At 36.0% G+C, this 57,671-nt stretch carries 43 protein-coding genes (2 of these 43 cut by a window edge); 40 read left to right on the plus strand and 3 right to left on the minus strand.

Translation table 11 applies throughout. The features are described 5' to 3' along the window. The 21 genes from BZG01_RS10755 to BZG01_RS10855 form a co-directional block, all read left to right on the plus strand. On the plus strand, positions 1-267 hold the 3' end of the coding sequence (locus BZG01_RS10755) for a glycoside hydrolase family 88 protein (protein ID WP_101309843.1). It extends 954 nt beyond the left edge of the window; 267 of the gene's 1,221 nt are visible here — the last part of the coding sequence; its start codon lies off the left edge, out of view; its stop codon occupies positions 265-267. 118 nt (positions 268-385) lie between these two features. After that, positions 386-1,867 carry a glycosyl hydrolase family 28 protein gene (locus tag BZG01_RS10760; RefSeq protein WP_218973084.1) on the plus strand — a complete coding sequence of 494 codons (1,482 nt, stop codon included), beginning with the start codon at positions 386-388 and terminating at the stop codon, positions 1,865-1,867. Positions 1,868-1,974: 107 nt separating this feature from the next. Continuing rightward, positions 1,975-3,678 carry a glycoside hydrolase family 43 protein gene (locus BZG01_RS10765; RefSeq protein ID WP_101309844.1) on the plus strand — a complete coding sequence of 568 codons (1,704 nt, stop codon included), beginning with the start codon at positions 1,975-1,977 and terminating at the stop codon, positions 3,676-3,678. Positions 3,679-3,759: 81 nt separating this feature from the next. Continuing rightward, positions 3,760-4,737 (plus strand): family 43 glycosylhydrolase, encoded by a 978-nt coding sequence (locus BZG01_RS10770; RefSeq protein WP_101309845.1) that lies wholly within the window; start codon positions 3,760-3,762, stop codon positions 4,735-4,737. 13 nt (positions 4,738-4,750) lie between these two features. Further along, positions 4,751-6,148 (plus strand): glycosyl hydrolase family 28 protein, encoded by a 1,398-nt coding sequence (locus BZG01_RS10775; RefSeq protein WP_101309846.1) that lies wholly within the window; start codon positions 4,751-4,753, stop codon positions 6,146-6,148. A gap of 175 nt (positions 6,149-6,323) precedes the next feature. Next, positions 6,324-7,955, plus strand: coding sequence for a hypothetical protein (locus tag BZG01_RS10780; protein WP_218973085.1), 1,632 nt, complete (start codon positions 6,324-6,326; stop codon positions 7,953-7,955). A gap of 25 nt (positions 7,956-7,980) precedes the next feature. Then, positions 7,981-10,269 carry a heparinase II/III domain-containing protein gene (locus BZG01_RS10785; RefSeq protein WP_101309847.1) on the plus strand — a complete coding sequence of 763 codons (2,289 nt, stop codon included), beginning with the start codon at positions 7,981-7,983 and terminating at the stop codon, positions 10,267-10,269. A 2-nt stretch (positions 10,270-10,271) separates the two neighbouring features. Further along, positions 10,272-12,230: a glycoside hydrolase family 97 protein gene (locus BZG01_RS10790; RefSeq protein WP_101309848.1), complete on the plus strand. Its 1,959-nt coding sequence runs from the start codon at positions 10,272-10,274 to the stop codon at positions 12,228-12,230. Between the two features lie 88 nt (positions 12,231-12,318). Beyond that, complete coding sequence (locus tag BZG01_RS10795; protein ID WP_101309849.1) at positions 12,319-13,254, plus strand: ROK family protein; 936 nt, start codon at positions 12,319-12,321, stop codon at positions 13,252-13,254. 100 nt (positions 13,255-13,354) lie between these two features. Then, positions 13,355-14,539 (plus strand): MFS transporter, encoded by a 1,185-nt coding sequence (locus BZG01_RS10800; RefSeq protein ID WP_245870337.1) that lies wholly within the window; start codon positions 13,355-13,357, stop codon positions 14,537-14,539. Between the two features lie 438 nt (positions 14,540-14,977). Then, complete coding sequence (locus BZG01_RS10805) at positions 14,978-18,178, plus strand: SusC/RagA family TonB-linked outer membrane protein (RefSeq protein ID WP_245870339.1); 3,201 nt, start codon at positions 14,978-14,980, stop codon at positions 18,176-18,178. Between the two features lie 21 nt (positions 18,179-18,199). Beyond that, on the plus strand, positions 18,200-19,834 hold the full coding sequence (locus tag BZG01_RS10810) for a RagB/SusD family nutrient uptake outer membrane protein (RefSeq protein WP_101309850.1): 1,635 nt from the start codon (positions 18,200-18,202) through the stop codon (positions 19,832-19,834). A gap of 19 nt (positions 19,835-19,853) precedes the next feature. Continuing rightward, positions 19,854-21,839: a hypothetical protein gene (locus tag BZG01_RS10815; RefSeq protein ID WP_143470883.1), complete on the plus strand. Its 1,986-nt coding sequence runs from the start codon at positions 19,854-19,856 to the stop codon at positions 21,837-21,839. Positions 21,840-21,912: 73 nt separating this feature from the next. Next, entirely contained in the window at positions 21,913-23,595 is a 1,683-nt protein-coding gene (locus BZG01_RS10820; protein WP_101309852.1) for a cellulase family glycosylhydrolase, read from the plus strand. An 81-nt stretch (positions 23,596-23,676) separates the two neighbouring features. Next, complete coding sequence (locus BZG01_RS10825) at positions 23,677-26,532, plus strand: TIM-barrel domain-containing protein (protein ID WP_180327286.1); 2,856 nt, start codon at positions 23,677-23,679, stop codon at positions 26,530-26,532. Between the two features lie 66 nt (positions 26,533-26,598). After that, complete coding sequence (locus BZG01_RS10830; RefSeq protein ID WP_180327287.1) at positions 26,599-29,016, plus strand: glycosyl hydrolase family 95 catalytic domain-containing protein; 2,418 nt, start codon at positions 26,599-26,601, stop codon at positions 29,014-29,016. Between the two features lie 28 nt (positions 29,017-29,044). Continuing rightward, a complete protein-coding gene (locus BZG01_RS10835) occupies positions 29,045-31,222 on the plus strand; it encodes a beta-glucosidase (protein ID WP_180327288.1) in 2,178 nt (725 codons plus the stop codon). Positions 31,223-31,288: 66 nt separating this feature from the next. Further along, on the plus strand, positions 31,289-35,386 hold the full coding sequence (locus BZG01_RS10840; protein WP_101309855.1) for a two-component regulator propeller domain-containing protein: 4,098 nt from the start codon (positions 31,289-31,291) through the stop codon (positions 35,384-35,386). A gap of 107 nt (positions 35,387-35,493) precedes the next feature. After that, positions 35,494-36,891 carry a sialate O-acetylesterase gene (locus tag BZG01_RS10845; protein ID WP_218973086.1) on the plus strand — a complete coding sequence of 466 codons (1,398 nt, stop codon included), beginning with the start codon at positions 35,494-35,496 and terminating at the stop codon, positions 36,889-36,891. 20 nt (positions 36,892-36,911) lie between these two features. After that, positions 36,912-37,997 carry an SGNH/GDSL hydrolase family protein gene (locus BZG01_RS10850; RefSeq protein ID WP_101309856.1) on the plus strand — a complete coding sequence of 362 codons (1,086 nt, stop codon included), beginning with the start codon at positions 36,912-36,914 and terminating at the stop codon, positions 37,995-37,997. Positions 37,998-38,219: 222 nt separating this feature from the next. Further along, positions 38,220-40,298: a beta-galactosidase gene (locus tag BZG01_RS10855; RefSeq protein ID WP_101309857.1), complete on the plus strand. Its 2,079-nt coding sequence runs from the start codon at positions 38,220-38,222 to the stop codon at positions 40,296-40,298. Positions 40,299-40,367: 69 nt separating this feature from the next. Here BZG01_RS10855 and BZG01_RS22110 read toward each other — a convergent pair whose 3' ends face one another. From BZG01_RS22110 to BZG01_RS10870, 3 genes are read right to left on the minus strand one after another with little or no spacing between them, the layout of a single operon-like run. Continuing rightward, positions 40,368-40,790, minus strand: a complete 423-nt coding sequence (locus BZG01_RS22110; RefSeq protein WP_101309858.1) for a transposase — start codon at positions 40,788-40,790, stop codon at positions 40,368-40,370. Next, positions 40,756-41,373, minus strand: a complete 618-nt coding sequence (locus tag BZG01_RS10865) for an IS630 family transposase (RefSeq protein ID WP_101309859.1) — start codon at positions 41,371-41,373, stop codon at positions 40,756-40,758. The genes BZG01_RS22110 and BZG01_RS10865 overlap by 35 nt, the downstream gene beginning before the upstream one ends. Continuing rightward, positions 41,336-41,860 (minus strand): helix-turn-helix domain-containing protein, encoded by a 525-nt coding sequence (locus BZG01_RS10870; RefSeq protein ID WP_101309860.1) that lies wholly within the window; start codon positions 41,858-41,860, stop codon positions 41,336-41,338. The genes BZG01_RS10865 and BZG01_RS10870 overlap by 38 nt, the downstream gene beginning before the upstream one ends. Positions 41,861-42,428: 568 nt before the next feature. Between BZG01_RS10870 and BZG01_RS10875 the strand changes: the two genes are divergently transcribed. The 19 genes from BZG01_RS10875 to BZG01_RS10965 all read left to right on the plus strand — a co-directional run. Continuing rightward, the gene (locus BZG01_RS10875; protein ID WP_101309861.1) at positions 42,429-44,360 is read left to right on the plus strand and encodes an O-antigen ligase family protein; all 1,932 of its coding nucleotides are present in this window, start codon (positions 42,429-42,431) and stop codon (positions 44,358-44,360) included. A gap of 2 nt (positions 44,361-44,362) precedes the next feature. Beyond that, positions 44,363-45,475 (plus strand): signal peptidase I, encoded by a 1,113-nt coding sequence (gene lepB / locus BZG01_RS10880; RefSeq protein WP_101309862.1) that lies wholly within the window; start codon positions 44,363-44,365, stop codon positions 45,473-45,475. A gap of 64 nt (positions 45,476-45,539) precedes the next feature. Continuing rightward, a complete protein-coding gene (locus BZG01_RS10885) occupies positions 45,540-45,962 on the plus strand; it encodes a DUF1573 domain-containing protein (protein ID WP_101309863.1) in 423 nt (140 codons plus the stop codon). Between the two features lie 216 nt (positions 45,963-46,178). Further along, entirely contained in the window at positions 46,179-46,433 is a 255-nt protein-coding gene (locus tag BZG01_RS10890) for a hypothetical protein (RefSeq protein ID WP_101309864.1), read from the plus strand. Between the two features lie 68 nt (positions 46,434-46,501). Next, entirely contained in the window at positions 46,502-47,623 is a 1,122-nt protein-coding gene (locus BZG01_RS10895; protein WP_101309865.1) for a 6-bladed beta-propeller, read from the plus strand. An 86-nt stretch (positions 47,624-47,709) separates the two neighbouring features. Beyond that, positions 47,710-48,303 (plus strand): hypothetical protein, encoded by a 594-nt coding sequence (locus tag BZG01_RS10900; protein ID WP_143470884.1) that lies wholly within the window; start codon positions 47,710-47,712, stop codon positions 48,301-48,303. A 108-nt stretch (positions 48,304-48,411) separates the two neighbouring features. Next, entirely contained in the window at positions 48,412-48,894 is a 483-nt protein-coding gene (locus tag BZG01_RS10905) for a hypothetical protein (RefSeq protein WP_101309867.1), read from the plus strand. Positions 48,895-49,170: 276 nt separating this feature from the next. Further along, positions 49,171-50,301 carry a 6-bladed beta-propeller gene (locus BZG01_RS10910; RefSeq protein ID WP_101309868.1) on the plus strand — a complete coding sequence of 377 codons (1,131 nt, stop codon included), beginning with the start codon at positions 49,171-49,173 and terminating at the stop codon, positions 50,299-50,301. A gap of 7 nt (positions 50,302-50,308) precedes the next feature. Continuing rightward, entirely contained in the window at positions 50,309-50,920 is a 612-nt protein-coding gene (locus BZG01_RS10915; protein ID WP_101309869.1) for a hypothetical protein, read from the plus strand. A 77-nt stretch (positions 50,921-50,997) separates the two neighbouring features. Further along, a complete protein-coding gene (locus BZG01_RS10920; protein ID WP_180327289.1) occupies positions 50,998-51,288 on the plus strand; it encodes a hypothetical protein in 291 nt (96 codons plus the stop codon). Positions 51,289-51,340: 52 nt separating this feature from the next. Continuing rightward, positions 51,341-52,399, plus strand: coding sequence for an efflux RND transporter periplasmic adaptor subunit (locus BZG01_RS10925; protein ID WP_101309871.1), 1,059 nt, complete (start codon positions 51,341-51,343; stop codon positions 52,397-52,399). A gap of 255 nt (positions 52,400-52,654) precedes the next feature. Beyond that, positions 52,655-52,876: a hypothetical protein gene (locus BZG01_RS10930; RefSeq protein WP_101309872.1), complete on the plus strand. Its 222-nt coding sequence runs from the start codon at positions 52,655-52,657 to the stop codon at positions 52,874-52,876. Between the two features lie 222 nt (positions 52,877-53,098). Further along, a complete protein-coding gene (locus tag BZG01_RS10935) occupies positions 53,099-54,073 on the plus strand; it encodes a hypothetical protein (RefSeq protein ID WP_101309873.1) in 975 nt (324 codons plus the stop codon). 22 nt (positions 54,074-54,095) lie between these two features. Next, positions 54,096-54,629 (plus strand): hypothetical protein, encoded by a 534-nt coding sequence (locus BZG01_RS10940; protein ID WP_101309874.1) that lies wholly within the window; start codon positions 54,096-54,098, stop codon positions 54,627-54,629. Positions 54,630-54,724: 95 nt separating this feature from the next. Next, positions 54,725-55,087 (plus strand): efflux RND transporter periplasmic adaptor subunit, encoded by a 363-nt coding sequence (locus BZG01_RS10945; protein WP_101309875.1) that lies wholly within the window; start codon positions 54,725-54,727, stop codon positions 55,085-55,087. Positions 55,088-55,212: 125 nt separating this feature from the next. Beyond that, positions 55,213-55,545 carry a hypothetical protein gene (locus tag BZG01_RS10950; protein ID WP_101309876.1) on the plus strand — a complete coding sequence of 111 codons (333 nt, stop codon included), beginning with the start codon at positions 55,213-55,215 and terminating at the stop codon, positions 55,543-55,545. Further along, the gene (locus BZG01_RS10955) at positions 55,542-56,588 is read left to right on the plus strand and encodes a BF3164 family lipoprotein (RefSeq protein WP_101309877.1); all 1,047 of its coding nucleotides are present in this window, start codon (positions 55,542-55,544) and stop codon (positions 56,586-56,588) included. Before BZG01_RS10950 ends, BZG01_RS10955 begins: the two co-directional genes overlap by 4 nt. Further along, positions 56,585-57,190 (plus strand): hypothetical protein, encoded by a 606-nt coding sequence (locus BZG01_RS10960; protein WP_101309878.1) that lies wholly within the window; start codon positions 56,585-56,587, stop codon positions 57,188-57,190. The genes BZG01_RS10955 and BZG01_RS10960 overlap by 4 nt, the downstream gene beginning before the upstream one ends. Positions 57,191-57,297: 107 nt before the next feature. Continuing rightward, positions 57,298-57,671, plus strand: the 5' end (the start) of a protein-coding gene (locus BZG01_RS10965; RefSeq protein WP_180327290.1) for an efflux RND transporter permease subunit. Its footprint extends 2,659 nt past the window's final position; the window shows 374 of its 3,033 coding nt (coding positions 1-374); its start codon is at positions 57,298-57,300; its stop codon lies off the right edge, out of view.

The raw sequence follows: 57,671 nt of genomic DNA on the forward strand, positions 1-57,671 counted from the left end.
GCCTCTGCAATGTTGGAACTTTCGACTTTTATGAAAAACGAAGAATTAAAAACTAAATACAAGGATGTTGCTGTTTCCTTGCTAACCAGATTATCATCAGATGATTATTCGAGTAAGGATAAAAATAAAGCAATGCTGATGCATTCTACAGGACATTATCCAAATGGAAGTGAAATTGATGCTTCGATTATTTATGCTGATTACTATTACATGGAGGCTTTAGTGCGGTTGAAGAAAATGAACGCTAAATTGTTATCAGATAAGTAGGGTTGAAGAGTTAGAAACAGATAAAATGAAACGAGCAATGATAAAAATGTTTCTAACACACGAGGATGACTATTAGAGCGAGTTCCATACAACAACTGAAAAACAAAATTATAATCACATGAAAAAATATTTGGAGAACTGCAGCATAAATTTAAAATCAGGCTATTTCTTTATGAGGATATTGATACTGACCTTATTTATGGTGAGTACAATCTCTATTAAACCGGCGTATTCAATTGATAGCTTACTAGTTTATCCTGCTCCTGAAGGCGCAATTCTGAATAATAATTTTACCGTTAGTGTGAGAATTCCCGGTAAGGAATGGCAGGAGATTTCTTCGTATTTGGTTAAAGTGGATGAAGTAAAAGAAGCCAATCATCATGTCGAAAATGCTTCGATGAGTTATTTCGACTTTTCAGGAGAAGTTGAAGTTGCTGTAACATTTAATAAAGGAACTATTCATTCAGGTCGGGTGCGTCCGCTGTCATACGGTATTGAATCACAGATAACAGGGAATACTTTACTATTTAAATTGAATAGTCCCCAAAATCTTTCGGTTGAAGTGAATGGTGACATTTTTCACAACCTCCATCTGTTTGCCAACCCAATTGATGAATTCATTCCTAATAAAGAAGATTCTAACCTGATTTATTTTGGTCCAGGTATTCATAGAATTAAAGGAGGTAAACTAAAAGTAGCATCTGGCAAAACAGTATACTTGGCGGGGGGAGCCATCCTGATGGGGCAGGTTCTTATCGAGGGGGTTCATGATGTGAAGTTACTCGGGCGCGGAATAATCGACCACTCTGTTAAAATGGGCGTTCGGATTGCCAATTCTCAAAATGTTGAGGTCGAAGGTATTTTTTGTACCCAGTGTGCCACAGGAGGATCTGATTCTGTAGTTATCCGTAATGTAAAAAGTATAAGTTACTATGGTTGGGGAGATGGAATGAATGTTTTTGCCAGTAATAATGTTTTATTCGATGGTGTTTTTTGCCGAAACTCGGATGATTGCACAACGATTTACGGAACCCGCCTTGGTTTTATTGGAGGGTGCAAAAACATTACCATGCAAAATTCAACACTCTGGGCAGACGTTGCCCATCCCATCCAAATTGGAACCCATGGAAACACGCTAAATCCAGATGTACTGGAAGATTTGAATTACATTAATATCGACATTCTCGACCATAAAGAAACCCAAATTGATTATCAGGGTTGTATGAGTCTGAATGCCGGGGATAGCAACATGATTAGGAATGTGCGGTTTGAGAATATTCGGGTTGAAGATTTTCGACAAGGACAATTGGTTAATCTGCGGGTTTTCTTTAATAGTAAATATTGTACTTCTCCCGGACGGGGCATTGAGAACATTCTTTTTAAAAACATTACTTATAACGGGAATAATTCTGAAATTTCTATTATTTCAGGTTATGATGAAACCCGAAAAGTTAAAAACATTGTTTTTGAGAACCTATTAATCAATGGTAGATTGATTACTGATGATATGCCGGGAAAACCCAAATGGTTCAAAACAGGTGATATGGCAAGGATTTATATTGGGGAACATGTCGAGGGAGTTGTGTTTAAGGCCAAATAAGAATATAATCAAGATAAACTTGGAATGTATACACTCCTCTGCCAGTCGGGTAAATGTGCCTAATGTTGGGCTTGTTTATAATTTAAAAACTATAAAATAGATTCAGCATGAAGATTTTTTTCACAGATCACAGATTCGGTTTAATATTAATTAGTTTATTGATAATTGCATCCCTTTTGGGATGCAATTATAATGAAAAACCATCATCAAAAAATGAGTATACAAATACATCCAATTATGTCTCAAAAGTATGGAAATCAGATAATGAAGATGGCACCTACACCAATCCAATACTGAATGCAGATTATTCCGACCCGGATGTGATTCGCGTTGGAGACGATTATTTCATGACCGCTTCCAGTTTTAATTGTAGTCCTGGCTTACCTATTCTTCATTCAAAAGACTTAGTGAATTGGAAAATTGTAAACTACGCCTTGCCTCATCTCAATTATAAAGAGTGTTTTGATGTACCTCAGCATGGGAAAGGAGTATGGGCGCCCTCCATTAAATTTCATAACGGAGCCTATTATATTTACTGGGGCGATCCCGATTGGGGAATTTATATGGTAAAAACCAACAATCCTTTTGGCAAGTGGAGCAATCCTGTTTTGGTAAAAGAAGCAAAAGGTGTCATCGATCCAAGTCCGTTTTGGGATGAAGATGGTAATGTGTATCTGGTAACTGCATGGGCAGCAAGCCGGGCCAATATAAACAGTGTGCTTACCATCTGGGAAATGAATGCAGAGGGCACAAAAATTATTTCTGAAGGAAAGCATGTTTTCGATGGACACGAAAATCATCATACTGCAGAGGGGCCTAAGTTGTACAAAAAAGATGATTACTATTACATTTTTGCACCAGCAGGCGGAGTGTCAACCGGCTGGCAACTGGTGTTGAGATCGAAAGATATTTACGGACCATATAAAGAGAAAGTCGTGTTAGCGCAAGGGAAAACGGATATCAACGGGCCACACCAGGGAGCTTGGGTAGAAACGCAGACGGGAGAATCGTGGTTTGTACATTTTCAGGAAAAAGGCGCGTATGGACGAATTCTTCATCTTCAACCCGTTAATTGGGTTGAAGGTTGGCCGGTTATGGGAATTGACAACGATGGAGATGGTTGTGGCGAACCGGTATTAACCTATAAAAAACCTAATGTCGGGAAGAACTATCCAATCAACACCCCGGCAGAAAGTGATGAGTTTAACGATGGTAAACTTGGTTTGCAATGGCAATGGACAGCCAACCACTCCATTAAATGGATGGTGCATCTGCCGGGGCAGGATTATTTGCGCTTATTGGCATATCCAAAACCTGAAGCGACAACTCCATTATGGATGGTTCCTAACCTTTTGATGCAGAAATTTCCGGCACCTGAATTTACCGCTACCACAAAACTAAAGCTAACTTTGGAATGGGAGGTGTGGCAAAGTAAAATGGCCGGATTGACTGTTATGGGCAACGATTATGCTTATTTAGTTCTGGCAAAAGATGAGGAAGGTTATAAAGTTGAACTATACAACGGTAGCATGATCGATAAATACACAGCCAAAGAAAGTTTGGAAGCTGCTGCAAGTATATCATCCAATGAAGTTTTTTTTAGGGTAGATGTCGCTGCTCCGGGCTTATGTTCCTTCAGTTACAGCGAAGACGGAACTAATTTTAAAAAGATAGGTATGCCACATCAGGCACAACCGGAGTTGTGGATTGGTGCTAAAGTGGGCATTTTTGCCACCATGGAACCTGGTATACGAGCCGGTGGATATGCCGACTTCGATTGGTTTAGGATAGATGAATTACAGAAGAAATAGTAATCTGAATAATATAGAGAATACGAAGAGCTGCTAATTCTGGATGAAAACTGATCAACTGTAAATTTAAAACGATAAAATATGAATGATAGAAAAACCAAAAATTGTTTGTTGCTAATTTTGATTATTGCAGGCATATCGGCTTGCAGTCGTCAAGAAGCAAAAATAATTTCCAATCCTATTGTTGATGGTTATTTTGCTGATCCTTCCATCGTTTTTTATGAAGGTAAGTACTTCATTTATGCAACTATAGATCCCTGGGGAGGCGAAGAATTGGCGGTTTTCGAAACGGTAGATTTTCTGCAATTTGAGCAAAAGCACATTAATTGGCCAACAAAACAAGCGTGTACAAGCCCTACTTCCGGGAATGATATGGTTTGGGCACCTTCTGTAGTACAAGGAACGGATGGGAAGTTTTATATGTATGTTTCAGTTGGCAACGAGATTTGGGCAGGGAGCGCTGAGCATCCGCTTGGCCCTTGGAAGAATGCGAAGGAAGATGGCACTCCACTCATACCGGGTAATATGATTCCCGGGTACCACATGATTGATGCAGAGTGTTTTATCGATGACGATAATCAGGCATACCAGTATTGGGGATCAGGCTTAAACTGGGTGAATGGCAAATGTTTTATGGTTCCTTTAGCAGCTAATATGGTTGATTTTCAGAAAGAGCCAACGGATGTGACACCTCCTAATTATTTTGAAGGACCGGTTATGATGAAAAAGAACGGAACTTATTACCTGATGTATTCTAATGGAAAAGCAATTGATCATACCTATAATGTTCGATACGCCACAGCAAAAAGTCCTTGGGGCCCATTTGAAGAAGGTTCCAATAGTCCCATCCTTAAAACTTCTGCCGACAGCACAACTTACGGCCCCGGTCATCACTGTCTGTTTTCTCGCGATGGACAGGATTATATGCTCTATCATCGAATTTTTCCGCAGAAAGAAGACTATGTTTTGAGACAACTTTGCCTCGATAGTTTAAATTTTGACTCTCAAGAAAATATCAAAAACGTTAAGCCTCAGGGGGTAGAACCTTTTATTCATTAAAAAAGAGAAAAAAATGAAATATATTATTTGGACTTTATTAGTAGGGATTACTTCAGTTATACAAGCACAAGAACTTATTACATACGAAGTACCCCAAAAGCTGTTTTATTCGGCACATAATGATGATTTTACAGTTAAAGTTCGCATTCCCGGAGGCGAATGGAAAGATCTTTATGAGTATAAAGTTGGGGTGGATATGGACACCCAAAGCACTGCATCGATGGTTTCATTCGATTTTACCGGAACGGTTGAAGTGCAGGTTCGAAAGAATAATGGATTGGTGAACGCAGTGCAAATCCGTCCGTTGTCATATGGAATTACTCCAAAAGTACAGGAGCGAATCATTACTTTTACGCTCGATCAGCCACGCAAAATATCGCTTGAGGTTAATGGCGACAAGCTACAAAACCTGCATATTTTTGCCAATTCAATCCTGAAAGACAAACCTGATCCAGATGATCCGAATGTGATGTATTTTGGTCCAGGTATTCATCAACCCAAAGACCTGCCTGGCGATGTATTTCGCATCCCTTCAGGAAAAACAGTATTTATTGATGGAGGTGCTGTTATAAAAGCCAAGTTGTTGGTTGATACCGCGCATGATGTAAAAATAGTTGGGCATGGCATTGTTTTTCAACCGGAAAGGGGAGTTGAAGTTCGTCATTCACAAAATGTGACCATTGACGGCCCCATATTCATTAATCCCAAACATTACACAATATATGGAGGCCAAACAACTGGTTTGACTGTGCGAAATATTAAATCGTTTAGCAACCAGGGCTGGAGCGATGGCATTGACCTCATGTCGTGCTCTGATGTGCTAATTGACGATGTGTTTATGCGAAATTCCGACGATTGTATCGCTATTTACGGGCATCGATGGCAGTTTTATGGTAATGCTCAAAATTATCAAGTTAAAAATTCAACACTTTGGGCCGACATTGCACATCCGATAAATATCGGAGGGCATGGAAATGCAGAAGCTGGCGGTGATACCATTGAAAATATAACTTTTACCAATATCGATATTTTAGAACACGATGAAGATGATCGAAACTATCAGGGGTGTTTGTCTATAGCCTGTGCTGATAATAATCTGGTAAGAAATGTGAGCTACAAAAACATCCGTGTTGAAGATTTTCAGGAAGGACAGCTATTTCATTTCAGAGTTGTGTTTAATCCAAAATACAGCTCAGCTTCTGGCCGGGGAATTGAAAATATTACGTTGGAAAATATTGAATACAATGGAAATGGTGCAAACCCATCCACCATTCATGGATATAATAAGGACCGATTAGTGAAAGATATTCAGTTTAAAAACTTAAAAATTAACAGTAAGTTGATTGAGAATGCATCTGAAGGTAGCGTTAAGATTGGTGAATATACGGATGGTATAAAGTTTAAAAAGTGATATAACATGAGTTCGATTATTTAGGTGTGTTTTACTATTTAATGCACCAAATCCCCTAAGACTTTTACCCGGAATTTTAGGAAGACTTTGTTCTTCTTTAGGGATTGGGGGTATTTATTTGATATATCATCAGGAATCGATAAAATCGAATTAAATTTATAAAGAATTGATAATTATGATGGAATGCAATAAAGTGAAAATTACTGTTTTGATATGGATCTGTTTAACTTTTGCACCATTTGTCAATGCTGCCGTTTACCAATGGTCGGTACCGATAACAAGCATAGTTTCTTCTGAAACTAACGAACATCCTACTGCCTTTTTGTGGATACCTGAGCAATGCACGCAAGTTAAAGCTTTGATTTTTGGCCAGCATAACATGTGTGAGGAGACCATTTTTGAACACCCCGCTTTTAGAAAAAAAATGTTGGAATTAGGCTTCGCTATTGTTTGGGTTTCACCTGGCATTGACCAGCAATGGGATGTAAGGAACGGCTGTCAACAGGTATTTGACACAATAGTTAAAGCACTGGCAGAAACAAGTGGGTATCAGGAGCTGGAATATGTCCCTGTTGTTCCGCTGGGTCATTCGGCAATGGCAACTTTCCCATGGAACTTCGCAGCGTGGAATCCCGACAGGACTTTAGCCGTTATTTCCTATCATGGAGATGCACCCCGGACTAACTTGACAGGTTACGGCAGGGAAAATCTTGAATGGGGCAGGAATCGTAATATCGACGGTATTCCAGGGTTAATGGTTGAAGGTGAATACGAATGGTGGGAGTCCAGGGTAAACCCAGCGTTAGCTTTTCGGATGATGTATCCCGAAAGTTGTGTTTCCTTTCTATGCGATGCAGGGCATGGGCATTTCGATGTGTCCGACGAAGTTGTAGATTATCTCTCTCTTTTCCTGAAAAAGGCTGCATTCTACCGTTTGCCAGATAATCAGCCGGGTGATAAACCAGTACTTTTGAGAAACCTAAACCCACATGATGGCTGGCTTGCAGAAAGATGGCATCCCAATCAGAAAAAGCGGGCAAATACTGCACCTCTTTTTCAATATATAGGCGATGTGCATGATGCGTTTTGGTATTTCGATAAGGAAATAGCTGAAGCTACTGAACAATATTATGCCCGGACACGGGGCAAAAAAGAACAATACATTTGTTACATGCAAAATGGTAGTTTATTGTCTTTTAACGAAAAATCGCATGCGCGGATTGCAGGAAAATTTGAACCCGAAAAAGATGGCGTTACATTTCATTTTACAGCAGTATTTACGGATACCATACGAAGTAGAAGAATAGATGACCATGCTAATGGGAACCCGTTGATATCAAGAATTTGTGGGCCCGTAAAAAAAATCAACGACACTACTTTCAGGTTGGATTTTTATCGCATGGGCTTCAACAATTCAAAGCGAACAGGTGATATATGGTTTATTGCCAGCCATCCTGGCGATGAAAAATATAAAAGTACTGTTCAGCAGTTCAATATGCGTATCTCTATTGCCAATAAAGAAGGAAAGCAACAAACTATTGAATTTCCGACAATAGAAAATCAACAAACCAACGTTCAGTCAATTAAGTTGGGTGCAACGGCATCATCAGGGATGCCTGTCTATTATTACGTAAAAGAAGGTCCCGCTGAAGTAAAAGCTGGAAAATTGGTATTCTCCCAAATTCCACCTCGCAGCAAATTTCCAATAAAGGTAACAGTGGTGGCCTGGCAGTACGGGCGTATAATTGAGCCCAAAATTCAATCAGGAGAACCAGTCGAACAAAGTTTCCTAATCACAAAAAACTAAGTTCTAAATTCAAAAGATATTGATCATGAGAAAGATTTTTCTATTTACACTTATTTGTTTTCTTACTCATTCGCTGTTTGCACAGAAACACAGTTACTTGTTGCATACCGATGCCAATGTTGCCCGGTTGAAAAAGCAAATGGAAACCAGTATAGAGGTGAAAGAAGCCTGGGAAAAACAATTGCAAAAGGCCGAAGATTTGCTGAAACGCGATAGGAACGGTGCACCTGATTTACAGGAACTGGGCTTGGCGTATCGCATGACCGGCGACAGTCGTTTTGCTGACCGGATTAAACAAACCTTGATACAAGTATGTGGTAAGGAAACATGGGAAGGTAGAGATTTACTACAACGAACTCCTCCATGGAAAGGTGGTTTGGGGACAGCACATACAACCTTTTATGTGGCTATCGGATTTGATTGTGTTTATGAATCTTTAAGTACTGAAGAACGTCGTCGGATTGCTGAAGGAATAGTCCATCTGGGGATTAAACCTGCAATGGATGATTGGTTGAATGCCGATTCCAGCATTCACACTTTTGACACTATGGGGCACAACTGGTGGAGTGCTTGCGTAGATATGGCAGGCTTTGCTGCCTTGGCTGTAAGAGACGAAGTTCCTGAGGCCAGGCAGTGGATTAAAGAAATTTCAACATATTCTGTTGAGTGGTTTAATTATGCCGGAAGTGTATTGCAAAATAAACCCAAATCATTCGATCGCAATGGTGGATTTTACGAAAGTATTAATTACGCCAACTTTGGTTTTTCGCAATACCTGCTTTTTCGTCTGGCACACCAAAATGTGTTTCCTAATATAGATTTACCCGAGATTTTTCAAATGGAGTCCATGGCCGATTTTTTTATTCAAACAACCTATTATTCAGAAGACGGACCGACAGCCGTTAATTTTGGCGATGGCGGTGCTCATCGGAATGGTAATGCGTGTGTGCTTTTACTTTGGAACTTAGGTATTCACAAAGACCGCTATGCCTGGTACCTTAAACAAACGAATCACGGCGATGATAAAGAGGGATTAACAGTTGGTACCGCAAATGGTCTTATTCTTAATCCTGATCTTCCTGAGCTCAAAGAAGCCTATAGCCCTGAATTACCCACGATGCAACTATTCCCGGATATGGGGTGGGCGATGTTACGAGATTCGTGGAAAGAGAATGCTTCGTTTTTAGCTGTTAAATCGGGATTTACATGGAATCATACACATGCTGATGCCGGATCCTATATTCTCTTTCACAAGGGGAAAAACCTGATCATCGATTCAGGGCATTCAGGTTATAGTTCACCGCTTTACACGCAATACGATTGTCAGAGTGCTGCTCATAATGTTGTTTTATTTAATGGAAAGGGTCAACGAACAAAAGATGCGCATTTTGGAGTAGTCAATTCCGGAAGCCTTCATAACTTAATAGGAACAGACGATTTTAAATATCTTTTGGCCAATGCAACCGGGCCTTATTCTCATCTTCTTTCCAGAAACTACCGGAGCTTTATCTGGATAGGTGATGTGATCTTGGTATTCGATGATTTATTGGCTGACGAACCGGGACAGTTTGAATGGTTATTGCATTACGAAGGGGAGTCAAAACGCCGGGGACTTGATTTGTCGATAAAAGATGGAGATGCAGAGGTGCTTGTTCGCCCATTGTTTCCGGAGACATTTCCAGATGGAGGATTGCCACACGATTTCCCGGAGAAATTGCGTTTAGACGAAAAGTTGGGATATAAAGACCGCAACACTCGCCAGGCATACTGGTCAATTAGTCATTTTGAGCAAACAAGCCGTACCAAATTTCTTTCTGCCATAATCCTGAAAGATGAAGAAAAAAAAGCTGATTTACCGTTAATCGAGCGATTTCAGGGAAACAATTTTTTAGGTGTCCGCATCACTCAAAAAGGAGAAACAACAGAGGTTTATTTCAACCTGTTAGCTGATGGACGTTTAAAACACCGCAATAGTATTATTAACATGCACGGCTGGGAAACTGATGCCTACCTTACTGCAATTACTTTTAATGAAGGTGCTGATAAATCAAAGGTGGAAAATGTGAAAAAATTGTTTTTGAGTCACGGAAGCTACGTGAGAAGAAACGGACAGGTATTAATGCATGCATTGTCGAAATATACAGCATTGGTCGAGAATTTAAACGGACAGGCCGAAGTAAGTTTTCAAGGGCAGCCAATAACCAGTTTTAGCCTATATTCTCCAATAAAAAAGTCATCAATATTAGTCAATAATAAAACTTATCATGGTGATTATAATGTGCAAACAAAACGAATTAAAACAATTATTAAATAGCTATGAAAAAATATAATATCGCCATCATTATAGTCCTATTGATATTCAGCAGTAAAACAAATGCCCAAAAAATTATTGAATCCACCAAGCAGGTTTTAAAATCGCCAAACGAAAAGTTTGTATTTGAGTTTTTCCAGAAAAGTGATCGTAATGGAAAAAAACAAATGTACTATCAGCTTTCTTTTGAAGGTAAGCCTGTTGTTTTGGAATCAGAATTAGGAGTGTTAATAGAAAACAACTTGTTTGAATCGGCTTTAGCGATAGAAAACGATCCCAGTGATTTGTGGTGCGAGAATCTGGATTTTAAAGGTGTTGATCGAAATACTGTTGATGAAACCTGGAAGCCGGTTTATGGCGAACGGAGTATTGTCAAAAACCACTATAACGAAATAGTGATTCATTTCAATAAATTTGGAACAGAAGGTGATTTGGAAGAAGGATATGCCGGAACGTTTTACGATAAACGCCGAAGTTATAATATGGATCTTTTGGTGCGGGCATATAATGAAGGAGTTGCCTTTTCCTATCATTTCCCGGAAACATCAAACGGGCTTTTTATACATATCGAAGGGGAACAAACAAGCTACACCTTGCCCAAAGGCACTATGGCCTATTATGAAGGTTGGGCTCAGGGGCCTTATAGTTATTTGCCTCTAAAAGATTGGCCGGGAGAGTGTGAACGTCCTTTGACTTTAAACCTAAAGAGCGGATTACATGTGGCCTTACTTGAAGCACAAATGGTTGACTACAGCAGGGGAAAGTTCATTTTGGATGATGAAAAAGCAAATACCATTAAGCTTTCGATGTATAGTAAGGTTGATGCTGCCAGACCCTATTCAACTCCATGGAGAGTGATCATGGTTGCAGATACACCCGGAGGATTATTGGAGAATAACGACATTGTCTTAAACCTGAATAAGCCCAATCAAATTCAAAATACCTCGTGGATAAAACCAGGAAAGGTTGTCCGTTCGAATCTGACAACTCAGGAGGCGAAAGAATGTATTGATTTTGCAGCTGAGCATAACCTGCAGTATGTACATCTCGATGCCGGCTGGTATGGGTCAGAAGTGGATGTAACTTCGGACGCAACAACGGTTGATAAAAACAGGGATTTAGACATTCAAAAGCTGGTAAATTATGGAGCATATAAAGGCGTTGGCATTATTTACTACGTAAATCAACGTGCTTTGACTAACCGATTGGATGAAGTGTTTGAACAATGCAGGAAATGGGGTGTAAAAGGTGTTAAGTTTGGTTTTGTTCACATCGGTTCAAACCGTTGGACAAGCTGGTTGCATGAGGCGGTAAAAAAAGCTGCCGAGTATCAATTGATGATCGATATTCATGATGAATACCGTCCAACCGGATTTAGTCGTACTTACCCAAATTTAATGACCCAGGAAGGTATACGAGGAAACGAGGAAATGCCGGACGCAACGCATAATACAACCTTGCCATTTACACGATTTTTGGCCGGGGCTGGAGATTACACCATTTGCTATTATGATAACCGCATTAAAACGACTCACGCTCATCAGCTAGCCCTTTCGGTTGTTTTTTATAGCCCTCTCCAGTTTATGTACTGGTACGATAAGCCATCGGCTTATCAAGGAGAAAAAGAGATTGCCTTTTTTGATGCAGTAAAAACAGTTTGGGACGATACTAAAGTAGTAAACGGGGAAATTGGTAAATATATTACGGTGGCCAGAAAATCAGGTGACGAGTGGTTTGCAGGGGCAATTACGAATAAGGAAGCACGCGAAGTGGAGATTCCTCTTTCTTTTTTAGAGCGTGGAAAGAAGTATAAGGCCAGTATTTATACCGATGATGACAAAATAAAATCCCGTACTAAGGTGAAAACGTCTGAAAGCGAAGTAGATGCCTCAAAAATATTGAAATTTAAATTAAAAGAGAGTGGTGGTGTCGCAATTCATTTTGTGATGGTGAAAAATAAATAATGTCATAAAATAAGTAAAAAACAACGAGTTGTGAGTTACACGGATTAGCTCATACAATCAATTCTATATTCACTCAATCAAAATAAAAATGAAACAATACGCGATAGGTGCCGATATAGGTGGAAGCCATATTAGTTGTGCATTGGTTGATATGTTCGAAGGACATATTGTAGCCGATAGTCAAACCGAGATGAAAATTGATAACAAAGCTTCTGCTAATGAGATATTAAACGGTTGGAAGGATGCCATAGCATCAACGATTGAGAAAGCAGGCCGTGAAAATGTTGCAGGTGCTGGTTTTGCTATGCCTGGCCCATTTGCTTACGATAAAGGGATTGCTTTATTTGATGAATCAGTGGCTAAATTCGAAAAGCTCTGTAAGGTTAATGTGGCTAATGAGCTTGCCGGGCGTTTACGAACAAACGGTTCAATGCCATTTCGTTTTATGAACGATGCTTCTGCCTTTGCAGTAGGGGAAGCATGGCTGGGCGAGGCTAAAGAGGTAGGTAAAAGTGTCTCCATTACTTTGGGTACTGGTTTTGGTTCTGCTTTCGTAAATAATGGAGTACCGGTAGTTGAAGGGGAAGGAGTTCCTAAGATGGGATGCGTTTGGCATCTTCCGTTTAAAAATGGAATTGGTGATGATTATTTTTCAACCCGATGGTGCATTGCGCGCTGGAAGGATCTGTCAGGTGAAAAGGTAAATGGTGTAAAAACCATTGCTGATGCGGTATCAGCAAATCCCAAAGCCAAAAGTTTGTTGGAAGAGTATGGCTCAAATATGGGTGAATTCCTGGGGCCTTGGTTAAAGAGTTTTGGAGCCGAAATGTTGGTGATAGGAGGAAATGTGAGCGGAGCTTATAACTTGTTTGGTACCGCCTTTGAAGCTGAATTGAAAAAACAAGGTGCAGATGTTCAAATTGCCATCTCACGATTAAAAGAAGATGCTGCCATTATCGGCAGTGCCCGTATGTTGGATGATGCTTACTTTAAGCAGATAGAGAAGGTGTTACCCTTAATGTAAGCTATTTTGGGTATTGTGTGAAGAGCTTGAATCAATAGAAACTTGTCAACCTCTTCTGTATGCTGTTTCTGGATTTTAATAAAAATATTTTGTAAAGACAATGACAAATAAAAAAATAAACATCTCGCAAATTATGCCGGTTTTGTTTGGCTTTTTTGTAATGGGATTTTGCGATGTGGTTGGTATCACGTCAGCTCATGTAAAAGAAGATCTTTTGGGTGGATACGATCCGGCATTTAGAGATACACTTTCGAATCTTATTCCTGTAGCACTTTTCTCAATGTTTTTGCTTTTTTCTATTCCGACAGGGATGTTGATGAATAAAATTGGCCGAAAAAAAACAGTGATATTGAGTAATGCAATTACTATTGTGGCCATGTTTATTCCACTAATAGAGTATTCTTTTGTAATGTCTCTTATTGCTTTTGCCCTATTGGGTATTGCTAATACCATCTTACAGGTATCTCTAAACCCGTTAATTGCAAATGTAGTAAAAGGCGACAGACTGACCAGCAGTTTAACTGCCGGACAGTTTGTAAAAGCAATTTCATCATTTAGTGCCCCTTTTATTGCTGCATTTGCAGCTTCTCAGCTTGACAACTGGCAGTATATCTTTCCTATTTATGCGCTAATTACCTTGTTATCTACTGTTTGGTTGATATTTACGCCAATAAAGGAGGATCCAATAGAAGAAAAGGCCAATTCGTTTGGCAGTGTAATGGCTCTTTTGAAAGATAAAACCATTCTGTTGTTATTCTTGGGAATATTGTTTGTTGTTGGAGTTGATGTGGGGGTGAATACTGCTTCATCTAAAATATTAATGGAACGTTGTGGTCTAAGTTCAATTGAAGCTGGCTACGGACCAAGTGTTTATTTTGCATTACGTACTTTGGGAGCCTTCTTAGGTGCAATAAGTTTAGCTAAATTCTCTTCTTCTAAATTCTTTAAAATAAATATTGTGGTTGCGGTAGCTGCACTGGTGATATTAATTTTTATGCAAAACCAGTATGCTGTTTTTGTTATTTTTGGTGTTATTGGTTTTACTATTGCCAATATTTTCCCTATTATCTTTGGAATGGCTATTCAGGCCCGTCCTGATAAAAGCAATGAAATCTCTGGTTTGATGATTACCGGAGTTTTCGGTGGGGCTGTTCTTCCTTTTCTGATGGGAATCCTATCTGATGTGGTGGGATCCCAGACAGGTTCTGTAATCGTTATTCTAAGCGGGGCACTATACCTTACATTTGCGGCTTTTGCTTTAAGTACTAAAAAACACGAAGATTGAGTTGTTCTAAAATTGATTGGCAGAAAAACAGCTAATTTAAGTACAGAACAATTAATTTATTAGAAATTTCACAATCTGAAATTGGTTGTAATTCCAGGAGGTGTGTCTTGGATTAATGTGATTTTAAAAACCGCATGAAACATTCGTTTTATGCGGTTTTTATGTTTTAGGAATCAGTAGTGAACTAATATTGCAGAGGTAACCGAAAAGGATATGTCCTTGAATTGAGATGACTTTGTGTTATCTTTATGAATATGAGTGTTTTAAAATTGATGTTTATTGCTCTTAATTAACATCTGTGACACTGATTTGTATCATAAATGACACATGAGTTATCATTTCAACCTTTATCATTAACAAATTTTAACAGGTTGAAGTAGGACCCGTAATATATTTGCAACATGTTTAATAACCGAGTTTTATTTAAATCAGATTTCTATGATGATTAAAAAAGCGAAATTAAAAATTCCGGTGCAATCGTTATCAAGGCAGTTGCTAATTTTTACTGGAATTGCGCTGATGTTGCTTTCAGCAACTGTGGCATATGGGCAGACAGAGCGAACCATAACGGGTGTTGTTGTATCTGCGACAGACAATACGCCAATACCGGGTACGAATGTAGTTATAAAAGGAACTACAATTGGTGGAATTACCGATATTGATGGAAACTACTCTATTCAGGTTAACGAAAACGATGTCGTTGTTTTTTCTTTTATTGGATTTAGATCTCAGGAAGTTCTTATCTCCAATCAGCAGGTAATAAATATTATATTGGCTGAAGATGTATCCAGCCTTGATGAAGTTATTGTTGTAGGTTATGGTGTTCAGCAGAAAAAACTAGTGACTGGTGCTACTTCTCAGATGAAAGGAGACGCAATTCAAAAGCAAAATGCGACTAACCCTTTACAAGCCATGCAAGGTCAAACGGCCGGTGTTAATATTGCATCTACTTCAGGGCAACCAGGATCAGACATGAGAGTAAGCATTCGTGGTATTGGTACGGTTGGAGATTCTCAACCACTCTATATTATTGATGGAGTTCAAGGAGATATCACAACGGTAAATGCTTCGGATATTGAAAGTCTGGATGTATTAAAAGATGCTGCTTCTGCTGCTATTTATGGTTCTCAGGCTGCTAATGGTGTTGTTTTGGTTACTACAAAACAGGGGAAAGCCGGAAAAGCACAAATTTCCTTTGATGCTTATTATGGTGTGCAAAATGTAGCAAGAACCACTGATATGCTTAACAGAGATCAATACATTACAATGATGCAGGAGCAAGCATTAAACTCAGGGTCAGCTTTGTATGGCGCAAGTGTTTTTGATGGTGCTGCCGATACTGATTGGGTAGATCAAATGTTTACAGACAATGCTGTTACTGAGAATTATTCACTTGGAATTACCGGAGGAACAGATGCTTCTGTTTATGCTCTTTCCTTATCTTATATCAATCAGGAAGGTATTGTAGGTGGAGCAGATGTATCAAACTATGAACGATATGGTTTTCGTGTTAATACAGAGCATAAACTGTATGAAAATATTTTAAAGGTTGGCCAGCATATGAATTTCAATTATATTAAGAATAATGGAGTTGCTGTTGGGAATCAATATAGTAACAGCTTAAGAGGTGCATTTGGTACGTCTCCTTTATCACCAGTATATAGTGATAACAATATTTACGGCAGTCCTTACAATGACACCTCTAATTCTCCTTGGAATACCGGTGATGGTAATCCTTACGGATTATTAATGACAAACAATAAAAATGCAAGCGATCAGCAAAAAATGCTTGCTGATATTTATGCGGAGTTAGAGCCTGTTGAAAATTTAAAAATCAAATCATTGTTTGGGTTTAACTATTATGCTTCAGAATATCGAAGTTATTCACCATTGTATCAGTTCTCTATTTATTCATACAACAATGATCACACTACAGTGAATCAAAACATGAGTAAAGGACATACCATGACTTGGACGAATACAGCAAGTTATAGTTTTGATCTTAACGAAGTACATAAGTTTGATGTATTGGCTGGTATGGAAGTTATTCGTTTTCAGGGAACTAAATTGGAAGGTTCAAATTGGGATCTGCTCTCACAGTTCGACAATTTCGGAGGTGCTTATCTTGATAACACAAGTGGACAAGCAGAGCTGGATAAAGATCCGGAAACTGGTGAAGTAAAAGGAGTTATTGAGAAACGCACAGTTGGAGGTGGACCAGAGGTGAAATCACGTCGTCTGTCCTATTTCGGTCGTTTGGGATACAACTACAAAGAAAAATACATGCTGAATGCGACTTTGCGTGCAGATGCTTCATCGAAATTTACCAAAGGGAATCGCTGGGGATATTTCCCATCTGTTTCGGCCGGTTGGGTTGCAACAAATGAACCATTTTTAGAATCGGTTAGTACCTGGATGGATTTCCTTAAAGTGCGAGCAAGTTGGGGACAGGTAGGTAACCAGTCTATTGATGATTTTCAGTATGCAGCACCTGTTAATACATCAACCAATTTTTCAGGGACTGATCCAGCTGCTAATTATGTGTTTGGTACAGCACTGGTAAATACACCTGGAGCATATCCAAGCAGATTATCCAACCCAAATGTAAAGTGGGAGACCTCGGAACAAACCAATATTGGTTTTGATGCTTATTTTATGAATAGTCGATTGGGAGTTAATGCAGATTTTTATGTGAAAAAAACCAAAGACTGGCTGGTAACAGCACCAATTTTAGCAACTGCAGGTACATCTGCTCCCGTTATTAATGGAGGTAATGTAAAAAATACAGGAATTGAATTGGCCTTGACATGGTCCGATAACATTGGAGATTTGAATTATCATATTGGTGTTAACGGTGCTTATAATAAAAACGAGGTAGGGCAAATCCCTACTGATGATGGAATTATTCATGGTTATACAAATCAGTTGTACGATAATTCACCGGAGTTTTACAGAGCTGAAAATGGACATGCCATCGGATATTTCTGGGGTTATGCAACAGCTGGAATATTCCAAAATGAGGCAGATATACAAGCTTGGCGAAATGCGGGAAATGGAATTTTGCAGGACGATGTAAAACCAGGTGATGTGAAATATGTAGATCAGGATAAAAATGGAATCGTAAATTCTGACGATAAAGTGGATTTGGGTAGTGGTATTCCTGATTTGACTTATGGTTTTAATCTTAGTTTGGACTACAAAGGATTTGATTTGGCAATTTCTGCTAATGGTGTTGTGGGTAATGAAATTGTACAGTCGTACCGAAACCAGGGGAATAAAAAAGCTAATTACACAACAGCGGTATTGCAGCGATGGACTGGTGAAGGAACATCCAATAACATGCCACGTGTTACAGAGACCAATGTAAACTGGCAATTCTCAGATCTTTATATACAAAATGGAGACTTCTTGCGCATTAGTAATATTGCTTTGGGATATGATTTTAGCAGATTAACAAAAAACTCACTATTCAGTCAGCTGCGATTATATGCTGCTGTTCAAAACGCATTTACTTTTACAAAGTATGATGGTATGGATCCGGAAATAGGATATGGAACACAAAGTTGGGTGTCAGGGGTCGATTTAGGATATTACCCACGTCCTCGTACTTTCCTGGTTGGTGTTAATCTTAAGTTTTAATGTTGATAAAGATTTAGAATTATGAACAAAATAAAATTAAATATTCTAACATTTGGAATGCTGAGTCTGGGATTATTTTCTTGCTCAGAATCATTTCTGGATGTAGAACCGGAAACCTCTATTTTTGATAGTAATTTTTACAAAACGGAGGCTGATTTTGAAATGGCTTTAGTTGGTTGTTACGATGGATACCAAAGAACAACATCTGATGGCGGAACGGCTTTCTATGTAGCTTCAGAGCTTCTGTCGGATGAATGTTTTGGTGGTGCAGGTGCAGGAGACGATAGAAATAATCAGCTTTTGGATCGGTTTGATCTAAGTCAGGCACCCTCTTACAATGATATCTTTAACGAGACCTGGAAATCTTATTATGCAGGAATTTTTCGCTGCAATAAGTTGTTAACAAAGCTGGATGATATTAGTTGGGAAGGCAAAGAAGATACTCGCAGCAGAATTGAAGGTGAGACTCGCTATTTACGTGCGCTATTGTATTTCGATTTGGCACGATTGTTCAATAAAGTGCCCTTGTTGCTTGAACCAACTACCGATAATGTGCCGCAATCGGAACCTGCTGCTGTTTATAAAGTAATTGCTGAAGATTTAAAGTTTGCTGCTGAAAATATTAATCAGCCGGCTTATTCCCCTTCATGGGCTGCCACAAATGACGGACGGGCAACTCAATGGGCTGCAAAAGCCGTGTTGGGAAGAGTGTTCTTATTTTATACAGGTTATTATGGTACTGCCGATTTAGAAGGAGTGGTTGATAAAGCTTATGTGTTGGCAGGCCTTGAGAATGTGATCGGCGAAGGAGGTTTTTCATTAGTTTCGGAATACAAAAATCTTTGGGAAGCAGCCTCGACAACACCAGTACCTGAAGATAATACTTTAGTTAGTACCTGGGCCGGAAGAGGAAACTCAGAAGCAGTATTTACACAGAAATTTAACTACACTTCTGATTATAATGGCAATGTAGATGGAAACAGATGGTTGGTGATGATGGGATTAAGAGAAACTACTTCTTCGCCTTATGGTTACGGATGGGGATTATGCACCGTAAATCCAAAAACCGCTCAGAGTTTTGATACTGATGATCAGCGGAAAACTGCCTCGGTTATTGATATGGTTTCTGAAGGTGTGATTGAAGATGTTGATCTATCCAAGTGGAGGGAATATACTGGATATTGTAATAAAAAGTACATACCTCTTGCTCTTCCTGATGGAACTTATATTGTTGACGGTTTAGGTGAAGGTGATAACCAAATTTCACAATTTCAGGATTTTATCGTGATGCGTTATTCTGATGTTTTATTGATGGCTGCTGAATTGGGAAGTGCAAAGGCTCAAACATATTTTGATGAAGTGAGAGGACGGGCAGGTTTAGGTACTAAAACCGTAACAAAGGAAGCCATTATGGCTGAGCGTAGAGTAGAGTTTGCTTTTGAAGGAATCAGATATTGGGATTTATTGCGTCAGGGAATTGATGTGGCGGCTACTGCAATTGCAGAAAGTAATACAGAAGTATTAAGTGCTGATGTGTCTGATTTTATTACAATCACAGAGGCAAACATCAAAAAAACAAATGGTTTTATGCAAATTCCAAATACACAAATTACTCTTTCGAATGGTGTCTTGAAGCAAAATGCAGGATGGGAGTAGTTTTAAAAAATATAATATGATGAAAAAACTATATAATTTATTAACATTTCTGATTCTATCAGCTGTAGTGTATACGAGTTGTACACCTGATAAATACGATCTGGAAAAAACCGATATCAAATCTGAAGATTTGGTGGAAGGCATAGCTTATACGATAACACATGATACTGAAAATCCAAATATTGTTTATCTGACAAGTTTAATGGAATCAAATTATCAGTCTTTATGGAGTCATCCTCAAGGAAGAAGTCAAACGCAAAAGGATACGTTAAAGATTGCATTTCCAGGTGTTTATAAGGTTCTTTTTGGTGTGAATACAAGAGGCGGTGTTGTTTTTGCCGCCGATTCTGCAGAATTTGTAATTGATGAATTCTATTCTGGTTTCGTTGATCATATACTATGGACTAATTTAACTGGAGGTGTCGGACATGAAAAAACGTGGCGACTGGATTATGGTTCTTATGGCCTTGCTGCAGGACCTTTAACTTATTGTGAACCTCAAACAACCTGGGATGAATGGCAAGCCGGTACTGCCTCAATTGGATGGGCTCCTGCATGGGTTGGTAATGAATGGATTATAGAGGAAGCTGATAAAGACAGTAGAATGACTTTTAGCCTGATTGACGGTGCTGAGATAACTACACATAAAGTTACCGAAGGAGTGGATGAGGAAGGAACTTTTTCACTGGATGTAGATAATCATACTATAACTACTACAGATGCTACCATTCTTCGTTCCAACAACTTTATTGCCAATGCAACTAACTGGAACCAGAATTTGGCTATTTTGGAGCTAACAGAAAATCAGTTGATGGTTGGCGTAAGAAGAACAAATGATGAAGGAGATTACCTGTATGTTTGGAATTTTGTTTCTGATGAATATGCTGAAAATTATGTACCGGATGATGTTCCTGATCCTGAACCACCATATGATGGTGATGCTAATAATGATTTAACAACAACAGTTACTGTTTCAAAAACATGGAACATTGATATGGATTACCCATACAATTGGTTTGGATTAGATGGCAGTGCACTAAGTGAGGTTGCTACCTACGGAAGTGATCCTGAAGGATTCACTTTTACAACATGGACACCTCCATATGATCAAGCTATTTTTGAATCCATAAACTTATCCTTAACTAAGCAGGGGGATAAAGATGGAAATTATGAATTAGTAACTGCAGACGGCACAGTGGTTGGAAATTATACAATTGATGATTCTAACAATATAGATTTTGGCCAACCTTTGAGTGTGTTTTCAGGTGTTGGAGGTTGGTTATCTTTTGGTACAAGCGAAGCTGAAAATCTGACGAATACTTTAAGAGTTATTGTTTCTGAAAAGGATGCTCTTGGGAATATTGAAGCCATATGGTTGGGCATGAGATCGGCTGATAAGGATGAATATTTAGCATTGCATTTAAAACCAAGTAGCTCCGGTGGAGAAGAGAATCCAGAAGTAGCTCTTAAGAATATTATTTGTGGAAGTACATGGAAAATTGATTCCGAGCGTAGCTATGATAAAACTACTAGCTGGGGAGCTGAACAAGGTCCTGTTATTTTTTCAGATTATTCTACTTGGGCTTATAATCCTCTTCCAGGACAACATTATGCTGCAGGTGAAGCTGATATTGACTATGGTAGTATGAAATTTGAATTAGACGGTACAGTATCTGTTAGTCAACATCGCAGAATCTACACGTATGTTGATGAAACATCTGGTGAAACTCTTGTTCGTAATGGTTCTCCTGAAGATGGAGATATTCTGGATACGGATGATATTGTAAATTTAAACGGCACATGGACACTTGATTTGGATAATAATAAATTAAGTATGTCTGTTGGAGTTGTTCACCCATGGACCTGCGATTATATGGTCTTGGATTGGGGAGATCTTACAATTTACCGTATTGATGGAGAAGCTATGTTGTTACAAGCTTTGCGAGATCCTAGATCAGGAGAGGATGCATTTCAAATGAATTATGTTTTTGTACCTGCTCAATAGATTAGAACTTTAACAGATGTTTTTATCCCGCCCGTTAGTGGGCGGGATTATTCTATAATCAAAATCACAAACAATGAAATTACACCATATGTTACTATCCATTTTAATTGGGTTAATGGTTTTTGGAGGGTGTTCGAAGGATGAAACCAGTGTAGATCCGGAATTGGTAGTTTCTGTAGATAAGCTGGATATAACAAAAGCCGGGGAAACAAAAACCATTCATGTTAAAAGTAATGTGGATTGGACGATCGAAAGTTCAGAATCGTGGTGTAAAGTTACGCCTGAATTTGGAGGAGCCGCAACAAATCCTGTTCAAGTTGCTGTTGAGGCAAATGCTGATACCGATGAAAGATCAGCTACTCTTACAGTAAAAGCAGATAACCTGATTAAAGAAATTCAGGTGGTTCAGGCTCCGGATTATGCATTATTACTAAAACAAAGTGTTTTCAGCCTTACTGCTGATAACCAGGAGTTAAGTATCGGGTTTCAAACATCAGGAACGGTAGAAATTGCTATTGACGGAGATTGGATTACAAAGAAAGAAGCAAAAAGTATAGTTGATGGATCTCAGACCTTTATCATAAGTGCAAATGAATCTTTTATCGCACGGGAAGGCAGCATCAAATTTACTTTAGATGATATTACTGAAATTGCAACGATTAATCAAAATGGAATCGATGTGAACATTCCTGCTGACAAAACCGGTGTTGAAAGTGATGCTGTGACTTTAGCCGGTAAAATGATAGCCGGATGGAATATTGGAAACTCTTTGGAGGTAACCGGAGGAGAAACAGGCTGGGGAAATCCGGTTGTTTCCAAGCAACTAATAGATGGAGTTAAGGCTGCTGGGTTTAATGCAATTCGTATTCCATGTGCATGGGATTCTTATATTACTGATAGAGAAACTTACAGGGTTTCGGATGCTTGGTTTGCCAGAGTAAAAGAAGTGGTTGATTATTGTTACGAAAATGAAATGTATGCTATCTTAAACATCCACTGGGATGGTGGATGGTTAGAGAACAATCCAACTTACGATAAACAAGACGAAATAAATAAAGAACAATATGCCCTTTGGCAACAAATTGCTGTGTATTTCAGAGAATATGATGAGCACTTACTATTTGCAGGAACCAATGAAGTGCATGCTGATTATGGTACACCTTCAACCGAAAACATTATTGTTCAGCAATCATTTAATCAAAAATTTGTTGATGCTGTTCGATCTACAGGAGGAAAGAATGCCTACCGAAACTTAGTGGTTCAAACTTATAATACCAACATTGCTCATGGAGTTAATTTTCATGAAATGCCTACCGATGAAGTTGCAGATCGGTTAATGCTTGAAGTACACTATTATGATCCTTGGGATTTTTGCGGACAGGAAGAAAGCGGTTTCAAAACCCAATGGGGAGCTGGCTATACAGATGTTTCCAGTTATGGACAGGAAGACTACCTAAATGAACAATTTGGAGCCATGAAAACCAAGTATGCAGATAAAGGTATTCCTGTAATCTTAGGCGAATACGGAGCCATGTTACGTGCTGATTTGACCGGAGATGCATTAACAACTCATATTGAATCAAGGAATAATTATTTGAAAACAGTTACAAGCGCAGCTAAAGCAAGTGGGATGATTCCTTTTATTTGGGATAATGGAGGTACAGGTAATAATAGTTTTGGATTGTTCGATAGGAGTACTGGTAATGAAGTTCATTCTGATGCTATTGACGCTATAATTGAAGGAGCGACAGATTAAAAATACTTGATATATAGAAATTACTAATCTCAGTTCTTTCGATGAAAAAGAGTATTGCAATGGCTTTTAAAATAATATTTTATGATTTTAAAGAAAAAGAAATTAACTATATTTTGTGCAGGACTGGGGATGTTGGGAGTTCTTGCTTCCTGTTCGCAGCCAAAATATGAAAAGTTAGAGAATGGGGTAGTTGTTTCTCTTAATAAGAAGGAAAAAACAGAAGCTGCCTTGGTGAAATTGGAGGTTGTTTCTGACGACATTATTCGCGTTAGTTCCACACCGGAAAATTCATTTCCTGCAAGGGAGAGTTTGGTTGTATTGCCTCAATCAATTACAACAGATTATACTGTAGAAGAGAATCAAGATCAAGTAACACTTTCCACAGCAAGTATGAAAGCAAAGGTATCTCTTTCAACAGGAGAAGTGTCATTTTATGATTTAGATGGGCAAGTATTATTGAAAGAAGCAGAGGGAGTATCTAAAGGATTTACGCCAATTGAAGCCGATGGTTTTAAAGGATATTCTTTTCAACAGGTTTTTGATTCTCCTGAAGATGAGGCGTTCTACGGTTTGGGTCAGCACCAAAGTGATGAATGGAACTACAAAGGTAAAAATGAGGAGTTGTATCAGTACAATACCAAAGTATCTATCCCTTTTGTTGTCTCGAATAAAAATTACGGTCTTCTTTGGGATAATTATTCGTTAACACGTTTTGGCAACCCTAATGATTACGGTCAATTGTCACAGTTTAAGCTGTACAATAAAGAGGGAAAAGAAGGTGCTTTAACTGCAACATATACAACAGGAAAGGGTGAAGAATTTGCAAAAAGGGATGAAGCAGATATTGATTATGAAAATTTGGAAACAGTGAAGAAGTTTCCTGCAGATTTTCCTTTTAATAATTCCAAAATTGTTTGGGAAGGAGAAATTGAAGCCAAGGAATCAGGTATTTATCATTTTAAATTGTATTATGCCGGATATACTAGTGTTGAGATAGATGGAAAAGAAGTAGTTGGGGAACGTTGGAGAACAGCATGGAATCCGAATACTTATAAGTTTACCGTTGAACTTAAAAAAGGAGAACGTGTTCCTGTTAAATTGGATTGGAAACCTGATGGTGGTATTTCTTATGTCAGTTTGAAAGCATTAAGTCCTCGTCCTGCAGAAGAACAAGGTAAATTGGCTCTCTGGTCAGAAATGGGACAAGAGCTTGATTATTACTTTATTCACGGCGATAATATGGACAAGGTAATTAGCGGATACCGTCAATTAACAGGGAAAGCAACTATTTTGCCTCGTTGGGCATATGGTTTTTGGCAAAGTCGTGAACGTTATAAAACTCAAGATGAAGTAGTAGGAGCGTTGGCTGAATTTCGTAAGCGAAAAATACCGATTGATAATATTGTAATTGACTGGTCGTACTGGGAAGAGGATCAATGGGGAAGTCATAAATTTGATGCTTCACGTTTTCCTGATCCACAAAAAATGATGGATGATATTCATGCGATGAATGGACATGCTATGATTTCTGTTTGGCCTAAGTTTTATACAAACACTGATAACTATAAGGAACTTGATGCAAAAGGATTTATGTATCAGCAAGCGGTAAAAGATAGTGTGCGCGACTGGATTGGGAAAGGACACATTGGCTCATTCTACGATCCATATTGTAAAGAGGCACGCCAGCTTTTCTGGAATCAGATGAAAAGTAACATTTATAATTTTGGAATGGATGCCTGGTGGATGGATGCTTCTGAACCTGATATTGTATCTAATTCAAGCATGGAATACCGTAAAAAACTAATGACACCAACCGCTATCGGCTCATCAACAGAGTTTTTTAACACCTATGCACTAATGAATGCAAAGGCCATTTATAACGGACAGCGAAGTGTAGATCCAAATAAAAGGGTTTTCTTATTAACCCGCTCTGGCTTTGCCGGATTGCAGCGATATAGCACTGCAACCTGGAGCGGTGATATTGGAACGAGATGGGAAGATATGAAAGCGCAGATTACAGCAGGCATGAACTTTGCTATTTCGGGGATTCCTTATTGGACAATGGATATTGGTGGTTTTTGTGTTGAAAAACGTTACGAAAACGCAAAAGAAGGCAGTAAAGATTTGGAAGAATGGCGCGAATTAAATACCCGTTGGTATCAGTTTGGATCTTTTGTTCCATTATTCCGTGCTCATGGACAGTATCCATACCGCGAGATTTATAATATTGCACCAAAATCTCATAAAGCATATCAGAGTATTCTGTATTATAATAAGTTAAGATATCGATTAATGCCATATATCTATTCTTTGGCAGGACATGTATATTTTGACGATTACACCATTATGCGTGCACTGGTAATGGATTTTACAAAGGATACCAAGGTAAATGATATTGATGATCAATACATGTTTGGACCTTCAATAATGGTGTGTCCGGTTTCTAAATTTAAAGCACGTGAACGTCAGGTTTATTTACCTGAGGGAAGCGATTGGTATGATGCATACAATGGCTCACTTTTAAAAGGCGGACAAACGATTAATGCTGATGCTCCTTATGAAAAGATGCCTCTTTTTGTAAAAGCAGGATCAATTTTGCCTGTAGGACCAGAAATTGAGTACACCAGTCAAAAGTTAAATGCACCAATAAAGTTGGTTGTTTATACCGGTGCTGATGCTCAGTTTGAATTGTATGAAGATGAAGGACTAAACTTTAATTACGAAAAAGGCAGGTACAGTACAATCTCAGTCAAATGGTCTGAAAATGACCAAAAGCTGACTATTGGAGGGCGGAAAGGTGAGTTTGAAGGAATGCCGCAGGAACGAATATTTACTATTGTGTTTGCCTCTGAAACCAATAAAATAGATTTCAACTTTGATAATTATAAAGGCAAAGAGGTTAAGTACAATGGCAAATTAGTTAAAGTTGAATTGTAATAAGCCATAGCAAGTAATATAATCCCGGCAGGCAATTGTTTGCCGGGATTTTTTAAGGTAAGTATGATGAATATCAGAATAATATTTTTTTTATTGTTGGCAATGCTAATTCAAGTGTCAACTTATGCACAAAAGGAAAGTGTACCCGAAAAAGGATTTGTAAGTTGGCTGCCTGCAGCCAAATGGGAAGATGCTTTACTGTCGGGTAATGGAACTATGGGAGCTATGGTGATGGGGAATCCGTTTAAAGAAACTATTATTCTCAATCATGCTTTGTTGTACTTGCCCAATGAAGCTCCTGTAATACCGCCGGATATGACTCCTTATTTAGACGAAATTAAACGTTTATCTTTTGAAGGGAAATATCAGGAAGTGGCCGAATTAGGTGTGAAAATTTGGAAAGATACCGGATATGGTGAAAAAAAATGGACAGATTCCTATGTGCCTGCGGCTAACCTAACGATTGATATGCCGGCGTCAAACGTAAAGAATTACCGGAGAATGGTAAATTACGAAACAGCGGAAGCCGTAGTTGAATGGACGGATCAAAATGGAACATTTAGCAGGAAAACTTTTGTTTCAAGGGCAGATGGTGTTGTTGTAACTCAAATTAAAGGAACTGCACCAATAAATGCTCAAATCTCTTTGCATCAACATCCGCACACTTGGGAGCAGAATGGTTTAATTGACTCACTGATTAAAAAATCGCAAACAAATATAGAAAGTGATTTGATGCATTATCATGTGGAGTATGCTAAGCCACATTCGCATTCTCCGGATGGTTACGATGGTCTTTTAAAAGTGATTAACAAAGGAGGTGAGGTTTCAAAAACTAAGGGGTGTTATGAAGTTGAAAATGCACAGGAAGTAATTATTCTTACCTGCATTGAACCATATAAAGGAACCAACGAAGAATCATTGTTAACCATTCAAAATAGATTGAATAATGCCGGCAATGATTATAATGCTTTACTTAACAGGCAAATAAACAGTCATGGTGAATTGTACGATAGAGTTTCTTTAGAACTGAACATTACGGAAGAAGAAAAAGAAATGACTTCAGAAACATTGGTTTCAAAAGTGAGAGTTGGCACAAGCGCAGGTATTATGCAGCGCCAGTTCGAAGCCGCACGTTACAATATTTTGTGCGCTACGGGAACTAATCCACCAAATTTGCAAGGTATTTGGAGTGGAACATGGACACCTCCATGGTCGGGTGATTTTACTCACGATGGTAATGTGGAAGTTGCAGTTTCGAATCTGCTCAATGGCAATATGCCCGAATTGATGATGGCTTATTTTGATTATCATGAGCGAATGATGAATGATTACCGAATTAATGCGAAACAATTTTATGGGGCGAGAGGTATTCATGTTGCCGCTCATACCAGTACGCACGGTTTTAATAATCATTACGATGAAACATGGTGCATGGAGTACTGGAATGGTGGTGCCGGTTGGACAGCGTCTTATTTTTACGATTATTATTTGTATACAAAAGACAAAGAGTTTCTGAAGAAGAGAGCTTTTCCGTTTATGAACGAAGCCTTGATGTTTTGGGAAGATTTTTTGACAATGGGTGCGGATGGTAAATACATAGTAGTTCCGTCTTATTCTCCTGAAAATAATCCATTGGAGCATCGTTGGCAGAATTGCATCAATGCAACTATGGATATCATGATCATTAAGGAACTAACCCGTAATTGGATATCTGCAGCTAAGATTTTGGGTCTTAGTCGAAAAGAGATACAGGAGAAAGAAGAATTCCTGAGTCATCTGCCCGATTATCAAATAAGTAAAGATGGTGTTTTGCGTGAATGGCTTTGGGATGGATTCACCGATAATCAGGCACATCGTCATGCCTCGCATTTGTACGGATTATATGAGGTGCCGGATCAAGATATTTTGGAGTCGGAAGCTTTGCAAAATGCGGCTAAAAAAACGATTCATGAACGGATGAAAATTCGAAAGATGTACCAAGGTGGCGAAATGGCTTTTGGAATGTGCCATTTGGGGTTTGCTGCTGTAAATATGAAGGATAAAGCAACCGCATCAGAGATTCTCGAATATTTATCACGTTTTTACTGGACAAATAGTATGGCAACCACACACAATCCTGGTAATCTCTTTAATATGGATATTAGCGGAGGTTTTCCCTCCTTAATAACCCGTATGATTGTGAATAGCAGATCTGGATATATTACCATTTTTCCTACTTTGCCTGATGATTGGGGAAGTGGCGAGTTATCTGGTGTTTTAGCACGTGGAAATATTAAAATAAACTGCATTAAATGGGATGAACGGGAAGTTAAAATCCAATTGTCATCACAAAACGAACAGGAGGTAACATTGGAAATCGGAAATGGTATTCAATTGAAGAATTTTAGTGTAAATGGAGCAAAATATAAAATAAAAGATGGTAAGTTAATGCTCTATTTAAGTAAAGATAAAATTGTCGAAATTGAGGTTTCCCGTTTAAAGTAAGCGAAAAAAGAAAATTAAAGGAATGAATATGAAAAATATACTATTATATATAGGAATAACACTTGGAGTGATGACCAATGTAAATGCACAAAGTGATGCAAAAACAGAAAAGAAAATTGATGAAATAATCAATCATTTGACTCTTAAAGAGAAAGTAGCGATGTGTCATGCGCAGTCAAAATTTAGTTCTCCGGGTATTCCGCGTTTGGGTATTCCAGAGTTGTGGATGTCTGACGGACCTCATGGAGTGAGAGGTGAAATAAACTGGGATGATTGGGGCTATGCTAACTGGACAAACGATTCGATAACTGCATTTCCTGCACTAACTTGTTTGGCGGCAACTTTTAATCCTGAACTTTCGCATGAATATGGTGCAGCCATTGGAGAGGAGGCACGATTTAGAAAAAAGGATGTTTTATTGGGACCTGGCGTTAATATTTACCGGACACCACTTAATGGACGTAACTTCGAATACATGGGAGAAGATCCTTATTTGGCATCAGTTATGGTTGTTCCTTACATAAAAGGAGTTCAGGAAAATGGTGTTGCAGCATGCGTTAAACATTACGCACTTAATAATCAGGAAGAATGGCGCGGACATATCAATGTAAACCTTAGTGACAGGGCCCTTTATGAGATTTATCTGCCGGCATTTAAAGCGGCAGTTGAAAAAGGTCATGTCTGGTCCATAATGGGAGCTTATAATCAGGTTCGGGGCGAGCATTGTTGTCATAGCAATTTACTGCTAAATAAAATATTGAAAGGAGAATGGAATTTCGATGGAACCGTAATTACAGATTGGGGTGGAACTCATGATACAAAACAAGCAGCTTTTAATGGATTGGATATTGAAATGGGAACGTGGACCAACGGATTAACTTCTTCTGCTAAGTTCGCTTACGACAACTATTTTTTAGCGGATCCTTTTTTGAAAATGATTCAAGATGGCGGAATTGACGAATCGGTTGTTGATGACAAAGTACGACGAATCCTGCGGTTGATGTACAGAACCAATATGAACCTAAATCGTTCGCTTGGCCGAATGAATAATGTTGAACATACTCAGGCAGCACGAAAAGTTGCCGCAGATGGTATTGTATTATTGAAAAACAAGAATGAGTTTTTCCCTATCAATCCGGACACGAATATCAAGATTGCTGTAATTGGTGAAAATGCTACTCGTTCAATGACTGTTGGCGGCGGTTCGTCAGAATTAAAAGCAAAATATGAAATATCACCATTGGAAGGTATTAAAAACCGCTTCAAAAATGCGACCATTCTTCATTCAATGGGTTATGCTTCCGGACCATCAGCTTATGGACGTGAAATACCTTCCAAATTGAATGCCGATTCGTTGGTGAAAGCGGCAATTGATGTGGCTTCAAAAGCAGATGTTGTATTATTTATTGGAGGACTCAATAAAAATCATTTTCAGGATTGTGAAGGTGGAGACCGCAGGCATTTTGAATTGCCGTTCGGGCAAAATGAATTGATTGCAGAATTGTTAAACGTAAATAGCAATCTGGGAGTTGTGTTGGTTAGTGGAAATGCGGTTGAGATGCCTTGGTTAAATCAGGTTAACGGATTAATACAATCATGGTACAATGGTAGTGAGGCCGGAAACGCTTTGGCTGATGTTATTTCGGGAGATGTGAATGCTTCAGGAAAACTTCCTTTCTCATATCCGGTTAAATTAAAAGACAATGCAGCTCATTATTTTGGAGAACTTTCATACCCGGGCGATAGTATTAATCAGTACTACAAAGAAGATATTTTAGTTGGTTACCGTTGGCACGATACAAAAAAAATTAAACCTTTGTTTGCCTTTGGTTACGGATTGTCCTATACGGACTTTAAGATATCCGATCTTACTGCAGACAAGCAGATTTACTCTAAAGGAGATAAGATAAAAGTTAGCTGCTTGTTGGCAAATACAGGAGAAGTAAAAGGATCAGAAGTTGTTCAGGTTTATATTGGTAAGCTAAAATCAAAAGTTGAGCGGGCTCTAAAAGAACTCAAAGGTTTTAAAAAGGTTTCTTTGGATTCAGGTAAAGAAGAACAGGTAGAGATTGAAATTTCTGTTGATGATCTGGCATTTTACGATGAAGCAATATCAGATTGGAATCTGGAAAAAGGCACTTATATTATTTATATTGGTAATTCTTCTGATAATATTATTCAAAAACAAAAAATAAATATAAAATAGAGAATTAGGGATGGGGTTTGCCATCCCTTTTGTATTTTAACCCTGAAATAAATTTACAATTTATCTATGCATAGACTGATTGGCATAATCCTGTTTTTTGTTTTATCAAGTTTCTCAATTCATGCAGAAAGACAATATTCTTTCTTGAAGGTTAATAGTGCCGATGGGTTGGTGAATAATCAGGTAACCTGCATACACAAAGATGCAAGAGGGTTTATCTGGATCGGAACAACTGCAGGTTTAAGTCGGTATGATGGTTCAAGCTTCGTCAATTATAAACACAAATCTTCCGATTCAACATCAATTATTGATAATTATATTGTAGGTATTCAGGAAGATATGAATGGAAATTTATGGATTAAAACAAGGTGGAGCAATATTGTTTATGATATCAATAAAGAGAAATTTTATAGTGATTTGTCCTTATTTCTAGGACAAAAAGGTTCTGAATATAATATTGAGAATATCTACATCGATAAGAATAAGAAAATTTGGGTAAAGGAATTTGAAAAGCTGTATTATCAAGCTATTGATTCAGTTACAGGTAGGCTTAGGAATGATTTTCCAGAGTCAAAAGAGGAATCTTCTCTGGTTGTAGATTTCGTGCATACCAATGGCGATTATTATTACCTGTTGAGTAATGGCTGTGTCGAATGTTTTGATGGGCAGGACTATAAGCTTAAGTTTAAGAACGATTTCCTTTCAGGAAAATTAGGAGCCGATAGCTTAAATACAGCCATTTTTATTGATGCTGAGAATGATATTTGGTTTTATGGAAACAATGATGGACTTTATCAATACCAAATAAAAAATGATAAGTGGAATCATTATACCGTTCATTCAGATAAAATACGTTTAACAAGTAACATCGTAAAAAAAGTTATTCAAGATGACAAAGGATTAATTTGGGTAGGTACTGACCATGGAGGTATTGATGTGATTAATAAATTCTCAGGAGAAACCACTAAAATTTATCACCAGTCAGATAATGATAAAAGTTTGGCTCAGAACTCGATAACTGAATTGTACATGGATAATAATAATGTTATCTGGATTGGTACATTTAAGAATGGAGTAAGTTATTACCATGAAAGTATTCATAAATTTCCACAGTACAGGAATTTCCTGTCCGACGAATCGAGTCTGCCGTATAATGATGTTAACTGTTTTGTTGAAGATAAAAAGGGAAATTTATGGATTGGTACGAATGGTGATGGTCTCATTTATTTTAACCGCAGGAATAATACATTCAAAAGCTATAAGTTTGATGAAGCCAATTCTAATTCCTTAATTAATAATGTTGTTGTAAGTTTATTTATTGATAGTAATGGTGAATTGTGGGTAGGAACATTTACGGGAGGATTAAATCGTTTTAATGGAAAAACCTTTAAAAAATATCAATATTCACCAAATGGAAATAATGGTCTTACGAGCAACAATATATGGTCAATTAATGAAGATAATCAGCAAAATTTATGGATCGGCACCCTTGGCGGAGGTATCGTAATATTCGATCGTAACAATGAAATTTTTAAACCTGTTCCAAATAAAGGCAATGTGAAATTGCCTGCGGAATATGTGAATCAAATCTATAAATTGGATAATGGTAACATGTTTATTGCAACAGCTAATGGAGTGACATTTTATGATGTTAAAGAGCAGCGGTATAAAAATTATCCCTTAGTTACGAGATCAGGAGCACCGCCTTTAAGCAGTAAAAATGTGAATGGAGTATTTGAAGATTCAAGAGGTCTTTTATGGATTGCTACAAGAGAAGGACTAATTGTGTTTGATCCCAATACAAGTTATTCGAAACATTTTACCAGCGAAGATGGATTACCTGAAGATGTATTTAACTGTATACAAGAAGATGAATTTCAGTCAATTTGGGTCAGTAAATCAACAGGATTAAGTCAGATTATTGTATCGAAAACAGCTCCTGATAAAGAGTATTCTTTTCAGATTTATGATTTTACAGAAGAGGATGGATTGCAGGATAAAGAGTTCAATCCCAATGCAAGTTATAAAACAACAAATAATGAATTGATTTTTGGCGGGCGTAATGGTTTTAATCTGTTTGAATCAAAGAATATTAAATACAATCAGATTTTACCCAAAGTGGTCTTTACAGATTTTCAGGTTTACAATCAAAGTGTATCTCCGGGTTCAAAAGTGAAAAATGTTAAATTACTGGAATCTTCAATAGTATCAACAAAAAGTATCGAGATTAAACATTCTATGAATGTTTTTTCCATTGGATTTACGGCGCTTAACTTTTTTATTCCGAGTAAAATTAAATATCAATATAAATTGGAGGGATTCGATGATGATTGGGTGTCGCTGGATGCGAATCGAAATCGGGTAACCTACACCAATCTTAATCCGGGAGATTATTATTTTAAAGTTAAGGCTTCCAACAATGATGGAATTTGGAATGAGGATTACGCAGAATTACGTATTATTGTGTTACCACCTTTGTATGCAACACCATTTGCCTACCTTATTTATATTTTATTAGGTATTGGGATCTTGGGGTATTACAGATATTCTATGCTTCGGAAAGAGCGTCTGAAATTTAATGTTGAACAAGGGCGACTGCAAGCAGAACGCAACCACGAAATGGATGAAATGAAACTGAGGTTTTTAACGAATGTCAGTCATGAATTTCGTACGCCATTAACGCTGATTTTAACACCTTTGGATAAATTGTTAAAGCAAACCAGATCCGAATCGGATAAAAGATTGCTTGATACCATTGAGCGAAACGCCAAACAACTTCTTAATCTGGTAAATCAATTGCTGGATTTTCGTAAGTTGGAGCTGCATGGATTGCGATATAATCCATCTTACGTTGATATTGTTACTTTTTTAAATGACGTGACTCATAATTTTGAGGATGCCTTTAACAAGAAGCGAATCAAATTCACATTCGAGCATTCAACAGAACACTTTATATTCAATTTCGATAAAGAAAAACTGGAGAAGGTAATGATGAACCTATTATCCAATGCTTTAAAATTTACTCACGAAAAAGGGAATGTAAAATTAAAGTTGGAGATAAAAGATGAAGATGGAATTGTTAATATTATTATTCAGGATAATGGTGTTGGAATAGATGAAGAGGATATCGACAAAATATTTGTTCGTTTTTATCAGTCCGAAAAAAATAAGAAATTGGGACTGTCCGGAAGTGGAATTGGATTGAATCTCGCCCGTGAGATGATTCAACTGCACAATGGCATTATTGAAGTGGAAAGCGAACGGGGTAAAGGAGCCAAATTTAAAGTGAGTTTGCCAATTGATAAGACAGTTGTAGTAGATAATGAAGATTTGGAAAGAGTAGATGAAGATTTTGCCAGACCTCAGCAAGAGTCTGAAAGTAGCGAGAAAATCAAAAAGCCAATTATTTTATTGGTTGAAGATAATATTGATTTCAGATCGTTTATGAAAGAAACACTGCAGGAACAATTTAAGATCTACGAAGCTCAGGATGGTCAAAAAGGATACGATACAGTTCATAAGGTACTTCCTGATTTAATTATTAGCGATGTGATGATGCCCAATGTGGATGGCCTTGAATTGTGTACAATGCTTCGTAAAGATATCCGGACATCTCATATTCCGTTTATCCTTTTAACTGCACGAACTGCTGATGAGGACAAAATTAAAGGGCTGGAAATTGGTGCAGACGATTACATAACAAAACCCTTTAATATGGATTTACTTCTTTTGCGGGTTCGTAAATTATTGGAAAAAAGAAGTCAGTTCCAAAAGCAATTTCAAAAAACGGTTGATATAAGTCCAAGCGAAGTTCAAATTACTTCAATGGATGAAAAATTGATTAAAAAAGCCGTTGCAACAGTTGAAAAAAACATTTCAGAATCTAAATTTTCAGTCGAAGATTTAAGCCGTGAACTGGGTATGAGTCGTGTCTATCTTTATAAAAAATTAATTTCGATTACGGGTAAATCTCCTATTGAGTTTATTAGAATTATCAGATTAAAAAGAGGACTGCAGCTTTTGGAAAAAAGCCAGATGAATATTGCAGAAATTGCCTACGAAGTTGGTTTTAATAGCCCGCGTTATTTTAGTAAGTATTTTAAAGAAGAGTATGGTATTTTACCAACGGCTTATGCGAAAAGGCATAAGGAAGATGGAGAATAACTGCATTTAATTCGGAATAAATACATTTAGTTACCCTTTTGGAAACATTTGGTAAGTAAAAATATTGCGTTTGTAATTATTTTTAGCCTTTAAATTAAAATAGAGTTATGAGTTCAAAATTTTTAGCTAAAGTAAGCCTTGTGCTTATGCTTTTTTATTTATTTCCTGATACTGCTTATTCCAATGTTTCATTGCCCGCTATTTTTGGCAAACACATGGTGATGCAGCAAAATTCCGAGGTGAAACTATGGGGTTGGGGCAAACCAATGGAAAAAATTAGAGTAATTACCTCTTGGGACAATGATACCCTAAATACTGTGACCACTAATAATGCAAAATGGTCGGTAGTGTTAAAAACTCCTGAAGCAGGAGGTGCTTATTCAATAAAAATAGAGGGATACAATTCTGTAGTTATCGATGACATACTAATGGGAGAGGTGTGGTTACTTTCGGGACAGTCGAATATGGAATGGAAAACCAGCTTTGGAATTAATAATATAGGAGAAGAGGTTGAAAATGCTGACAATAATGAAATTCGGTTTTTTTCAGTAACGATTAAAACATCACCAACTAAATGTATTGATGTTTCAGGTCAGTGGATGAAATGTACGTCCGAAAGCATGAATGATTTTAGTGCTATAGGTTACTTTTTTGGAAAGGAATTGAATAAGGAACTTAAGATCCCTGTTGGGTTAATCAGCTCCAATTGGGGTGGAACGCCAATTGAAACATGGGTTCCGGAGCAAGAAATTTTGGCTTCGAATGAGTTAACAGAATCTGCTCAAAAGGTACCTTATTTTCCTTGGGCACCCAATATGCCTGGTTGTGTTTACAATGCAATGATAGCACCGATTATGCCTTTCCCAATGAAAGGAGTTTTGTGGTATCAGGGAGAAGCGAATGTCGATAATTCAGCAACATATACCAAAACCCTTGAGACTTTAGTGAGAAGTTGGAGGAAAGGTTTTAAAACTGATCTTGCTTTTTATTATGCTCAAATAGCTCCTTTTACTCACTACGCTAAAGATGCAGGAGTAAAAGTCCGCGAAGCGCAGCGCCGAGCTTTGAAATCTATTCCAAATTCGGGAATGGTTGTAATGAGTGATATTGGAGATACTCTTGATATTCATCCACGTAATAAAATTGACGCAGGGAAGCGGTTTGCAAATCTGGCACTTAATAAAACCTATAAGTTGAGTGATTTTCCAGCATCAGGACCGCTTTTTAAGACTTTTTTGATTAAAGGATCTGAAGTCGAAGTAATTTTTGATTGTGCGGAAGGATTGCATTGTGAGAAAGCTGATTTGCCCTATTTTGAATTAGCAGGAGAGGATGGAACCTGGTTTTCTGCTCAGGCTTTTATTAAAAACGACAAAGTACTTGTGAGATCAGAGGAAGTTAGGAATCCTGTAAATGTGAGATTTGCCTGGGCCAATTCAGCCACACCAAAACTTTTTAACATGGATAATTTACCGGCTTCCTGTTTTACTACAATTGATTTCTGAAAACCATATAATTTTTATAAATGAGAGCTATAGTAAAGAATATCATTTCATTGTCCTGCGTATTTGTTTTTGGATTTTGTAATGTTCAAAATCAGGATATTGCATTCGATCAGCCAAATTTAACTTACGAAGGCAGAATTATGTTTCGACCCGATGCTGCGGAGCTTTCATGGTCGGGTTCTTCGGTAAGTATCCAATTTAAGGGAAGCAGTATTTCAGCTACTCTGCAGGATTTGGATACGGCAAATTATTACAATGTGATTGTGGACTGTAAGGTGATTTCGAAATTGCATACCGATACACTGAAAACAAAATACATACTAGCCTCAGGCTTATCCGAAGGAACACATCAAGTACAATTGTATAAACGTACCGAATGGGATAAAGGGAAAACATTGTTTTATGGTTTTGAATTACCCGGGGATGCAAAGCTTCTGCCGGCGGAAAAACCAAAAAAGAGAAAAATAGAGTTCTACGGAAACTCCATTACCTCTGCGTATGGAAATGAAGATACTAGTGGTAAAGATCGTCCGTATGGTTATTTTCAAAATAACTATGAATCATACGCAGCTATTACAGCAAGACATTTTAATGCTCAATACCATTGTATTTCTAAAAGCGGTATCGGAGTATTGGTTAGTTGGTTTCCATTGATTATGTCCGAAATGTATGATCGAATCGATCCAAATGACTCAGTTTTAAAATGGGATTTTTCCAAATATACACCTGATGTAGTAGTAATTAATCTTTTTCAGAACGATTCATGGATCGTAAATATCCCCAAAAATGAGCAGTTTAAAAATAGATTTGGTAAGGAGGCACCCGATTCAACAACTATTATTGCGGCCTACAAAGATTTCGTAAGTTCCATTCGCGGTAAGTATCCACATTCGTCTATTATCTGTACCCTTGGCAGTATGGATGCAACCAAGGAAGGATCTCAGTGGCCTGGATATGTACAAACAGCAGTAAGTCAATTAAAGGATGATAAGATATTCTCTTGTTTTTTCCCGTTTAAAAATTCAGGCGGACATCCAAACATTAAGGAACATCATGCAATGGCTGACCAATTAATCGGGTTCATTGAAGAAAATATTGAATGGTGATTTAGAGACTAATTTAAAAAACTGCACTTAAATTGATATCATTAGCGTATTATTAAGGACCAAATGCAGTTGAGAGGTAGTGCTAGGAAACTAGTACTACCTCTCTTTACTAAAGTTATCCTGTTAACAATCGATTTTTGATCTAATCAGAAGGCATTGAAAAAAAATAGCTTACGATTTAGGCAGGACACCAAAATTAAGAAGATCTAATAAAGAAAAAATATGGCAAAGAAAATTAGCTTACTGGCATTACTAATCAGCAGTTGGATTGGTGTTTTATCTGCACAGGATTTTTTCCCTAAAAAGGATTTGATGTCTGTTGGTGTGTATTACTATCCTGAGCAATGGTCTGAAAATCAATGGGAAAGAGATATTGAGAATATTGCCGGTCATGGATTCGAATTTATTCATATGTCTGAATTTGCCTGGGCTCAGATGGAACCATCTGAGGGCAAGTATGATTTTACCTGGCTTGATAAAGTAATTGAGTTGGCTGATAAAAATAAGCTGAAAGTGATTTTGGGAACACCTACGCCATGTCCTCCGGTATGGCTCGGAATCAAGTATCCCGAAATATACATACAAGATGGTAATTATCAATCTAAAGAGCATGGCACCCGTGCAAACATGTCATTATCCAACCCGATTGTTTTGGAGTATACACAAAAAATTGTTGATGAAATGGCTAAGCATTATGCACACAACAAAGCTGTAATGGGATGGCAAATTGACAATGAGCCGGAGGCTAAAGAAGATTACAGTTCGTCTGCGCAATTGGCATTTCGGGAATGGTTACAAAATAAATATGCAGATATTACTGAATTGAATAAGGCATGGGGAACGGCATTTTGGAGTCAGTTGTATTCGGCTTTTGATGAAGTTAGAATTCATAATGCTCAAAATGTTGGTTGGTGGGGTGCAAATCCTATTGCTTTATTGGATTTTAAACGCTTTACAGCGGATACGCAAGCATCTTTTTTAGATTTTCAGGCTGAAGAATTGCGGAAATATATTGATGAGTCACAGTTTATAACCACAAACTATGTGGCAAAAGGCAGCCAGACGGATCCGAAAAGAAGTAAAAAACTTGATTTTGCTTCATTTACAGCTTATCCCAATTATGGAAGCAATAATCTGGGAGACTTGGGTTTTCGTTTAGGTGATCACTCCGTTTTAATGTATGCCAATGATTATTATAAGTCGGTAAAAGGTATTTCAGGTGTTATGGAACTGCAGCCCGGACAGGTAAATTGGGCCAATCACAATTCATTGTTACAACCCGGAACCGTTCGAATGTGGTTGTGGCATTGTTTTGCAGGAGGGAATTCTTTTGCATGTACCTATCGTTACAGACAAGTACTTTATGGTGCCGAGCAATATCATCATGGTGTGGTTCGAACCGATGGTGTTACTTTGAGTCAGGGAGGAGAGGAGTATGTACAGGTGATCAACGAGGTGAATGAATTGAGGAAAAAATACAGCAAGAATACTCAAATGCCTGAAGCTATTAAGAAGAGGAAAACTGCTGTCATGTGGTCGTTTGACAACCTTTGGAATCTGGAAAGACAGAAGCAAACCAACCAATGGAATACATGGAAGCACATGCAGCGTTATCAGCAGATATTGCATTCATTTGGTGCTCCGGTGAGTTTCATTTCAGAGGAAGATGATTTTGATGATTATGAATTTATTATAGTTCCTTCTTACGAAATGGTAGACGAGGCGTTGGTTCAGAAATGGAAAAAGTTCGTTTCAAAAGGAGGTAAGCTTATTGTCTCACCAAGAACCGGAGCTAAAGATAAAAATGCTCATTTATGGGAAAATAATTTATCGGGCATTATGAATGAACTAATTGGTGGAAAGATTTATTCATTTGATATGCTTCCATTCGGAAAACAAGGTGATATTTTAATGGATGGGAAAAATTACAAATGGAGTTCATGGGGAGATTTAATTACACCGGAAGATAAAACTGAGGTCGTAGCTAGTTATACCGATCAATTTTACAAAGGAACTGCCTGCATTTTAAAAAATGAAATTGGTAAGGGGCAGGTTTGGTATATTGGAACAGAATCTGTTGATGGGGATTTGGAACGCAATCTTCTGAAAAACATATACCAACAAAATAATGTCGGGGTAGAAAATTATCCTGAAGGTGTTTTTGTTCAGTATCGCGATGGTTTTATGGTGGCTGTTAATTATTCTTCCGGTGAGTATATTTTAAATTATAATGGAGATTACCTGATAGGAGATAAAGTGTTAAAACCAGCAGATGTTGCCGTGTGGCGCATTGAGAAATAGCTTAGCGATTTTGAGTAAGTGCTCTTATAAAATTTCAAGAGGCTGTCCCAAAAGGCAGCCTCTTTAGTTTTATACTGATATTTGAAAATGGTTTAGATTTTCGAATTCTAAGCATTTCTGCAAAATATTTCTATAAAAACCACTCAGATATACTCTTAAATTTGAAATAAGTATAAAAAAGGCTGTTTTTAATAAAGAAAAATGGTCTTTTGCTACCATTTTTCTAAGATTGTGCCCAATAGCAAGCAAACCAAACTCTATGGTTACTTTTTCAAGACCTTTAAGAGTAAAACGATTGAATTTATTGTTGAATTTTATCTGACCAAATACAGCTTCAGGTTCTATGGGGCGTTTGCTTCTGTGATAGAGGTCTTCTTCGCTTAAAAGTTTATCTCGTGCTTGTTTTCTGAGTCGATTGAGGTTATGGTTGATTTCAATTTTTCGATTGCTTTTCCCTTTATGACATTGCCCTCTGAGCCATAAAGCAGTTATTGTAAGTTGATGTTTTTGTTAGCGACTTTATCCTTTCCTGAGAAAGATTATTTTTAATAAATTCTTGAACCCAATCTTTTACATTTTCAATATCATCAAAAACTTTGTTCCTAAAAAATGACTTAAAGTATCCCCATACTCTTTCGCATGGATTAAGCTCTGGTGTATTTGGAGGAATATTTATCAATATGATATTTTCAGGAATAACTATATTTTTTGTCGAATGAAAGCCTGCATTATCAATAACAACTAATTTTAATTCTCTTGGATTTTGTTTTGAAAACTCCTTGAGATACATTTCAAATATTTGTGTTGATAAACCGTTTATTTCCCACATAAACGCATCCCCTGTTAGTGGTGAAAAACTGCCATATACATAAGTGCTTTTAAATGCATGTTTGTATTTCACAATTGGCTTAACTCCTTTAGCAGTAATGTATCTCCCAATATGGGTCATCAGTTCAAATCGACTTTCATCCTGAAAATATATATTAGCGGTATCATATTTATCCTTATTTAATCCTATTCTATGCGAGTTTATCAAATCAGGAAGTTTTTTTGAAGACCTCAACGGCCTGCTCATCTTTCTTATAATGCGATTTTCTTGGACTTTTCAATTTGGATTTAAAATGTCGAATCATATAGGTTCTCAATGTTTCGTATTTAACTTCGATTTTATAACTCTCTTCAAGCCAAAGCACGACTTCTTTATAGCTTATAAAAGCAGATTCACTATCATGCAGCCTTTCAAATAATGCATTGTGAACCTCTTCAGTAATACTGTTTTTTCTTCCCGTACTCTGCTTGATACAAAGCAGAGCTGCGAAGCCCGATTCCCGATATATTTTTAGCCATCGCTTTAGAGATGCATAGCTAATACAAAGATTAGCTGCTAAATCTTTTCGCTTTTTAAACTTTTCCTCTTTAAGAAGAACCAAACATCGAATACGATTAGCAACTATAGAATCTCGTTCTGATTTGAGCAGTGAGATAAGGTAACTCAAATCCTCTTTTATGTTTATTTTAATTGTTGATGCCGTAAGGTTGCTAAAATACTTAAAATAGCTCAATTATTAATTGTTTTGGTATAATATCTTATTTAGTGGTATAGGTTTGAGCATATTGTTTTGCAATTTTATGAATCGGCTTTTTTGAGGATGTTCTTATGATTATTATTTTTGTGATGTAAGTCTGTTTTTATGATCTGTAATATTTATTTTTTTTGTAAGTGTTAGTATGATTATTTTAAAATGGTGAAATTGAAATTATGTGTTGTTTTTGAAAGAATGGGATTATGAAGTTTGTTGTTCTTTATTTTAATGTGTGTTAAGTAAGAACGTTACTGTAAACAGAAGTTTTTTGCTTTTTAGTATGTTGTTTATGAGCTTATATCCTTATTTCATAAGGTTCGTGTGATCTTTATAATATTTTATTGTGTAGTATGTTAAAGTGTAAAAAACACATATGTGCAAGTCATTTACACATATGTGATAAGGTAAGTATGTGTTTGTAATTACTTTTATGTCAAAATCATTGTCGATGTTTTAGTTTGATTACGTAAATTCATTAAGGTGGAAATAGGGTCATTAATCTGTTAATAAATTTAGAGCTAAAAATAATGCTGTAACAATAGAATTTATGGATGTATCCAAAAATATTATCAGGACATTTCATTTGTTAATGAGCATTCTACTTTTAAGTAGTTGTTTCGTTGTTGATGCTTCTTTAATGAATTATTTAGTTTCATCAAAATGGGTCTTCTTTAATGGTGTGGCTATTTTAATAGGTTTTTATTTGGCAATTGACTTGTTGTGTAAGCGAAAAGCGATCAATGTACATAAAGTTGATCTGGTTATCGGTTTTGGAGGCCTTTTTGTTATTGTTCGTGATTTTGTTTCCCCCTTAGCTTCAAATGAGCATTTTATTGCTATTGTTTCAGGGGTGTTACTATTGCTGGGTATGCGACGTATTTTCTCTTGGGTTGAAAATGTAATTCAAACAATATTTGTAGTATACTTATTAGTAATACTTGTAGCTGGTTTACAAGGCTTGCTTCAGTTGTATGGGATAATTTCTTCTAACCACAGCCTTTTTTTAGTGACAGGATCATTTCATAATCCCGGACCATTTTCCGGATTTATTATGAGCGGATTTCCAATTGCTTTGGGACTTTATCTATCCAATAGGAGTACAAAACACTATTGGGAAATACAAATAATTCACATTTCCAGATTCGAGTATGAATTGCCTTTTCAAGTCCGGATTCCAAATAAAAGTGCATTGCTATGTTATTTTTCTCAACTTGTTCTTGGGCTTTTATTTTTAGTGTTGCCTGTTGCTCGTTCAAGGGCATCATGGCTGGGGGTAGTAATTGGGAGTTTGTATGTTTTACGGTTTTTCCGGAATGATTTTAGCACCTTAGAAAAATTGGTCGTTTTTTATAATAATGCGACTAAATGGTGGCGGTTAAATTTCATTGCAATAAGTGTATGTGTATTGTGTTTGGGATTTTTAGGCATCTATAAGTTAAAGCAAGGCTCTGCGGATGGTCGTATGCTTATATGGCAGGTTTCGTGGGAGATGATAAAAGACAAACCATTGTTGGGCTGGGGAGCTGGAGGCTTTGAAGCCAAGTATGGAAATTATCAGGCGGAATGGTTTCGTAGTGGAAAAGGGACGGGCGAACAGGAAATGTTTGCGGGAATGCCTGATGTGCCCTTTAACGAATTGATAAGAATAGCAGTAGCTTACGGTGCAATTGGGATATCATTAAGTTTTACTTTTCTAATTCTACTTTTTCGAAAGGAAGGTTCTGGAAAAAGTCAATCAAAGTTTACTTCGGTTGAAAAGAATGCAGTATTTATAAAAGGGGCTTTGCTCTCTATCCTGTGTTTTAGTTTATTTTCTTACCCAATAGATGTGGCTCCAATAGTTGTACAATTCTTAATATTGTGTGCTTTACTCATTCACCTGAAATCCAATGAAAAGAATGCTGTAGAGGAAAGTATGCTAACCGGTATCCAATTTTGGGTCAATAAATTATTGGCTCTTGTTCTGTTTGCTCTGCTGCCCATATTAGGCAGTTTTATATGGCAGCAATACAGAGGCTATCAACATTGGCGAGAAGCCTACCAACTATATCAGTTTCAGATTTATGATGATGCCTCCGAGGAGTATCAAAAGGCATCTAATTGTTTGCCTAATAACGGATTGTTGCTCCAAATGTATGGCAAGTGTTTGTGTATGGGCAAGCAATACTCGGAAGCAAAAAATGTATTGAAGCAGGCAAGACTGTATCGCAGTGATCCTATTTTATATACTGCACTTGGGGATGCTTATAAAGCGTTAAAAAAATATGATAAAGCTGAAAAGGCATACTTGCAGGCCTGGTGTATAATACCTCATAAATTTTATCCTAAGTATTTATTGGCAAAACTTTATGTTGAAAAGGGAGAAAATGATAAGGCCAGGGATATTGCAAAGGAATTATTAAGTAAAGATGTTAAGGTAGAATCCAAAGCGATTGAGGAGATAAGAAATGAATTAAATAAGATGTTAGATAAGGAGTAATAATGAAAATTAAAACAAGTAAATATTTACGATTGATTGAAAAGCTCTGTTATGTAGTGTTTTATGTTCTGGTTTTTGTGTTCGTGATGAAGACTTTTTTCATTTCGATATATCAAATTCCTTCAGAATCGATGTGGCCAACAATTCAACCAGGAGATTGGATTTGCGTGGATAAGATTGGCTTTGGAGGAACGAAACATTTGTTTGGAAGAGAATTTTCATTGCCAAAATATAGAACTGTAAAAAGAGGAGATGTTATGGTATTCCATTTTCCCGAAGGGGATACCGTATTTCTTGACAATCCACAATTGAACTATTACGAAACATTGGAACTGAAGAAAAGAAATGAAGATTCAAATTTTACTTACATTAATTGTAACAAAAAGGTTTCTCTTCCTTTAAGTTATCAGATTCCTTATGTGAAAAGATGTGTTGGTCTGCCTGGAGAGGTAATTCAGACGATTGATTATAAGCTTTATATAAATGGAAAAGCCTTGGGTGAAAATAGGGAGGAAAAGAAGTTGTGCAATGTTTATTATCAGGATAAAATGGCGGTTTTTAAATTGAAAACAACATTCAGGTTTTGTTGGAACCCTAGTGAAGATTGCAGTGTTTTTTCTCTTACCAATCAGGAGCAGAAGTTGTTTAAGTTGTCAGAAAATATTGATAGTGTGCGGATAAGGAAGAAGCACAGGTGTTGTATTTATTATTTTCCGAAAGAATTAGATAAAGAAAAAGATTGGGACGCTATAAATTATGGGCCAATTGAAATACCTAAAAAAGGGAAAAGATTATCAATAAATACAGGAAATATCGCAGCCTATAAAAGGCTGATTGAAACGTATGAAGGCAACAGTTTGGCAGTAAAGCAGGACAGCATAAAAATAAATGGAATTACTACAGATTATTATGTGCCTAAGCAAAATTACTATTTTATGATGGGAGATTATCGAACGAATAGTATTGATAGTCGTAATTGGGGTTTTGTTCCCGAAGACCATTTGATTGGTAGAGCATTTGCTGTTGGGTGGAGCAGAGAACCCGGACAATATGCCTGGGAAGGAATTAGATGGGCTAGAGTCGGTAACAGTTTGACTGGTAATCAAAGTGAATAAGTGTGATTATATGTGCTGATGAATTTGAAAAATATTTGGGGTTCTAATGTAAAGAGATGGTAGTATGAAAAAGCTTTTTTTTGTATCGGTGGGTGTTATTGGCCTTTTGTTTTGTGTTTGGTTTTTTGCTGAAGATTATTCTGTGTGCCCAATTAGTACACAAGTTACTCAAATTAAGTTTGACATAATGGAGATTGATATGGGGCAGTTAGAGCAAGGGAAACCGAAAACAGTCAGTTTTCAGTATAAAAATATAGGTGAACACCCACTTTTAATCCAACATGTAGAAACCTCTTGTGGCTGCACTCAACCAGAATGGACTAAACAACCAATAAAACCAGGTGATAGTGCAGAAATTAAAGTGAGTTATGATGCAAAATATTCCGGGCGTTTTTTTAAGACGATTACGGTGTTTTGCAATACTCTAAACGGGATGAATGAATTGAAAATTAAAGGAGAAGTAAAACTCTCAGTAAATAATAAATAAAATGGGAATAAAGAACAGAAGCTTGTTGCGCCTTAGAAACAAAACAAAGCTTCTGTTCGGGCTCCCTCCAAAATAAGAAAGGAGGTAATAGGGCAAAGGTATACTAAAATAAGAAAAGGTCTATATGACTTATGCTGTGAAAGGATATATCAGTGTATTTATGAACAGGAGTAGAGTAACCCCTTTAAGTTTACTTAAAACATTAAATTTAAGAACATGAAAAAAATATTAGTTTTTTGTACAGTCGCATTTTTTTTAGCTTTTAGTATTAACGAAAACTATGGTGATGCTAATCAGAAATATAGTGAGTCGTTGCAAGATATTTCGTCAATTGCAATGGCAGGCGGTGAAACAGGAGGAGCATTGTATCAAACAATGGCATATTGCTCTGCATGGCAAATTAAATTGGCATGTACAACAAAGAAATACAGTTCTCGCTGTAGTAGCTATTATTGTATTGTTAATTATTAATTTGTTTTTGAGGGTGTAATTAAGTACACCCTCAATCTGTTCATTATATTTAATATTTGTAATTAATTATGAAAGCAATAATTTTAGCAAAGTTAATAGTGATAAGTTTTGTAGTTTGTTCATGTACTGATACAGGTAAAGTATGCGAGGAAGGTAAAAGAATACCCGCTATTGGTAATAACAAGTTCCTTTTTGATTCTATTTATGCTGTCCCATTACAAATATTGGAAAATAATATGCTTGGTGATAGAATAAAAGTTGTACAACAACAATGTGGTGATATTTATGTAGGTGAATTTAGCGCACATTTCAAGGTTTTTCGGTTTGACAGAAATGGGGAATATAAAAATGAAATAGGCTTTCGAGGTAAAGGGCCAGGTGAATATACATCTTTTGACGATTTTATTGTAAGTGCAGATACTGTTGAAATATTGACAGGAACAGGAATGCAATCCAGAATTGTTCGTTATTTAAATAACGGAAAATTCCTATCAGAGACTCAAATTGATCTAAACGCCATATCGTTTGAGAAAATGAAGTCGACATATCTATTTTCTACCAGTTACCAAAAGAATAGGCATTCAGATCGATTATACGTTACCAATTTGGATGGAGGGCAGTGTGTTTCATTTTTACCAGATAAAACGGCTTTTAATATGCCTATAACAGAATGGAAGTTTACGAGGTCAGATACTTCTGTTTTTTTCAAAGAGGCATTTGATAACTTGGTTTACGAGTTTAATCAAGGAAAATTGAGCGTGCTTTACAATTTGGATTTTAGGAAATATTCTATTCCCTCTGAATTTTTCTCTAAGCCTATGGTTGAGGGGTTCGAAATGCTTTACAAACAGGGTTTTGGGGTTGTTAAAAATTATTATGAAACACAGGAGTATTCTGTGTTTGAAATTTTAATTCAAAAGAAGAATGATCCTTCTGTAAAAAATATAATTATATATAATAAAAAAACAGGCGAGATTCAAGAAAATTCTATTTTAGAAAAAGAGCAAAATTGTTTAGGGCGATTAGTAGGTGTTACGAACTCAAATGAATTAGTTTATTTAGAATATCCATACCACATAATTGATGAAATAGATTCTTTTATGCGTTTACCTATAGTCAATAAAGAAATACTGAAAGACATTACATTGTATGATAATCCAGTATTATTTTACTGTAAACTTAAAGATTAAATTTCGTGATATATGAGCTTAGTTGGAATATTTCCAATGTTTTTTTTTGTTAAATTAATAGATTGATTGTTGAAAAACATAAACTGATGAATAGTAAAATTATTGTTACAATAACGGTAGTTGTAATCCTATCCATATTTATAACATATAAATATCAAGTTGCAAGCTTGAGAAAAGAACGTGATATTCAAATGAGAATGATTGCGAAGGAATCATTAATTAGAGATTCAATTTTATTTATGATAGCACCAAAGTTAGCACCTATTGTATCCAAATCATGGTCAATTAAGAAGAGAGATAAAAATAAGGCTTTGTTTGTAATTATTCCAGAAGAGGGATGTTGGGCTTGCTTTGAGCCAAAGTTAAAAGGTCTTTCATACTTGGAGAAAATATATTCAATGGAAGTTATTTTTATTACCTCTGATATACATATTAGAACTTTGAGAATTATTTTGAAAGATGAATTATTCTCAAAGAACGTTATCAATATCTCAAGTTTGGACTCAGAATATGTGAAATCACTTCCAGGAAAAGATATTGTATTTGTACTGTATGACAGCGTGAGTCAGGTAAGTATTCCTTATGTGGAGAGTAAGTTTGAAGATCCGATAGAATTTATTAAGCGGAATTATAATGCATGTTATTTGGATAATGAAAAAGCAAATAAATGTTATGAATAAGTAGACATTAAAAAATAATTAAGGTGGAGTAGTAAGGTGTTGTGAGTATTTAATTGATAGCATTTTAGAGAAGAGAGAGACATGAAATTAAAGTTTTAAAAACAAATTATGAAAATAAATTTTGTGTATGTCTTAGTTGTAGTATTTGTCCTTATTGTAATTCTTATTCGTAATAATATTGGTGGGGATAAAAAAAAGAGAGAAATAATCTTGGATAGGAATTGTGAAATTGTGGGGATAGAAGATTCTGTCATTTTTAAAGTTGATCCCTTTGGAGAACATTTTAAATGTGTTACATTTTTACAAGATGAAGTAATTTTAGAATTAAGACATTATAAGCCTTATCTAAAAAAGTATCCTGATATATCGTTTCTATTTTATATTGAAACTGATGATAAAGAATATGTAATTGAAACGTTAAAAGAAATGAGCTTTACTTATCCCGTTTTTATTGAATCCAAGAATAATGAAAAGATGATATTTATAAATTATTTGTTGGATTCTAAAAGCTGTATTTTGGAAATAACCAATCCATCTATTTCTAATTTTGGAGAGCAGTTAGAACACTATTCAGGGGGCAATAGATATTAGGATATGCAACCAGTAAGATTGCGTTAGATACAATCAGATGTATTATGATTAAATTTAAGTGATTGTCTTTTAGTGATATGAATGAATTTATTTTATTTGTTATGCGAATACCTTTAATCCTATTATGCGTTGCCTGTTTGACAGTTAGTTGTAAACCTTCACAAGGAAAGATTGACGAAGAATCCTCGAAAATTGCTTTTCGGGAAGAATTAAACGAAGTAAAAACAGTTAAGTTGGTAACTTAAATTATGTATTTTTCACACTAAATATCAATCAATGAATAAAGTATTTATTATGTGTTCCCTTATCTTTTTATCTTCTTGTTTAAATTCTGAAGAAAAAGTTAATGACTTACTCGTGGGAAATGGAACTGTGGATGTTCTGAAAAATATTGGTGACGTTAAAAAATTATCAATACAAATAGACAGAGTAATCCCCTTAGAAACAAGCGATAGTTGTATTATTGGTTCAATTAGTAAAATTGATATAGACCACGGAGATTTTCTAATTCTGGATCGATGGAAGTCTAAATCAGTTTTTTGGTTTTCAGGGCAAGGGGAATTCAGAAATAAAATTAATACTATAGGCAAAGCCGAAGGTGAATATTTGGGTTTAGAGGATTTTTTAAGAAATTCAAACGGAAAAGAGTATCTGCTGTATGATAGAACACTTAGTAAATTATTAACCTATAACAATAAAAGGAATTTTGTAAAAGAAGCCTCCTTAAATAAACAGATTTGTAATATTGTGAATACAACAAGTAGTGATTTTTTGATACAAACCACATCAGGAGAAGATTTTTTGTTGGAATTATGGGATCAAAATTTCATAAAAAAGCACGAGTTTTTGCACCGACCTGAATATGTAAAGAATTATTTTATGGGTGCAGAATTTACTTTAAAGAAAGATAATACAAATACAATTTCTTTTTGCCCTCCATTTTCTAATATTATCTATAAATGGAAGAATGAAAAGATGGCCGTATCTTATGCGATTAAAAATATTGATCTTTTTCCTAATAAAGCTTTTTTTGACAAATACAAAGGAAGACATCCAAGTCTGCTTTTAGAGGAAATTAAAAAACAAAAATATATAAATTTTCTTGATTTTATCGAAAATTCTGATGTGCTGATTTTGAAATATTACAGAGGAGAACAGAAAACAGTTACTTTATTTAATAAACATTCAGAGACTTCCGTTTCTTATAAGGTAGGGAATAGTTGTATTGCTAACCTTATTTTTAATTCCATATCCGTTACAGAAGGAGGACAATTCATTAGCTATATTTTCCCTTATCAAATAAATAGTTTAAGTAACAATAATGTGTTGATGGAGCATGTGTCTGTTTCTTTTAGTGAAAATAATAATCCATACATTGTTTATCTAGACGTAGCGGGGGAAGAATAATTTAGTTATGAAAAATAATATATTGATAGTTATTGGATTTGTTTTACTTATTAGTGTTTTTGTGACTGTTTTTTATAAGCAATTACAAAAACAAAAAGAACTTCAATCAGAAATTAGTTCTTCTATTTTTCAAAAGGAGAAATTTTATGCGCTTCAAAATATTTATGTTAAATCATTGGAAGTGATAACTATGCTTCAGGATTCGAAAATTCCTGAAAATCTCACATTAAAAGTAAATGCAAGAGCCAAAAATAAGTTGACATTGGATCAGGTTGTTACGACAAAAAAGATTGTGATTTTTATTCCAAAAAATAGTTGTAAAGATTGTATTAACGAGGTTTGCAATATATTAGGTTCAAGCCCGAAACTCCTGGCACAAAAAAACATTATTTTAACTGATATTTTTGATGAAGAAGAAAAAATGAGATTTTATAGTACTTACAATGTATTAGAAAAGAATTGGGATGTTTATCACTTAGAATCCACTGAGTATTTTAATAAGTTGAATCGGAAAATAGTTATTGCACAAATATCTAATGATTTAACCATTAAGAGTTGTTTTGTTTATGACACAAACTTATCGATTGAATTGTTAAAAAAATATCTACTAAAATTATAATTATGCGTTGTTTATTTATTTGTATTGTCTTATTGCTTGCAGGAATCCAATCTATTAGTGCTCAGAATTCAATGATAATGGAGAAACGCTATATAACCCTAATGTCGGATTATGAGCCGATGCATGGAAAAATTATTAAGCTGGAAAAAAAAGAAGAACGCCTGCTGATTACATTGGAAATAAAAGATGTTTCTAAAGAAATTATTCTTCAGAACACAATTGAAAATTTAGTTTTATTTGAATCTGCAAAAGTTGGCTATATGTTTGTTTGTAAAAAATCAGAGGCGCAATCGACAGTTGCTATTTATTACCAAAATGAAGATGGGGGAGTTCGTGTATATCCATTTTATCTGAAAGAGGAAAAATAGTTTAAGCTTTGAGTTATGTAGTTCATTTTGAATAGAAATTCAATTTTATGATATGCGAATACCTTTAATTCTATTATGCGTTGCCTGTTTGGCAGTTAGTTGTGCACCTTCACAAGGAAAGATTGACGAAGAATCCTCGAAAATTGCTTTTCGGGAAGAATTAAACGAAGTAAAAACAATTAAGTTGGTAACTACCACTTTTCAAAAGGAACTGGTGAGTAATGGAAAGCTGCGGGCCTTTTGCAAGTGCGACTTAAACTTTAAGATTTCCAGTGTAGTTAAGAAGCTTACTGTTAGCAATGGCACTTTTGTAAAGAAAGGTGCTGTATTGGCAACATTGGAAGATTTTGAGCAAAAAACCAGTTTAGAGAAAAGCAGACAGGCATTGGCAAAGGCTCAACTTGAGCTGGAGGATGTTCTCATTGGTCAGGGGTACGATGGGAAAGATACCCTTGAAATACCAAAAGAAGTGTTGCGGATTTCGAAATTAAAATCCGGTTTTTTTTCTGCTGGCTTAGAATACAAAAAAGCACTGTACGATATGCAGGCAACCCGCCTTCTTGCTTCTTTCGATGGCGTTGTAGCCAATCTGAATAGTAGGATTTATGACAAAACAGACGGTAGCAAGCCATTCTGCACGCTGATAGACCGCAAAAGTTTCGAGGTTGAATTTTCGGTAATGGAATCGGAATTGAAAGATTTACAAAATGGTCAAACTGTTAGTATATTTCCTTTTGCTTTCGAGAAGGAATATAAGGGTAAGGTGACCCAAATAAATCCAGTTGTTGAGGAGAATGGATTGGTAAAAATTACAGCAAGAGTAACCAATAATGGAGGTAAGTTATTGGAAGGAATGAATGTGCGGGTTCTTGTTCAGAATAGTTTGCCAGATCAACTGGTTGTTCCTAAGTCGGCAGTGCTGCTCCGTCAAAACAAAGAGGTTGTTTTTACCCATCAGGAAGGAACAGCCATTTGGCACTATGTAAGTACAGGGCAAGAAAACAGTTCATCTTACACAATTACCGAAGGACTGCAAGCCGGTGATGAAGTGATTGTTGATGGAAACTTGAATTTAGCACACGAGGCGAAGGTGAGAGTACTTGGGGATTGATTAAAATGAAAAGAGAAGTGAAATTCTCATAAAAAGAATAAATAAAATGGGAAAAAGAACAGAAGCTTGTTGCGCCTTAGAAACAAAACAAAGCTCCTGTTCGGGCTCCCTCCAAAATTAGAAAGGAGGTAATACGGCAAAGATATACTAAAATAAGAAAAGGTCTATGTGACCTGTGCTGTGAAAGGATAGATCAGCACAATAAGGAGATATGTAATGCCTTTAAGTTTGCATATGGTATAGAAAAAATTTAAGATGAAAAAAAGAATATTTGCAGGTATCGCAGCAAGTTTATTTGCCACAGCATTGTTTTTTAATTTAAGTGAGGCAAATGTGAATAGTAATATTTCATTGAATGATATTGAAACTATGGCGCAGGCATCAGGGGAAGGTAGTTTTACTTGTCCAAATGGATGTTTGGCTAAAGTGGGAATGTGTTATTGCAATGGTTTCCATAAGTACAAAGAGAATGTTTAACATAGGGTTTTAGAATGTTCAAATATTTAAGAGGCCACTTATGTGGTCTCTATATAACTTAAATATTGTGAAATGGGAAAATGAAGTATATAACATTAGCGGGAATTAACGCTATAAACTTTTAATAAAAATATCAATGAATTCTTTATAAGATATATAGTAATGAAAAATACTTTTTTATTTAGTTGTCTGGTTTTAATCTTATTTCTTAGTTGTAATAATATGGATTCGGATAAATCTAAAACATTTCAGGAATCTTCAGATAAAACTGTAAATGTTAAAGATAAAATTACAGACATAAAAACTGATCTTCTATTTCAATATTGTAGTATGACAATTTCTGACTCTATATTGATTATTAACGAATTGACTCCTTCTAATGCGAAAGGCATTCATTTTTTCAATAAAAACAGTTTTAAATATATTACGAGTACTGGTTTTATGGGTAAAGGTCCTGGTGAAATAACGGTTTTAGGAGAGAGTAGGAGTAGTTACAATTCCAAAGCTATTTGGGTAGATGATTACGGGAAAATGGTTAGTTGGAAATTTCCGATTGATAGTATTTTAAGCAATGAAAATTTTATTCCAACTGAAAAATTGAAAATGAATAAAGATTCGTTTCAAGTTAAAAGTGTATTCATAAATGATAGTATAACAATAGGAAGATCAGTAATTCCAACAAGCTATCATTCCATGGATATATCCACAACAAAGTTGAATAATTATACATATAAGATTGAAGAATATGGTTATATCTATCCCGATCTTAAAGGGAGAGAATCGTATTCTAGTTTTGATCTATCTACTAAAAATGAAATATATACAACTTGCTTTAGTTATGTAGACTTAATCACGATTTGTGATTTAAAGGGCAATTTGAGATATAATATATATGGGCCTCAATGGAATCCTAAAGAGACAAAAGGAATTCAGTTTTACGGAGTAGTAAAAACATATAAAAATTATATTATTGCTTCTTATATTGGTGATAAACATGTTGTATTTACTGATGAAGGTGGTCGAGTTGATATTGCACCATCAAAATTATTAGTTTTTGACATTAATGGAAATTATGTTAAAACAATTGAAGTTGGGTATGAGTTTAGTGAATTTTGTATAGATGAAGAAAATAATAGAGTAATCGCCTATTTTGATAATAGAATAAATCCATTAGGTTATTTTTCATTAGATATTTAGATCGTAATTACATTTTATTAATATGAAATATTTAACAGTAACTGCAGTTATAATCTCAATTATTTGTGTTTCATGCCTTTCAGATAAAGAGAAGGATTTGAGAAGCATTGTAAATCATCCTGTAAACATAGATATATCTGACACTGTTTGGCATAGAGACACAGCATTGAGTTTTGTTGATTTTCGTCGAAAGTATAAATATTTATCGGTTGTATATCTATTAAATGGGTGCCGACCTTGTTATCAAGAATTCATCAATTGGCATAAGAAAATGGAATCTTTTACAACATCCAAAGATTATACGGTTCTTTTTATTATCAATGGAGATAATTATAAGGATTTGATGTCTAAAGTAGATGAAATAGATCAGGTTGATAAGAAATATTACATATTGATGGATCCTCATTCTAAATTCGTGGGTAAAAATTTAAATATTCCGAAATGGATAAGGGATGGTTCTGTCCTAATTGATAAAGAAAACAAAATAAAGATGGTTGGAAAGCCATGGGTTAATAGTTCTATGATAGAATTGTTTAATAGGGTGTGTGTAAATTAATGTTTTTCAATAGTTTGCAAGGTGGATATGGTTGATTGTTTCTACTTTTATTACTTAAATATTCTGGTTTGTTAAACGGTTTTAAGTTCTATTTCATGCGAATACCTTTAATCCTATTATGCGTTGCCTGTTTGGCAGTTAGTTGTGCACCTTCACAAGGAAAGATTGACGAAGAATCCTCGAAAATTGCTTTTCGGGAAGAATTAAACGAAGTAAAAACAATTAAGTTGGTAACTACCACCTTTCAAAAGGAACTGGTGAGTAATGGAAAGCTGCGGGCCTTTTGCAAGTGCGACTTAAACTTTAAGATTTCCAGTGTAGTTAAGAAGCTTACTGTTAGCAATGGCACTTTTGTAAAGAAAGGTGCTGTATTGGCAACATTGGAAGATTTTGAGCAAAAAACCAGTTTAGAGAAAAGCAGACAGGTATTGGCAAATAATACCTCTTTATGGATATAGGAGTGCCAATTAATTTTTAATTAGTTATTTTTTATGATAGGTATTGTTGGTGGCATTCATGCTGCTAACAATACTCTTTAGGATAGGTTTTGATAATTAAAGTGAAACGATTAAATACGAATGAAATGAAATTACTTGCAACGACGTTAATTATACTAATTACAATAGAGGGGCAGATTCTATCTGGGAATATTATCAAAGGTAAAGTAGAGGATTTTTTTTATAATAAAAGAGAACATGTTGTTATTCTCAAATTTGAAAATGAAGGCAAAGAAACAAAGACTATCTCTATTGGTTTATTTAATCGAGGTACTCTAATGGAAAATTGGGACTCGTTAAGCATTGGTGATTCAATATATTATGAGCCTCAATCAGATACTTTAAATATTATTAAAAAGGATGATAATAAGCTGATAAAAGTATATTTTAAAAATCGATCAAAAAAAATGAAGTTATGATAAGGGGATATATGTGTGTATTGTTTGTGCTGTTAATGTTCCACTCATGTGCTGAACATTCTCTGTACGAACAATTTGAAAATAGTTTTTCTATAAAAAGGGAATTAAGTTCTCAAAAAATAGAGCATGATAAAGATTTATTTGGAAATCCAACTAATTTGAGAATCTCGGATTCTTTACTATTTGTTTTAGATCCCGATTCACATAATTTCATTAAGGTAATTAATTTAAATAATTTATCCTTAATTAAAAATTTATGCTTAAAGGGGAGAGGTCCAGGAGAATACGGGATGATATGTCGGTTTGAATTGTTGGAATCGCAGAAGATTGGTTTTTACGATGATTTAAATACTACTTATTATGAGGCAGATATAGAACCAAATCATTGTAATCTGAAAATAATTTTGAACAGAAACCTTAACATTGAAAAAGAACGAATTGCAAATACTGTGCGTTTAAATGGTTTTTTTGTAAGTTCAGGATTGTTTCAAAATAAAGGAAGATTATTAATAAGTGCAATGGATAGTATTGGTTTATGTGAGTATGTTGACGATTACCCGATTGATGATTATCCTAATATGTCGAGTATGAATAAAGGTATGGCTTATCAGACACATTTCACCAATAGTATTAATGGTTATTTTACAGGATATACATTAGCTTCTGGTGAGATATTTTTTTATTCTAAAAAGAGAAATGGGATTATAAAGGAAAATGCTTACCAATTATTTACACCAGATTTTACACCTAATTCAGATTTTGGTTATGGAGTTGTTTTCGCAAAAGAATCTTGTATAGGATTTTTAGACGTTGTAAGTAAGGATAATTTTATTTATGCATTATATTCGGGGCGCACACGTAAGGAATTTGGAATGGAAGCGTATATGGGGAATAAAATATTCGTTTTCACACATTTGGGAGTGCCTGTTGAGTACTACAAACTTGATATAGATATTAGAACTTTTGATATTGATGAAAATGGTGCTATATGTGGTCTGACAATAAATCCCTACCCACAATTGGTAAAATTTCCTATAAAATGAATGCAAAGTGTAAATTATCTTATCCTGTTGGATTAATAATAAGTTCTGTTTTCCTAATAATGTTATTGTTTAGCACCTGTAACAGTAATAAGAAAAGTCAAGAATATGCTAAAGTCGTTAAATATTGGATGAATCGAGAATTGGTTTTACCAAGTGATACAGTAATTATTGGAACTATTGGTCGCGATTTTAATCTAGAATGTATTGAAAATAAAGAATTCAAAATTGTAACAAGAATTGACGGAGATTGCTCTGTTTGTATCGATGAATTGTTAGAATGGAAAAAATTAGTACAAGATTACGGTAGCGAATTAAATTTATCATTTCATTTTTATGTTATTACAAATAATTTTGAAATTTTCAAGGAAATAAATAAAAGTACAATTAGGTTTCCATATCCACTTATTTTTGATCGTTTAGATGATTTAAGAAGAAAAAATAACTTAAAAAAAGACAAGCGATTTAACACTTTTCTTTTGGATAGTGACAATAAAGTTGTATTAATAGGAAATCCGATACGTAACAAGAAGATTAAACAATTGTATTTTGAAAAAGTACGTAAAAAAACTGTTGAGTATCCTCAAGATTTAAGAGGGGACTAGATCCTATTTTTTTCGTTTCTAATTAATTCATGGAATATGTCGTAATATACAAATGTATATATATATTGCTATGTGTAGTCTGTTTTGATAAATTATTAAATAAACTTATGGTTCGATTTCTACTTTCCCGCCCCATTGCTGTTACAATGACATTTATAGCTATTCTTTTGTTGGGGATGGTATCTATTGGGCTTTTGCCAGTGTCCTTAATGCCCGACATCTCGATTCCGGAAGTAACGGTACAGATGAATTATAAGAATGCCTCAGCCCGTGTGCTCGAAAATTCGGTTGTTGCTCCTGTTCGGCGGCAATTGATGCAGGTAGCACATTTGGAGGATATTCACAGTGAAACCCGTGATGGCAGTGGAATTATTCGCTTGAAATTGGCCTATGGCAGTGATATTAATTTGGCATACATCGAGGTGAACGAAAAAATTGATCGGGCCATGTCTTCCCTGCCAAGGGATATGCCACGGCCTAA

It is taken from the genome of Labilibaculum manganireducens (assembly GCF_002843385.1).
GTDB lineage: Bacteria > Bacteroidota > Bacteroidia > Bacteroidales > Marinifilaceae > Labilibaculum > Labilibaculum manganireducens.

Bases quoted from the DNA above. Each gene is read 5' to 3' on its own strand.
- BZG01_RS10850 (WP_101309856.1), top strand. From the start codon at position 36,912: ATGAGAGCTATAGTAAAGAATATCATTTCATTGTCCTGCGTATTTGTT.
- BZG01_RS10940 (WP_101309874.1), top strand. From the start codon at position 54,096: ATGAAATATTTAACAGTAACTGCAGTTATAATCTCAATTATTTGTGTT.
- BZG01_RS10900 (WP_143470884.1), top strand. From the start codon at position 47,710: ATGAATAGTAAAATTATTGTTACAATAACGGTAGTTGTAATCCTATCC.
- BZG01_RS10875 (WP_101309861.1), top strand. From the start codon at position 42,429: ATGGATGTATCCAAAAATATTATCAGGACATTTCATTTGTTAATGAGC.
- BZG01_RS10930 (WP_101309872.1), top strand. From the start codon at position 52,655: ATGAAAAAAAGAATATTTGCAGGTATCGCAGCAAGTTTATTTGCCACA.
- BZG01_RS10945 (WP_101309875.1), top strand. From the start codon at position 54,725: ATGCGAATACCTTTAATCCTATTATGCGTTGCCTGTTTGGCAGTTAGT.
- BZG01_RS10810 (WP_101309850.1), top strand. From the start codon at position 18,200: ATGAACAAAATAAAATTAAATATTCTAACATTTGGAATGCTGAGTCTG.
- BZG01_RS10935 (WP_101309873.1), top strand. From the start codon at position 53,099: ATGGATTCGGATAAATCTAAAACATTTCAGGAATCTTCAGATAAAACT.
- BZG01_RS10785 (WP_101309847.1), top strand. From the start codon at position 7,981: ATGAGAAAGATTTTTCTATTTACACTTATTTGTTTTCTTACTCATTCG.
- BZG01_RS10855 (WP_101309857.1), top strand. From the start codon at position 38,220: ATGGCAAAGAAAATTAGCTTACTGGCATTACTAATCAGCAGTTGGATT.
- BZG01_RS10760 (WP_218973084.1), top strand. From the start codon at position 386: ATGAAAAAATATTTGGAGAACTGCAGCATAAATTTAAAATCAGGCTAT.
- BZG01_RS10920 (WP_180327289.1), top strand. From the start codon at position 50,998: ATGGAGAAACGCTATATAACCCTAATGTCGGATTATGAGCCGATGCAT.
- BZG01_RS10910 (WP_101309868.1), top strand. From the start codon at position 49,171: ATGAATAAAGTATTTATTATGTGTTCCCTTATCTTTTTATCTTCTTGT.
- BZG01_RS10775 (WP_101309846.1), top strand. From the start codon at position 4,751: ATGAAATATATTATTTGGACTTTATTAGTAGGGATTACTTCAGTTATA.
- BZG01_RS10805 (WP_245870339.1), top strand. From the start codon at position 14,978: ATGATGATTAAAAAAGCGAAATTAAAAATTCCGGTGCAATCGTTATCA.
- BZG01_RS10955 (WP_101309877.1), top strand. From the start codon at position 55,542: ATGATAAGGGGATATATGTGTGTATTGTTTGTGCTGTTAATGTTCCAC.
- BZG01_RS10885 (WP_101309863.1), top strand. From the start codon at position 45,540: ATGAAAAAGCTTTTTTTTGTATCGGTGGGTGTTATTGGCCTTTTGTTT.
- BZG01_RS10840 (WP_101309855.1), top strand. From the start codon at position 31,289: ATGCATAGACTGATTGGCATAATCCTGTTTTTTGTTTTATCAAGTTTC.
- BZG01_RS10915 (WP_101309869.1), top strand. From the start codon at position 50,309: ATGAAAAATAATATATTGATAGTTATTGGATTTGTTTTACTTATTAGT.
- lepB (WP_101309862.1), top strand. From the start codon at position 44,363: ATGAAAATTAAAACAAGTAAATATTTACGATTGATTGAAAAGCTCTGT.
- BZG01_RS10925 (WP_101309871.1), top strand. From the start codon at position 51,341: ATGCGAATACCTTTAATTCTATTATGCGTTGCCTGTTTGGCAGTTAGT.
- BZG01_RS10795 (WP_101309849.1), top strand. From the start codon at position 12,319: ATGAAACAATACGCGATAGGTGCCGATATAGGTGGAAGCCATATTAGT.
- BZG01_RS10770 (WP_101309845.1), top strand. From the start codon at position 3,760: ATGAATGATAGAAAAACCAAAAATTGTTTGTTGCTAATTTTGATTATT.
- BZG01_RS10830 (WP_180327287.1), top strand. From the start codon at position 26,599: ATGAATATCAGAATAATATTTTTTTTATTGTTGGCAATGCTAATTCAA.
- BZG01_RS10815 (WP_143470883.1), top strand. From the start codon at position 19,854: ATGAAAAAACTATATAATTTATTAACATTTCTGATTCTATCAGCTGTA.
- BZG01_RS10905 (WP_101309867.1), top strand. From the start codon at position 48,412: ATGAAAATAAATTTTGTGTATGTCTTAGTTGTAGTATTTGTCCTTATT.
- BZG01_RS10865 (WP_101309859.1), bottom strand. From the start codon at position 41,373: ATGAGCAGGCCGTTGAGGTCTTCAAAAAAACTTCCTGATTTGATAAAC.
- BZG01_RS10950 (WP_101309876.1), top strand. From the start codon at position 55,213: ATGAAATTACTTGCAACGACGTTAATTATACTAATTACAATAGAGGGG.
- BZG01_RS10890 (WP_101309864.1), top strand. From the start codon at position 46,179: ATGAAAAAAATATTAGTTTTTTGTACAGTCGCATTTTTTTTAGCTTTT.
- BZG01_RS10825 (WP_180327286.1), top strand. From the start codon at position 23,677: ATGATTTTAAAGAAAAAGAAATTAACTATATTTTGTGCAGGACTGGGG.
- BZG01_RS10790 (WP_101309848.1), top strand. From the start codon at position 10,272: ATGAAAAAATATAATATCGCCATCATTATAGTCCTATTGATATTCAGC.
- BZG01_RS10835 (WP_180327288.1), top strand. From the start codon at position 29,045: ATGAAAAATATACTATTATATATAGGAATAACACTTGGAGTGATGACC.
- BZG01_RS10800 (WP_245870337.1), top strand. From the start codon at position 13,355: ATGACAAATAAAAAAATAAACATCTCGCAAATTATGCCGGTTTTGTTT.
- BZG01_RS10780 (WP_218973085.1), top strand. From the start codon at position 6,324: ATGATGGAATGCAATAAAGTGAAAATTACTGTTTTGATATGGATCTGT.
- BZG01_RS10960 (WP_101309878.1), top strand. From the start codon at position 56,585: ATGAATGCAAAGTGTAAATTATCTTATCCTGTTGGATTAATAATAAGT.
- BZG01_RS10895 (WP_101309865.1), top strand. From the start codon at position 46,502: ATGAAAGCAATAATTTTAGCAAAGTTAATAGTGATAAGTTTTGTAGTT.
- BZG01_RS10845 (WP_218973086.1), top strand. From the start codon at position 35,494: ATGAGTTCAAAATTTTTAGCTAAAGTAAGCCTTGTGCTTATGCTTTTT.
- BZG01_RS10765 (WP_101309844.1), top strand. From the start codon at position 1,975: ATGAAGATTTTTTTCACAGATCACAGATTCGGTTTAATATTAATTAGT.
- BZG01_RS10820 (WP_101309852.1), top strand. From the start codon at position 21,913: ATGAAATTACACCATATGTTACTATCCATTTTAATTGGGTTAATGGTT.